This is a genomic window from Streptomyces sp. NPDC030798 (assembly GCF_055572275.1).
Window position 1 is genome coordinate 102,209 of sequence record NZ_JBVIDR010000005.1, and the last position, 47,974, is coordinate 150,182.

A 47,974-nucleotide genomic window follows, 5' to 3' on the forward strand; every position below is an offset into this window, starting at 1 on the left:
GGCACGGGGAGGGGGCCGGGGCGGGGCGGGTTGCGGTCGGCGCTCGCCCTGCCGGGGCCGCCGGGCGCGGCATCGGTCACCGTACCGGTCCTCATTTCCCTCGGCGACGCCGTGCGCGACGCCCTCGATCCGAAGCTGAGGTGAGGCGCCATGAGGCTTGCGTCGCGTGACCGGCGGACGGATGCGGCGCCCGGCAGGGGCACGGGGAGGGGGCCGGGGCGGGGCGGGTTGCGGTCGGCGCTCGCCCTGCCGGGGCCGCCGGGCGCGGCATCGGTCACCGTACCGGTCCTCATTCCCCTCGGCGACGCCGTGCGCGACGCCCTCGATCCGAAGCTGAGGTGACGGCCGCATGCTGCTCGAAGTGCGGGGGCTGTACGTGGAGTTCCGCACGCGGGACGGGGTCGCGCATGCCGTCAACGGGGTGTCGTACGGCGTGGACGCGGGGGAGACGCTGGCGGTGCTCGGTGAGTCCGGGTCCGGCAAGTCGGTGACCGCGCAGGCCGTGATGGGGATCCTCGACGTGCCGCCCGGCCGGATCACCGGCGGGGAGATCCTCTTCCGGGGCCGGGACCTGCTCGAGGTGAAGGAGGAGGAGCGGCGGAGGATCCGGGGCGCCGGGATGGCGATGATCTTCCAGGACGCCCTGTCGGCCCTCAACCCGGTGGTGTCGGTGGGCGACCAGCTCGGCGAGATGTTCGTCGTCCACCGGGGCATGTCGCGCAAGGACGCGCGGGCCAGGGCGGTCGAGCTGATGGACCGGGTGCGCATCCCGGGGGCCGCCCAGCGGGTGCGCGACTACCCCCACCAGTTCTCCGGCGGCATGCGCCAGCGCATCATGATCGCCATGGCGATGGCGCTGCAGCCGGCCCTGATCATCGCCGACGAACCGACGACCGCGCTCGACGTCACCGTCCAGGCCCAGGTCATGGACCTGCTCGCGGAGCTGCGCCGCGAGTACCGGATGGGCCTGATCCTCATCACCCACGACCTCGGCGTCGTCGCGGACGTCGCCGACCGCATCGCCGTCATGTACGCCGGGCGGATCGTCGAGCAGGCCCCCGTGCACGACATCTACAAGGCGCCCGCCCACCCCTACACCCGAGGCCTGCTGGACTCCATCCCGCGCCTGGACCACAAGGGCCGGGAGCTGTACGCCATCAAGGGCCTGCCGCCGAGCCTCACGCACATCCCGCCCGGCTGCCCCTTCCACCCCCGCTGCCCGATGGCGCGCGACGTGTGCCGCACGGACGTGCCCCCGCTGTACGACGTCGCCGAGGGCCGCGGCAGCGCCTGCCACTTCTGGAGGGAGTGCCTGGATGGCCCCGCCCACTGAACCGGTCCTGGAGGCCGTCGGCCTCGTCAAGCACTACCCGCTGACCCGGGGGATCCTCTTCCGCAAGCAGATCGGCGCGGTCCGGGCGGTCGACGGCGTCGACTTCACCCTCGGCCGGGGCGAGACCCTGGGCATCGTCGGCGAGTCGGGCTGCGGCAAGTCGACGCTCGCGAAGCTGCTGTGCCATCTGGAGCGGCCCACGGCGGGCTCGATCCGGTTCAAGGGCGAGGACATCACCCATCTGTCCGGGCGCTCCCTGAAGGCCGTGCGCCGCAACATCCAGATGGTCTTCCAGGACCCGTACACCTCCCTCAACCCCCGTATGACCGTGGGCGACATCGTCGGCGAGCCGTACGAGATCCATCCCGAGGCCGCCCCCAAGGGCGACCGGCGCCGCCGCGTGCGGGAGCTGCTGGACGTCGTCGGCCTGAACCCCGAGCACCTCAACCGCTATCCGCACCAGTTCTCCGGCGGCCAGCGCCAGCGCATCGGCATCGCCCGGGCCCTGGCGCTGCGCCCGGAGGTCATCGTCGCCGACGAGCCCGTCTCCGCCCTGGACGTGTCCGTGCAGGCCCAGGTGATCAACCTGCTGGAGCGGCTGCAGGCGGAGTTCGGTCTCTCGTACGTCTTCATCGCGCACGACCTGTCCGTCGTCCGGCACATCTCGGACCGGGTCGGGGTCATGTACCTAGGCCGGATCGTGGAGACCGGCCGGGACGACGAGATCTACGACCACGCCACGCACCCCTACACCCAGGCCCTGCTCTCGGCGGTCCCGGTGCCCGACCCCGAGGCCCGCGCCCACCGCGCCCGGATCATCCTTTCGGGCGATGTGCCCTCGCCGACGGACATCCCCTCGGGCTGCCGCTTCCGCACCCGCTGCTGGAAGGCGCGCGAGCGCTGCGCCCTGGAGGTGCCGCTGCTGGCGGTGCCGTCCGCGTTCCGCGGCACGACCGGGCCCGAGGCCCACGACTCGGCGTGCCACTTCGCCGAGACGCTGCCGCCGGGCAACCCCGCGCCGGGGCCGGTGGCGGGGCCACCGAAGGAGTGCAGGGAACTCGACGCACACGGCAACGGGCCGGGGTGACATGGTGCACCCCGGCCCGTCCACGGCACCCGCACGGCCGTACGCGGTTCAGCCTCGCCGGTCCGTATATCGGTACCGCTTCCGTGAAGTTGCCTGTGTGTTAACGCAGTTCACGCCGGTTTGCCGGGCCGGGCCAGCGAACGCCGCAGAAAGTCCAGCTGCAGCCGCAGCAGGTTCTCCGCGACGGTCTCCTGCGGGGTCATGTGCGTCACCCCGGACAGCGGCAGCACCTCGTGCGGGCGGCCCGCGGCCAGCAGGGCGGAGGAGAGCCGCAGGGAGTGGGCGACGACCACGTTGTCGTCCGCCAGGCCATGGATGATCATCATCGGGCGGTGCGGCTCGGCCGGGTCCACCAGACCCGCGTCGTCGACCAGCGAGTTGCGGCGGTAGACCTCCGGGCGCTGCCCCGGGTCGCCGAGGTAGCGCTCCTGGTAGTGGGTGTCGTAGAGCCGCAGGTCGGTGACGGGCGCGCCGACCACCGCCGCGTGGAAGACGTCCGGCCGGCGCAGCACCGCCAGGGCCGCCAGGTACCCGCCGAAGGACCAGCCGCGGACGGCCACCCGGTCCAGGTCGAGCGGGTAGCGCTCGGCGAGGGCGTGCAGCGCGTCGACCTGGTCCTCCAGGACGACGGCCGCGAGGTCGTCGCGGATCGCCTTCTCCCAGGCCGGCGAGCGCCCCGGGGTGCCCCGGCCGTCGGCGACGACCACCGCGAAGCCCTGGTCGGCGAACCACTGCGAGGTCAGATGCGCGTTGTGCGCGGCCACCACGCGCTGGCCGTGCGGACCGCCGTAGGGATCCAGGAGGACCGGCAGGGGCGTGTCGCCGGGGTAGTCCGTAGGCATAAGCACGGCGCACGGAATTCGCCGTGCGCCCCCCTCGGTGAGGGTCACGCGGGGGGACATACCGGGGTCTTCTGCGTACGACGGGACAGTCGCCGCCGGTTTTCCGTCACGCAGCACCTGGACGCGCGTCCCCGGCCTGTCCAGCGCCGCCGACACCAGGACCGTCACGCTCCCGGCGCGCACCGCCGAGTGCAGGCCCGGCTCCTGCGACACGCGCTCCACCCCGAGCTCGTTCACCCGGTAGACATGCACCTCGCCGGTCTCCGAAGACTCCGCCTCCACGCCCGCCGAGGCGGAAACGAGCACGTCGTCGGCGCCCACGTCCAGCACCGCGCGGATGTGCAACTGCGCGCCGGTCAGCGGCCGTTCCCCCACCGCCAGGACCCGCGCACCGCCCTCGTCCGCGATCCGGACCAATTGTCCGGACGGGCTCCAACAGGGCACCCCGGCGAAAAGTTCCAGCCATGTTGGATCTTCATCGGCATGGACCATCCGGGTCGCACCGGAGTCCGGGTCGACCGCCAGGAACAGCTGACTGCGCTGGTCCCGGGCCTGCACCAGAAGCAGCGGTGCCCCCGCCTCTGACCAGTGCACTCGGGCCAGATACGGATAGCGCGCCCGGTCCCAGGCGACCTCCGTGCGCCCCCCGTCCAGGCCGAGGACGAACAGCCGTACGTCCGCGTTTTCCGTGCCCGCCGCCGGGTACGCGACATGATTCGGCTCACGGTCCGGGTGGGCCGGGTCGGCGATCCACCACCGCCGCACCGGCGTGTCGTCCACGCGCGCCACCAGGAGCCGGTCCGAGCGCGGCGCCCACCAGAAACCGCGCGTACGGCTCATCTCCTCGGCCGCGACGAACTCCGCGAGCCCGTAGGTGACCTGCTCCGCCTCCGGCTCCGCCAGTGCCCGGTCGCCCTCGCCCTCGGCGCCCACCACCCGCAGCGCGCCCTGCGCGACGTACGCGATGTGCCGCCCGTCGGGGGACGGGCGCGGGTCGATCACCGGCCCCGGCACGGTGAGTTCACGTGCCGTGCCGGCCCGCAGCTCGGCCGTGAAAAGCCGCCCTGACAAGGCGAAAGACGCCAACTCCACGGCGCTGTCGGTGGCATAGCCGACGATGCCGGCCCCGCCCTCCCGGCTGCGCTCACGGCGCGCCCGCTCCTCGGGCGACAGCTCCTCGGAGGCGCCCTGCAGCAGGGCCACGGGATCGGCGGCCACCCGCTCGGAGCCGTCCCCGGGATCAAGGACCCACAGGGAGTTGGCCCGGTCCGTGCCGGAGGTCGAACGCAGGAACGCGACACGCGAACCGTCGGGTGCCACGGTGAACGCACGCGGCGCGCCGAGCGTGAACCGCTGCGTGCGGGCGTACCGACGGGGGAAGGAGTCAGCCTCGGTCGTCATACCCCGACCATATTGGCCATGCGCCCCCTTGTGCGGCCGTGCGCCGAGCGATGCGCGAGTACGGATAGTTATGATCACTACCGCTGAGTGGGTAGGAACCTGCTGCGTCTGCATGGATGTGCCCAACCCCCCGCATCCCAGGGATCTTTGGAGGTGAGCCGCCGTGGCACTCTCGATTTCGGCGGTGGTGCTGCTGGCGATCATCGTCTTCCTGCTGATCAGGAAGTCAGGGCTGAAGGGCGGCCACGCGGTCGTCTGCATCCTGCTCGGGTTCTACCTCGCCTCCTCGACCGTCGCACCCACGATCAGCGAGCTGACGACCAACGTCGCCAGCATGATCGGCAGCATCAAGTTCTGACGCCCTCGGCAACCGGCGCACCCGCCCCTTGCGGCCGTGCACCTGACGTGCTGTCATCGAGGCCGCCTTCGAGCCGTCGCGACGGACCGGGGGACGGACGAACGGGGGACGGATGGAAGAGCGGGTGGCACACCGGGCGGAACAACAGGCCGAACAGCGCTACCGCGCAGCCGCGGAAGGCGGCGACCCGGACGCGATGATCCGGCTCGGGTGGCTGCTCCAGCAGCGGGAGGACGGCGCCGAGGCCGAGCGGTGGTACCGGCGGGCCGCCGAGGCCGGGCACGCCGAGGGCATGTTCCGCTTCGGCGGGATGCTGCAGGAGCGCGGGGAGTCGGCCGAGGCCGAGCGCTGGAGCCGCCGGGCCGCCGACGCGGGCAACGTGCACGCGATGGGAACCCTCGGACACCTCCTGGAGGAGCGCGGCGACCTCGCCGGCGCCCAGGAGTGGTACCGCAGGGCGGCGGATCGGGGTGACGCCTTCTCGATGCGGCGCGGCGGGCTCCTGCTGGAGCAGAGCGGCCGCCTGGACGAAGCACAGGAGTGGCTGCGCAGAGCGGCGGACTGCGCGGGCACGGGCCAGGTCCTGGCGCAGGGCGACGCGATGCGGGATCTCGCGCGCCTCGCGGTCCAGCGCGGTGACCCGGCCGAGGCGGAGCGGCTGCTGCGGGAGGCCGCCGCGATGCTGGCGGAGGCGGACGACGTGCCCGAGAAGCAGGGGTACGCGCTCATGGCCGATCTGCTGACCCTGCTCGGCTCCCTGCTGCGGGAGCGTGGCGAGGCGGCCCAGGCCGAGGAGTTCTACCGCTGGGCCGCCGAGAGGGGCCACGCCCCCGCGGTACTCGACCTCGGGGGGCTGCTCGAGGAGCAGGGACGGACCGCCGAAGCCGAGGAATGGCACCGGCGGGGAGCCGAGGCCGGACATCTGCGCTCGGCACTGATGCTGGCGTTGCTGCTGCTGGAGCAGCGGCGTCCGGCCGAGGCCGAGCCCTGGCTGCGGCAGGCGGCCGAGGCGGGGGTGCCGCCGGCGATGGACTTCCTGGGCACCCTGCTGGAGGAGCGAGGGGACTTCGCCGAGGCGGAGGAGTGGTACAGGGAGGCCGCCGAGGCCAAGATCGACCACGCGATGCTCCGGCTGGCCCACCTCCTCGAGAAGCGCGACGCCCCGGCCGACGCGCTGCACTGGTACCGCAGGTCCGCCGCCACCGGAAACGACTGGGCCATGGTCAGAGCGGGAACGCTCGCGGGGCGGCAGGGAGACCTGGACGAGGCCGACCAGTGGTACGAGCGAGCCGCCCAGGCGGGGAACGACTCCGGCATGTACCTGGTGGGCCATCTGCGCATGAACCGAGGCGAGATGGAGGACGCCGAGATGTGGTTCCGCCGGGGAGCCGCCGTCGGCCACGGAAGCTGCATGGCGATGCTCGGGATCATCCTGGCCATGCGCGGGGACGTGGCCGCCGGGGAGCAGTGGTGCCGGCGGGCCGTCGACGCCGGAGTGCCCAACGCGGTGACGGACATGAAGGCCGTACTCGAAGCACAGCACGGGCCCGGGGCCTGAACCGCGCACGTCCTGAACGGGAGAATGATGCAGGCGTACATCCGGCTGACCGGCGAAACGGCCCAGGCGGAACTGACCGCGCTGGCCGACTGGCTGTCGCGCGAGGACGAACTCCGCGGGCGGTCCGCCGTCGAGCGGACCGAGGCGCGCCCGGGCCGGATGGGCGGCCTCACCGAAGTCGTGATCGTGGCCCTCGGGGCCCAGGGAGCCGGCACCGCCCTGGCGGCCTCGCTGTCCGTGTGGATCAGGCACCGCCGCCCGTCGGCGGACCTCGAGGTGACCGGCCCCGACGGGCAGAGCGTCAAGATCTCCCTGCGCAACGTCCCGGAGGCGGACCTGGACGCCATGCTGAGACGCGTCCTGGAGCGCTGAATGCGCCTGCCCGACCCGCAGCGGTCCCGGGCGGTGCTGCTGGGCTTCGACACGTTCACCGATCCGGGCCTGCCCGCCCTGCCGGCCGTGCGGCACAACATCGACGACCTGGCGGAGGTGCTCACCAGCCCGTGGGGGACGGCCCTCCCGGACAAGCACTGCACGAGGCGGCGCGCCCCGGCGCCGGCCGCCGGCCTCGCCGACCTGGCATCCATCGGAGCCCGCCTGGTCGCCGCCGCCGAGGAGGCCGAGGACCTCCTGCTCGTCTACTACGCCGGTCACGGCCTCCTGGGCCCGGACGGCGAGCTGTATCTGTCCCTGCCCACGACCTCCGGCGAACCGGATCTGGTGGCGTGGACGGCCATACCCTTCACCCTGGTGCGCCGCACGCTGGCGCACGCCCGGGCGGGCAGCCGCGTTCTCATCCTGGACTGCTGCTTCTCCGGACGCGCCATCGAGGCCATGACCACCACCACCTCGGTGGTGGCCGGACAACTGGAGGTGGCCGGCACCTGCACGCTGGCCTCCTCCCCGGCGAACCGCCCGTCCAACGCGCCCGTTGGCGCACGCCACACGGCCTACACCGGCGAACTGCTCGCTCTCCTGCGGCACGGGACGGCCGATGCCGGGGAGTTCCTCACCCTGCAGACCATCCACGAACACCTCGCCAGGGTTCTGCCCGGCAAGGGGCATCCGCGCCCCGAACTGCGGGGCACCCACACGGTCGGCCGCCTCGCCCTGGCCCGCAACCGGGCGCACGCGGGCATCTCCGATCCGCCCGCGATGGTCCGTGAGGCCACGCGGCTGGAGCGGCTCGGTGACCGGGCGGGCGCGGTGCGCTGGTACCGGGAGGCGGCGGGCGCCGGGCGGCCCGACGCCATGAGGGAGCTGGGCCGGCTGCTGGAACAGGACGGAAACCGCGTACAGGCAGGAATGTGGCGCCGCAGGGCCGCCGAGTCCGGGGACCCCGTCTCCATGCACGAGCTGGGCGTCAGCTCCTGGCACACCGGGGACCTCGCGCAGGCCGAGAGCTGGCTCGGAAAGGCCGCGGCCGCCGGGCTGCCCGAGGCGGCGGAGGACCTGGCGAGGCTGTTGCGCCGACGGAGGTGAGAGCCGGCCCGTGGCGCACCGCACCGGCGGTCGCCGGGTGGCGGGGGAGGACCTCGTAGGGTGGTCCCATGACGGAACTGCCCGCCCGGCGTCTGCTGCTGGTGCACGCGCACCCGGACGACGAGTCGATCAACAACGGCGCGACCATGGCCAGGTACGCCGCCGAGGGTGCCCACGTGACCCTGGTCACCTGCACGCTCGGCGAGCGGGGCGAGGTCATCCCGCCCGAGCTGCGGCATCTGAGCGGCGCCGCGCTGGGCGCGCACCGGCGCGGGGAGCTGGCCGACGCCGCCCGCGCGCTGGGAGTGACGGACGTCCGGCTGCTCGGCGGCGCCGGCCGCTACGGCGACTCCGGGATGATGGGCACGGCCGACAACGACGACCCCGGCTGCTTCTGGCAGGCCGACCTGGACCGGGCCGCCGGGCACCTGACCGAGGTGATCCTCGAGGTCCGCCCCCAGGTCCTCGTCACCTACGACGACAACGGCGGCTACGGCCACCCCGACCACATCCAGGCCCACCGCGTCGCCATGCGGGCCGCCGACCTGGCCGCCGAGCGCGGGCACCGCATCGCCAAGGTCTACTGGAACCGCGTCCCGCGCCCCGTCGCCGAGGCCGCCTTCGCCCGGCTCCAGGACGACCTGGCCGCCCTGCCCTTCGACAAGAGCGGCTCCGTGGCCGACGTACCGGGCGTGGTCGAGGACGAGCGGATCACCACCGCGCTCGACGGCACCGCGTACGCCTCCGCCAAGGCCGCCGCGATGCGCGCCCACGCCACCCAGATCGCCGTGGCCGAACCGTACTTCGCGCTCTCCAACGACCTGGCCCAGCCGCTGTTCACCACGGAGTACTACGAGTTGGTGCGCGGCGAGCGCGGGCCGGGGGAGCGCGAGACCGATCTGTTCGCCGGCGTCTTCGCCGGTGACGGGGCCCAGTCGCAGGAGGAGCCTTCATGAGTACGGCCGGACGCGGATCGATGCTCGCCCAGCCGCTGCGCCCGCCCTCCGCCGGGCGGGTCGTCGCGTGCGTGGTGCTGTTCCTGCTCGGTGCCGTCGTGGGACTCGCCGGATCCCTGGTCCAGGCGGCCTGGTTCCCGGGCGGGCTGCTGCTCGCCCTCGCGGGCGCGGCCGGACTGTTCGCCGGCGGGGCGTACGCGCTGCGCAGCCGGGCGGGGGCGGTCGCCCCGGTGGCCGGCTGGATCATCGCCGTCATGCTGCTCACCGCCAGCCGCCCGGAGGGCGACTTCCTGTTCGGCGCCGGGGTCGGCTCGTACCTCTTCCTGCTCGGCGGCATGGCCGTGGCTGTGATCTGCGCCACCCTTGGCCCGGGCCGGCAACCCGACGGCGGCCCCGCCCGACTTGGCAAGTGACGTACCACTTCGCCGTGCGACAGCCGTGCGAGTCCGGTGTGGGTTTCCTCGGCGGTCATGGGATACACGCCAGAAGCGGACAGTATGGTGGTGCGCGCCGCCGAGCTGCCCGCTGAGGTCGTAACGGGCGGCGGAGCCAACCGGGAGAACCTGCCTTGAGTCGTGAAACTGACACTCCGTCCTCCGGGCCCGACGGGCGCGGCGGAGCCGCCTACCCCTCGGGGACGCCGCCGTACGGGACCCCCGTGGCTTCCGACGCCGGTACGGACGCGGGCCGTTCGGCCACGCGGCCGGAGGAGCGCAAGACCGAGACCACGCTGACGACCCGGATCCGGATCAACATCCCCGGGTCGCGGCCCATCCCGCCCGTCGTCGTGCGCAAGCCCGTCGGGGACGGCGAAATGCCCCAGGACGACACGGACACCGGTACGCGGCCGGCCCCGGCCGCCCCGGCGCCCGCCGGAACCGTCGAGCCGCCCGCCGAGCCCGCGCCGCAGGCCGAGGACAAGGCGACCAGCGACTGGTTCGCGCCCCGCAAGTCGTCCGCCCCGAAGGGCGGTCCGGCCGGCGGCGGCACGAACGGGACGGGCACGCCCGGCGGTTCGGCCGCCGGCCCGGCGGCTGCCGGCGGTGCGGGCACCCGTCCGGGTGCTCCGGGTGCGTCCGGCGCGGCCGGTACCACCGGCGCACGCCCCGGTGCGGGCCGTCCCGGCGGTGTGGTCGGCTCCATGAGCGCACCGGGCGGCTCCCGGCCCGGCGGTACGAACGGCAAGGGCCTGCCCGGCGCCACCGGCGGCCCCGTCGCCCCGGGGCACGGCGGCGGCACCGGTTCCTTCGACGTGACCGAGGCGCTGGCCGCGGGCCCGCTGGGTGGCTCCCGCTCCGGCCCGGCCGGCGGCGAACCCAGCCGTGACGACCTGCCGTACTTCTCGGAGGGCGGCGGCCAGAGCGCGTTCGGCGGCGGCAACGGCGCGTCGCGCGCGAACGGCGCCAACGGTGCGAACGGGCACGGTGGTCCCGGCGGGCCCAACGGCTTCAACGGAGCCGGCGGCCAGGGCGGCCGTGGCCCGCAGGGCCCCGCGGGCCCGACCGGCGGCCCGGTCACCGGAGACGGCCCGCTCCTCCCGCCGGGCCCCCGCAGCGCGCTCAGCGACCTGGACCTGGAACCGGGCGAGCCCTTCGACGCCCCCGGCGGCTACGGCGACACGGGCAGCCACTCCCTGCCGGGGACGCCGAACGGCCAGACCTACGGCGACACGGGCAGCCACTCCCTGCCGGGGACGCCGAACGGCCAGGGCGGCTACGGCGACACGGGCAGCCATTCCCTGCCGGGGACGCCGAACGGCCAGGGCGGCTACGGCGACACGGGCAGCCATTCCCTGCCGGGGACGCCGAACGGCCAGGGCGGTCCGCTCGGCCCCGGCGCGCTCGCGGGACCGGGCGGCGGCCACCAGGCCCCCGGCGGCGGACTCAGCGACGACACGGCGGTGCTCACCCCGCAGAAGCCGGCCCCCGAGCCGGGCATGCCCGGCTACCGCGCGCCGGACAACGTCTCCGGACACACCGTCACCAGCGGCATCCCGGTCGTCCCGTCCGCTGGCAACTCCCCGTTCGGCCCCGGTGGAACCGGTGGGACGGGCGGCCCCGGCGAGGGCACCGCGCCGCGCACGGCGCCCAAGCCCGCACCGGCCGCCCAGCCCAAGGCCTCGGCCAAACCGGCGAAGAAGGGCCGCAGCAAGCTCGTGCTGCTCGGCGTCGGCGTGTTCGTGGTCGCGGGCGGTGCCTACGGCGCCGGGCTGCTGATGAACCACACCGACGTGCCCAAGGGCACCACCGTGCTCGGCGTCGACATCGGCGGCGGCACCCGCGACGACGCCGTCAAGAAGCTGGACGACGCCTTCGGCAGCCGGGTGAACAAACCGCTGAAGCTGTCCGTGGGCGGCCGGACGGTGTCCGTCACCCCGGACAACGCGGGCCTGCAGTTCGACTTCCAGGCCACGGTGAGCCAGGCCGCCAACAGCGACTACAACCCGGTCTCCGTGATCGGCTCCCTCTTCGGCCAGAAGCGCGTGATCGAGCCGGTCATGCCGGTCGACGAGGAGAAGCTCCAGGCGGCCCTCCAGCAGGCCGGCGGCGGATCCGGCTCGGTCACCGAGGGCGGCATCAAGTTCGAGTCCGGCAAGGCCGTCGCCGTCTACGGCAAGGCCGGCAAGGCCATCGACGCGGCCCGCTCCACCCAGGCGGTCGAACAGGCCTACCGCACCCTGGTGGAGACCGGCACGGCGACCCCGGTCACCGTGCCGTCGACCACCAAGCAGCCGACGGTGTCGAACGCCGAGGTCGACCGCGAGATGAAGGCGTTCGCCCAGCCCGCGATGTCGGCCCGGGTCACCGTCCAGACGGATGCGGCGCACTCGATTCCGCTGAGCCCGCAGAACTCCCTGTGGAAGTTCCTGCGGGTGACGCCCGTCAACGGCAAGCTGGTCGACAAGCCCGACCTGGCCGCCCTGAAGCAGCTCTACGGCAAGACCTTCGACGGCGTGCTGATCACCCGGGCCAACGGCAAGAAGACGCCCGTCACCCCCCAGGACGTCTATGTCGCCCTGCGCCAGGCCCTGCTGAGCAAGACCGACCGGGTCGCGGTCATCGACACGACCCCGAACTGAATCCGTTGGGCGGGGCGATGTCCGGGCTGCTAGCTTGCAGATGACCGCGACATCGCCCGAGGAGGTGAGACCCATGAACGCTGTACCGATGTGGGTGCTCCCCCTCTTCGTCACGGTCGGGAGGCTGACGTAGGTGTCGCCGGGAGTGCCCGTCAGCAAGGCACTCCCGAAAGGCAACACCTCATGCATTCCGTGCAGTTCACCACCCGGACGTCGGCGAACGGCGTCGTGGAGCGCGACTTCACCGTGGGCGACATCCCCGGCGTGCTCTGGTCGCCCGCCACCGCCGCCGCCCGCGCACCCCTGGTCCTGCTGGGCCACGGCGGCGGCACGCACAAGAAGTGGCCGGCGATGACGGGCCGCGCCCACCGCCTCGTCACCGGCGGCGGCTTCCATGTCGCCTGCATCGACGCGTCCGGCCACGGCGACCGGCCGCGCACGGCGTACGACGAGCAGGAGATCGCCGCGCTTCACCGGGCGCGGGAGGCGGGCGAGCCGGAGGGCCCGATCGTCGTCCGCTACAACGCGGAACTGGCCGAGCGCGCCGTACCCGAGTGGCAGGCGACCCTGGACGCCCTGCAGCGTCTCCCGGAGATCGGCACGGACGGGCCGGTCGGCTACTTCGGTCTGAACATGGCCACCGCGATCGGCGTGCCGCTGGTCGCGGCCGATGCCAGGATCACCGCCGCGGTCTTCGGACTCCACTGGCCCGACGCGCTGGCCGAGCAGGCGAGGCGGATCACCGTCCCGATCGAGTTCGACATGCAGTGGGACGACGAGCACATCCCGCGCGCATCCGGTCTCGCGCTGTTCGACGCCTTCGCCTCCGCGGAGAAGACGCTGCACGTCAACGCGGGCAGGCACAAGGAGCTTCCCAGGTTCGAGGCCGACAGCGCGGTCCGGTTCTTCACCCGGCACCTCACCCCGGCGGCGACCGGCTGACGGACAGCGGGTCCGGCGTCCGGCGCCGCTGTCACCCCCGCCGCATGACATCTGTCATCCGGCAGTCAGGACCCCCGACACTGCCGGGCTCGGAGGCATCCCGGAGAGCATGGGGACATGACAACGACAGCGGCGCCGGCCGCCACCGTGCCGGTGGTCGGGTTCGACCAGGTGACCAAGACGTACGGGAGCACGCGGGCCGTGGACGGGCTCTCGCTCCGGCTGCACCCGGGGGAGACCGTGGCCCTGCTGGGGCCGAACGGGGCCGGGAAGTCCACCACGCTCGATCTGCTGCTCGGGCTGAAGAACGCCGACAGCGGCACCGTGAGCGTGTTCGGCACCAGCCCGCGCGAGGCGATCGTCGCCGGGCGGGTGGGGGCCATGCTGCAGAGCGGCGGCCTGATGGACGAGGTGACCGTGGCCGAGCTGGTGAAGCTGGCCTGCTCGCTGCACCCGAAGCCGTACAAGCCGGCCGACGTGCTCGCCCGCGCGGGCATCACGCAGATCGCCGACCGCAAGGTCAACAAGCTCTCCGGCGGCCAGGCCCAGCGGGTCCGCTTCGCCCTGGCCACGGCCGGCGACAGCGACCTCATCGTGCTGGACGAGCCCACCACGGGCATGGACGTCTCCGCCCGCCAGGCCTTCTGGGCCACCATGCGCGAGCAGGCCGACCAGGGCCGCACGGTCCTGTTCGCCACCCACTACCTGGAAGAGGCCGATGCCATCGCCGACCGGGTACTGGTGCTGCACCGCGGCCGGCTCCTCGCCGACGGCACCGCCGCCGAGATCAAGGCCAAGGCGGGGGCACGGCGGGTGTCCTTCGACCTGGAGGGCGAGTTCGACGAGGCCGCGGTGCGCGGGCTGCCGTTCCTCAGCTCCATCGACGTGAGCGGCCAGACCGTCCGCATCCAGTCCACCGACGCCGACGCCACCGTCCACGCGCTGTACGGGCTCGGTGTCTACCCCCGCAATCTCGAAGTGGCCGGGCTCGGCCTGGAGCAGGCGTTCGTCGCCATCACGGAGGCCGAGGAGGCCAAGCAGTCATGATCGGCCTGATCAAGCTCGAACTCGTGCGCGCCCTGCGCAACCGCAAGTTCCTGTTCTTCTCGGTGATCTACCCCTCGGTGCTCTTCCTGCTCATCGCCGGCCAGGCCGACGCGCACACCAAGGTCGACGGCACCGGGCTGACCCTGGCGACGTACATGATGGTCTCCATGGCCTCCTTCGGCGCCCTGACGGCCGTCCTGATGGGCAACAGCGAGCGGATAGCCAAGGAGCGGGAGGGCGGCTGGGTACGGCAACTGCGGCTGACCCCGCTGCCCGGACGCGGCTACGTCCTCGCCAAGACGGCCAGCGCCGCCGTGGTCAGCCTGCCGTCCATCGTGGTGATCTTCCTGGTCGCCGCCGCCGTCAAGGGCGTACGCCTGGACGCCTCGCAGTGGCTCGCGCTCACCGGCGCCATCTGGGCCGGCAGTCTCGTCTTCGCCGCGCTCGGCGTCGCCCTCGGCTACCTCGCCTCCGGGGACGCGGTCCGCCCGATCACCATGATCACTTACTTCGGCCTGTCGATCCTCGGCGGCCTGTGGATGCCGACCACCACCTTCCCCACCTGGCTGCAGGACATCGCCAAGTGGGTGCCCACGCACGCGTACGCTGCGCTGGGGCGGTCCATCGAGCAGAGCCAGGCACCCCACGCCCAGGACATCGCCGTCCTCGTCGCCTCCTTCGTCCTGTTCACCGGCGGCGCGGCCTGGCTGTACCGGAAGGACACGCTGAAGGCGTGAGCACCATGACCGAGGAGCACGAGGGCGGGGCCGAGTGGGAACCCGCCATACGGCTCGGCTGGCCGCCGCGGAACCGGCGCGAGGCGTACGTCAAGACCCTGTGGATCGGCGTCTGGCTCGTGTTCATGGCCTCGCCGGTCGACGATCTCCTGAGTGGCCGGCACAGCGCCGGGGCGACCGCGGCCGGCTGGATGGGCCTCGCCGGCTTCGTCGTGGTGTACCTGAGCCTGGTCTTCCGCAACATGGGACGGCCGTACGCGGGGCGGACCGTCGTCGCGCTGCTCGTGGTCCTCGGCGTCCTCGCGCCCGTGCTGGCGTACGCCTTCGGCAGCGCCTGGCTCGGGCTGTTCGTGTACGTGTCGGTGGCCTGCGGGGCGACCCTGCCGGTGCGGGCGGCCTACTGGGCCGTCCCGGCCTCGGCCGCGGTGATGTACGCCGTCGGGCTGCACGCGAACGAGAAGGAGGCGCGCGGCCTGCTGTTCCTGGTGGTGCTGATCGGGTTCGCGATGGTCGGCGTCGGACAACTGGTCCGCACGACCGTGGAGCTGCGCAAGGCCCGGGCCACCGTCGCCCAGCTCGCCGCCAACGAGGAGCGGCTGCGGCTCGCCCGCGACCTGCACGACCTGCTCGGCCACTCGCTCTCCCTGATCACGCTGAAGAGCGAGCTGGCCGGGCGGATGCTGCCCGACCATCCCGACAAGGCGGCCCAGCAGGTCGCCGACATCGAGCAGGTCAGCCGGCAGGCCCTGGTCGACGTCCGCGAGGCCGTCACCGGGTACCGCCGGCCCCGCCTCGGAGTCGAACTCGCCGGCAGCCAGGTGGCGCTCACCGCCGCCGGGGTCGTCGCGACGATGCCCGCCGAGACCGACCTCGCCGGCATCCCCGAGGAGGCTGAGGCCGCCCTCGCCTGGGCGCTGCGCGAGGCGGTCACCAACGTGGTCCGGCACAGCGGCGCCGACCGGTGCGTCGTCCAGGTGCTGCGGCGGCAGACGCTGGACGGGCCGATGCTCGAACTGTGCGTCGAGGACAACGGGTCCGGCGGTTCCGGGGCCGGTCCGGGCAACGGGCTGACCGGGCTGACCGAGCGGCTGGAGAAGGCCGGCGGAGGCCTCGAGGCGGGCCGGGTCAGGCAGGGGTTCCGGCTGGTCGCCCGGGTGCCGGCGGCCGGCGGGACGGCCGTAGGATCCGGGGCATGACGAGCACGATCAAGGTCCTCCTCGCCGAAGACCAGTCCATGGTCCGCGAGGCGCTGGCCGCCCTGCTCGGGCTCGAGGACGACATCGAGGTGGTCGCCCAGGTCGCCCGCGGCGACGAGGTGCTGGCGGCCGTCGGCGCGCACGGGGTGGACGTGGCGCTGCTGGACATCGAGATGCCCGGTTGCACCGGCATCGAGGCGGCGGCCCGGGTGCACCGGGAGCATCCGCAGGTCAAGCTCGTCGTCCTGACCACCTTCGGCCGCCCCGGCTATCTGCGCAGCGCGATGGAGGCGGGCGCGGACGCCTTCCTGGTCAAGGACGCGCCGGCCGCGCAGCTCGCCGACGCGGTGCGCAAGGTGCTCGCCGGGGAGCGGGTCATCGACCCCACGCTCGCCGCGGCGGCTCTGGCGGAGGGCGCGAATCCGCTCACCGACCGGGAACGGGAGGTGCTGCGGGCGGCGGCCGACGGCTCCACCAACGCGGAACTGGCCGCGGTCCTGCACCTGTCCCAGGGCACGGTCCGCAACTATCTCTCCACGGCGATCCAGAAGCTGGCGGTGCGCAACCGTACGGAGGCGGTGCGGATCGCGCGGGAGAAGGGCTGGCTGTAGCTCCGGCTCAGTTGAGCATGGCCCGTGCGGTGTGCGCCTGCTCCCGGACCCGCCGGGCGGCTGACTCGTCGACGACCTCGATGAGGTGGGCGTACGCGTCCAGCTCCGCCGCTCCCTCGCTGAACTCGCCGCGCTGGACGAGCAGCTGACCGCGTTCATAGCGCAGGCGGGCCGGGTGCGAGGGGATGAGGAGGCTCAGCTCCACCGCCCAGAGGCCGACGTCCGAGCGCTCGGGGCGGGCGGAGGCCCAGGCCCGGATGTTGTTGAGGATGCGCTGGACGAGCTCCAGCGGGGCCGCGGGCGCCAGCATGGAGGGCTGCAGCGGCGTCCCGGTCGCGCCGACGACCAGCAGCTCGGCGTCCGTGCCGGTCAGCACCCGGCCGCCGTCGAACGGGTCGGCCAGCACCTGCTCCTCGGCCGCTCCGAACCCGACCACGAAGTGCCCCGGCAGCGCGACCCCGTACACCGGGGCGCCCGCCCGGCGGGCGACCTCCATCCACACCACCGACAGCAGGATCGGCAGCCCGCGGCGGCGCCGCAGCACCTCGTGCAGCAGTGAGGACTCCAGACGCTGGTAGTCGGCAGGGGTGCCGTGGAACGCGTACCGCTCACCGAGCAGCCGGCACAGCGCCTCCGCCCACGCCCGCGGGCCGCCCGGCCGGTACGGCAGCAGTCCGGCGAGCCGGTCCAGCTCCAGCTGGGCCGCGTCGACACCGGCCTCGTCCAGCGAGCCGTCCGCCTCCGCGCCGATCAGCAGGCACAGCGCCGACAGATCCGGCCGCTCCGACCGCGCCTCCTCCCCGAACAGCCGCCGCACCTCGGCGGACCGCTCCGGCGGGGGCGGATACGGAGGCGGAAGACGAGGATGCCGCATGTCTGCCTCATGCCCTTCCACGGGGGTTCCTACGACTGCCCGAGCCCGCCCGTCCCGCACCGGAGGCTCCCGGCCCGCCGGCCGGCGCGGTCCGGCTCACCCGGCCTCCCGCTGCCCGGACTCGCCGGGCCCGCCGGTGCGGCCGGCCCGGTCCTGAGGTGCGCGGTAGTGGTGGTACGCGTGGTGGGGGGACATGCCCAGCCGGGTGTAGAGGGCGCGGGCGCCGTCATTGGTGTCCTCCACCTGGAGCCAGGCTGCCGAGGCGCCCTCGGCGAGGGCCTGGTGGGCCAGGGCGGACATGACGGTGGTGGCCAGGCCCTGGCGGCGGCGGGCGGGGTCGACCTCGACGGCGGCGAAGCCGGCCCAGCGGCCGTCCACCACGCACCGCCCGATCGCCGCCGGAGGCCCGCCCGCCGCGCCCGGCACCGTCGCGAACCACACCGACGGGCCACTGCCCAGCACCCGCAGGGCCACCTCGCTCAGCCCCTTGCGCCGGTAGCGCGCGAGCCACGCCTCGTCGGCCGTGCGCGAGAGCACCGCCCCCGTGCCCGGGGCGACGTCCGCGACCGGCGCCAGCGCGCCGATCCACAGCTCGGCCGTCACCTCCCGTACCCAGCCGCGCCGCTCCAGCTCCGCGCAGAGCAGCTCCTGCGTGCCCTCGGCGCCGGTCGCGGTCTGCAGGTAGGCAGGCAGCCCCCGCTCGCCGTACCAGTCCCGTACGGCCGCCAGGGCCGCGTCCAGCGGCAGCCCCGGCTCGCCGAGCGGCAGCACGCTGTTGGCGCGCCGCGTGAACCCGGCGGCAGCCCGCAGCTCCCACTCGCCCAGCCGCTCGCTCTCCACCGGCCGCCACGCCCGCGCGGCGACCCGCGCCAGCTCCGTGAAGGTCGCGGCGGGTCCCCGGCGACGCGCCGGAGCGGCCGGCACGACTTTGCCCGCGACCAGCGTGGATTCCGGAATCCGAACACTTTGCCCGTCGCGCCGTGTGATCATGAGCACGCCGTCGTCCCATGATGTGAGAACACCGACCGTGTCGGTGAACTTCTCCTGCGTCGCCCCAGGTTCGCCCAAGCGCCGTACGGAGACCCGTTTGCCCACGTCAGCAGTGGTGATACGGACCTCGAGGCGTCCATACGCCGAGATTTCCACTGGTCAGTTCACCCCTCCTGTTCGGATCATGCCCCGGAACGGAGATACTAGGGGCGGGCATCGACGACGCCGCGCTCCCGCGCGCCAGGCGGCGGAGCCTGAGGAGGCCCGCCAGCGCCCAATCGAGGAGGAACGACAGCGTGACCTACGTCATCGCGCAGCCTTGTGTCGACGTCAAGGACAAGGCGTGCATCGAGGAGTGCCCGGTCGACTGCATCTACGAGGGCCAGCGGTCCTTGTACATCCACCCGGACGAATGCGTCGACTGTGGTGCCTGTGAGCCGGTCTGCCCGGTCGAGGCGATCTTCTACGAGGACGACGTCCCGGAGGAGTGGAAGGACTACTACAAGGCGAACGTCGAGTTCTTCGACGAGCTGGGCTCCCCCGGCGGCGCCAGCAAGCTGGGGCTGATCGAGCGCGACCACCCGGTCGTCGCCGCGCTCCCGCCGCAGGGCGAGTGACCGTAGCCAGGCCCTAGCGGCCCGCATCAGCGCCGCCTCGGTCCCGTACGGCACGATCGCCTTGATCGCCGCCGTACGGGACCGAGGCGTTTGCCGTACCGACGAAAGCGAGCAAGATCCCGTGTCCGCAGTCTCCGACCGGCTCCCCACCTTTCCCTGGGACAAGCTGGAGCCCTACAAGAAGACGGCCGCCGCGCACCCGGACGGCATCGTCGACCTCTCCGTCGGCACCCCCGTCGACCCGGTACCGGAACTGATCCAGAAGGCTCTGATCGACGCGGCGGACTCACCGGGCTACCCGACGGTCTGGGGCACCCCGGCGCTGCGCGACGCGATCACCGGCTGGCTGGAGCGCCGCCTGGGCGCCCGCGGGCTCACCCACCGCCACGTCCTGCCGGTGGTCGGCTCCAAGGAACTGGTCGCCTGGCTGCCGACCCAGCTGGGCCTCGGCCCGGGCGACACCGTGGCGTACCCGCGCCTGGCCTACCCGACGTACGAGGTCGGCGCCCGCCTGGCCCGCGCCGACCACGTGGCCTACGACGACCCGCGCGAGCTGGACCCGGCGAACCTCCGGCTCCTCTGGCTGAACTCGCCGTCGAACCCCACCGGCAAGGTGCTGGCCAAGGACGAGCTGACGGAGATCGTCGCCTGGGCCCGCGCCCACGGCGTGCTGCTCGTGTCCGACGAGTGCTACCTGGAACTCGGCTGGGAGGCCGACCCGGTCTCGGTGCTGCACCCGGACGTCAACGGCGGCTCCCACGACGGCATCCTGGCCGTCCACTCGCTCTCCAAGCGGTCCAACCTGGCCGGCTACCGCGCGGCCTTCGTGGCGGGCGACCCTGCCGTCCTGGGCCCCCTGCTGGAGATCCGCAAGCACGGCGGCATGATGACCGCCGCGCCGACCCAGGCGGCCGTGGTGGCGGCCCTCGGCGACGACGAGCACGTCCGCGTCCAGCGCGAGCGCTACGCCGCCCGCCGCGCCCTGCTGCGCGAGGCCCTCCTCGGCCACGGCTTCCGCATCGAGCACAGCGAGGCCAGCCTCTACCTGTGGGCCACCCGCGACGAGTCCTGCTGGGACACGGTCGCCCACCTGGCGGACCTGGGCATCCTGGTGGCCCCGGGCGACTTCTACGGCGAGGCCGGCGCGACGTTCGTGCGCGTGGCGCTGACGGCGACGGACGAGCGGGTCCGGGCGGCCGTGTCCCGGCTGTAGGGCGCGGCGCGGACCGGCGGGCACAGGGCGACGGGGTCCGGGGAGCGAACTCCCCGGACCCCGTCGCCGTAGGTTCAGCGGTGGTGGACCTCAGCCGCCCAGCGGCAGCTGCGCCGGCACGGACGGGGCGGACAGCCCGCCCTTGCCCAGCGAGCCCGTGGGCAGCCCGCCCTTGGTCGCGGAGGACGCGGTGTCACCGAGGACGGTGCCCGCCGCCCCGGCAGCGGCGCCCGCGGCACCCTGCGCGGCCGGCGTCGCCTTCTTCACGGCGCTGCCGCCGGCCTTGCCCGCGGCCGGCACCGCCTGCTTGACCACCTTGCCGCCGGCCTCGCCCGCGAGACCGGTGGCGCTCTGCGCCGCACCGTCGACGGTGGTGCCGACCTGGGCGCCGTCCAGAGCGGTCAGGCCGCCCACGTTCGGGGTGGCCGCCGGCAGGTTCGTGGCCGCGCCGGCAGAGCCGGCCGCACCGACCCCGGCGGCCGCTCCTGCTGCGACGATCAGCGCGGCACGGGCGATCCGGCGGGTCAGGGGGAGGGACATGATGCTCCATTCGACGGGAGAGAACGGTGATGGTGTCCGTGCGTCGGACGCCGTGACTACCGCTCGAGACCGGCGAAGGTTGCGGACGCCCCAGGTAAAGAATGGATAACGCGTCGCATTATCGGTTGTGGATAAAAACGGGCAAACGGCGCCTCTTTCTGGCGCCCGCAGAATCCTTACCGCCCTTGTTTTCCAAGGGATTCGCAGACGGCGTGGTCAGTCGTCGGAAAATGCGCCCGGCGGGAAGCCGCGCAACCCGGGCGAGTGAGGCGCCGTACGGCTGTCCGGTCCACCGCCGGCTCCCCTGCCCCGCCTGCCGCGCGCTCTACTGCCCGGTCACGATCCGGACCGCTCCGGCGGACCGCTGCGCGCCCCCGGCGCCCTCCGGGCGGACCGTGCGCCAGGCGTCGCCGTCGCTGCCCGCGGTCCACTCCCGGCCCGCGTACGACACCTGCTGGATGTGCAGCACCGAGGAGTTGGCCACCGCCCAGTGCGCCAGCTGCCAGCCCCGCTCACGCTCCCGCGCGCCGCTCCCGGCCGTGTTCCGCCGGGTGCCCTCGGCCACCGGCACGGTCACGGTCCGCCCGTGCGCGGTCGCGGTCACGCTCGGGGACGGCGACGGCGAAGGCACCTGCGTACCGCCCACCTCCGCGCCCGTCTCCTGCAGCGCGTCCCTGCCGAAGTCCCGCACCAGCGCGGCCCGCACGGCGTCGGGGCCGGTCGCCTCCGCGGTCCGCTCCGGGCGCCCGTCGCAGGTCAGCGAGGCCGCCCTGTGCCCGGTCAGGGCGGCGGCGAGCAGCGTGGCGTCCGGCTCGTGCTTGGCGTACGCCTCCGGGTAGCCGCTGCGCTGCACCCGCTGCGCCGCCACGGTCAGCGGCAGCTTCATGTAGTCCGGCACCTTCGCCAGGTGGGCGTAGAAGATGCCCGCCGCGTACGCCGGGTCCATGATCTGCTGCTCGGTGCCCCAGCCCTGCGAGGGCCGCTGCTGGAACAGGCCCAGCGAATCCCGGTCGCCGTGCTGGATGTTGCGCAGCTCCGACTCCTGCAGGGCGGTCGCCAGCGCGATGGTCACCGCCCGCTCGGGCATGCCGCGCCCGGTGCCGACGGCGGCGATGGTCGCCGCGTTCGCCGCCTGCTCGGGCGTGAACTCGTACGACGCGGCGTTCTCGCCCTCGCCCGCGACCACCTTGCACCCCCGCACGCCCCCGCCTCCGGTGACGTACTGCACCACGAGGTAGGCGGCGACACCGCACAGGACCAACAGGGCCGCGCTGATACGCAGGAGGCGGCCGCGGCGCTTGGGACGGGTGGGGGACGGCTCTGGCACGCGTACAAGGTACTGGAGGCCCCCCGCACACATGCGCGGGGTCCGGAAAGCCGCGGGGTGCGCCGCCGACGCGATCAGGAGGTTCGGGCCGGTCCGCGGGGGTTAGGGTCGGTCCCATGGCCGACACCTCGCTTGACCTCACGCTGGACGCCGCCGCGCTCACCGCGCAGCTCGTGGACTTCCCCTCCGAGAGCGGCACCGAGAAGCCGCTCGCGGACGCGATCGAGACCGCCCTGCGCGCCCTGCCGCACCTCACGGTGGACCGCCACGGCAACAACGTGGTCGCGCGGACGCACCTCGGCCACGCGGAGCGGGTCATTCTGGCCGGCCACATCGACACGGTGCCGATCGCCGACAACGTGCCCTCCCGGCTGGACGAGAACGGCGTGCTGTGGGGCTGCGGCACCTGCGACATGAAGTCGGGCGTGGCGGTGCAGCTGCGCCTCGCGGCCACGGTCCCCGCCCCCAACCGCGACCTGACCTTCGTGTTCTACGACAACGAGGAGGTCGCCGCCGACCTCAACGGCCTGAAGCACATCGCCGAGGACCGTCCGGAGTGGCTGGAGGGCGACTTCGCGGTCCTGCTGGAGCCCTCCGACGGCCAGGTCGAGGGCGGCTGCCAGGGCACGCTGCGGGTGCTGCTGCACACCACGGGCGAGAGGGCGCACTCCGCGCGCGGCTGGATGGGCTCCAACGCCATCCACGCGGCCGCCCCCGTCCTGGCCCGCCTGGCCTCCTACGAGCCCCGGTGGCCGGTGATCGACGGGCTGGAGTACCGGGAGGGCCTGAACGCGGTGGGCATCAGCGGGGGAGTGGCGGGCAACGTCATCCCCGACGCGTGCGTGGTGACGGTCAACTTCCGCTACGCCCCCGACCGCTCCGAGGAGGAGGCGCTCGCGCACGTCCGCGAGGTCTTCGCGGACTGCGGAGTGGCCCGGTTCGTGGTCGACGACCACAGCCCCGGCGCGCTGCCGGGCCTGTCCCACCCGGCCGCGGCGGCCTTCATCGAGGCGGTGGGCGGCACCCCGCAGCCCAAGTACGGCTGGACGGACGTCTCCCGCTTCTCCGCGCTCGGCGTGCCCGCGGTCAACTACGGCCCCGGCAACCCGCACCTGGCCCACAAGCGGGACGAGCGCGTCGAGGTCGCCAAGATCCTCGCCGGCGAGGAGCGGCTGCGCCGCTGGCTGACCGCCTAGGCCTGTCGTCCGGCCCGCGCGGGGAGCGGCGCCGCACGCCGGACATGCTCACGTCCCCCCTCCGTAACGGTCGTGGATCTAGGCTGGCACCGAACTACCGGCAAGCGGAGGGAGCGCACATGCCTACCGGCAATCCCGAGGGGAAGAAGCAGCCGCCGGACGAGCAGCGGCTCGGACCGGTCCTCCGACGGCGGGGCCAGGTGACGGCCAGCACGACGGACCAGCGGCTGCTGGACGAGCGCGCTCCCACGGACTGGGTCCACACCGACCCCTGGCGGGTGCTGCGGATCCAGTCGGAGTTCATCGAGGGCTTCGGCACGCTGGCCGAACTCCCGCCCGCCATCAGCGTCTTCGGTTCGGCGCGCACGCCGGTGGACTCGCCGGAGTACGACGCGGGCGTGCGGCTCGGGCGCGGGCTGGTGCAGGCCGGCTGGGCGGTGATCACCGGGGGCGGCCCGGGTGCCATGGAGGCGGCCAACCGCGGTGCGTGCGAGGCGGGCGGCACCTCGGTCGGCCTCGGCATCGAGCTGCCCTTCGAGCAGGGGCTGAACCCGTACGTCGACATCGGCCTCAACTTCCGGTACTTCTTCGTCCGCAAGATGATGTTCGTGAAGTACGCACAGGGGTTCGTGGTGCTCCCCGGCGGCCTCGGCACCCTCGACGAACTCTTCGAGGCGCTCACCCTCGTCCAGACCCAGAAGGTCACCCGCTTCCCGATCGTCCTGTTCGGCACCGAGTACTGGGGCGGCCTGGTGTCCTGGCTGCAGAACACGCTGGTGGCCCAGGGCAAGGCATCCGAGAAGGACCTCCTCCTCTTCCACGTCACCGACGAGGTGGAGGAGGCGGTGGCCCTGGTGTCGAAGGAGGCGGGCCGCTAGCGCGAGGTCTGTGACCTCGCCTCCCACCCGACCGGGACGGTCGGGTGGGAGGGGCCGGGGGCCGGCGGAGCCCCCCGGTGCCTAGGCCAGGCCCCGCCGAGCCACGGCAGGGGCCCGGTGCCCGGCGATCGCCGCCACCATCTCCAGCACCTGCCGCGTCTCGGCCACCTCGTGCACCCGGTACACCTGAGCCCCCAGCCACGCCGACACCGCCGTCGTCGCCAGCGTCCCGATCAACCGCTCCTTCACCGGCCGGTCCAGCGACTCCCCCACGAAGTCCTTGTTGGACAGCGACACCAGTACCGGCCACCCGGTCGCGACCATCTCGTCCAGCCGCCGCGTCGCCTCCAGACTGTGCCGCGTGTTCTTCCCGAAGTCGTGCCCCGGATCGATCAGCACCGACTCCCGCGGCACTCCCAGCGCCACCGCCCGCTCGGCCAGCCCCACGGTCACCTTCAGGATGTCGGCCATGACGTCGTCGTACGTCACCCGGTGCGGCCGGGTACGCGGCTGAGCGCCCCCCGCGTGCGTGCACACCAGCCCCGCCCCGTACCGCGCGGCGACCTCCGCGAGGCCGGGGTCCACCCCGCCCCACGCGTCGTTCAGCAGATCCGCCCCCGCCTCGCACACCGCCGCGCCGACCTCGGCCCGCCAGGTGTCCACGCTGATGACGACGTCCGGGAACCGCCGCCGTACCTCCGCGACGAACCCCACGGTCCGCCGCGCCTCCTCCTCGGCCGTGACCTCCTCGCCGGGACCGGCCTTCACCCCGCCGATGTCGACGATCGCGGCGCCCTCGGCCACCGCCTGCTCCACACGCGCGAGGGCGGGTTCGTCACGGAACGTGGCGCCCTGGTCGTAGAAGGAGTCCGGGGTCCGGTTCACGATCGCCATGATCACCGGCTCGTGCGGCCCGAATTCCCGCCTGCCCAGCCTGAGCATCCGCTGTGACCTCTCCTCGTACGTTCCGCAGTGCGCCGCCTGCGACCCTAACGGTCGGACTCGCATGGCACGATCGGACCCTGACAGATTCAGCTTCCGGCACAGCGTCCGGTACCGAGCGTGGGGACCTCTGGCGATGGTGATGTTCTTGTTCCTGGTCGTCGCTCTGGCCGTCGTGGTGGCCGCCGTGACACTCGCCGTGGTGAGCGGCGGAGAGGGCGGCCCGCTGCCGGAGGTGGCCCCGGAGCGGCTGCAGGACCCGCTGCCCCCGGACCGCCCGGTCGGCAGGGCGGACGTGGAGTCCCTGCGCTTCCCGGTCGCCCCGCGCGGCTACCGCATGGCGGACGTGGACGACGCGCTCGGCCGCCTCGGCGCCGAACTGGCCGAGCGGGACGCCCGTATCGCCGACCTGGAGTCCGCCCTGGCCGGCGCCCGCGCCGCCGCCCACGCGCGCCAGGACCGGCACCCCGAGGGGGAGCAGCAGTGACCGCCGGGACCGCCCTGGCCGGGGCCGACGGCGTGCTGCGCTGCCCGTGGGCGCTGTCCACCGAGGACTACGTGACGTACCACGACGAGGAGTGGGGCCGCCCGGTCCACGGCGACGACGCCCTCTTCGAGCGGATCAGCCTGGAGGCCTTCCAGTCCGGCCTGTCCTGGATCACGATCCTGCGCCGCCGCCCCGGTTTCCGCGCCGCCTTCGCGGGCTTCCGGATCGAGAAGATCGCCGCCTTCACCGACGAGGACCGCGAGCGGCTGCTCGCCGACCCCGGAATCATCCGCAACCGCGCGAAGATCGACGCGACGCTCACCAACGCACGCGTGCTCGCCGACTGGTCCGAGGGCGAGCTGGACGAGCTGATCTGGTCCCACGCCCCGGACCCGGCCGGGCGCCCCGTCCCGAAGAGCCTCGCCGACGTCCCCGCGGTCACCCCGGAGTCCACGGCCCTGTCCAAGGCGCTGAAGAAGCGGGGCCTCACATTCGTCGGCCCCACGACGGCGTACGCCCTGATGCAGGCGTGCGGCCTGGTCAACGACCACCTGGAGAACTGCGCGGCGAGAGGCGCCCTCTGACCCCGCGCCGCCACCCTGCGCCCCCTGACCGCACGGTGCGCAGGGCGGCCGGGGCGGGCTAGCGGCCCAGGTACTTCGGCTTCTCCTTGTTCACGAAGGCCTGAACGGCGATCGTGTGGTCCTCGGACTGCCCGGCCCGGGTCTGCAGCTCGTCCTCCTTCTCCAGGGACTCCTCCAGGGAGTGCGTGAGGCCGTACGCCACCGACTCCTTCAGCGCCGCGTACGCCACCGTCGGCCCCTCGGCCAGGGCCCGCGCCACTTTCTGAGCCTCGGCGCGCAGCTCGGTCGCCGGCACCACCCGGTTGGCGATTCCGAGTTCCAGCGCGTCCTGGGCGCTGATGCTGCGCGGGAAGAGCAGCAGGTCGGCGGCGCGGCCCGGGCCGACCACCCGGGGCAGGGTCCAGGAGATGCCGGAGTCGGCGGTCAGCGCGACGCCCGCGAACGAGGTGTTGAAGGCCGCCGTGTCGGCGACCACCCGGTAGTCCGCGGCGAGCGCGAAACCGAAGCCGGCGCCGGCCGCGACCCCGTTCACCCCGGCGACCACCGGCTTCGCCGCTCCGGCCAGCGCCCGCACGATCGGGTTGTAGTGCTCCCGTACGGTGCTCATCGTCTGCCCGGAGCCGGTCTCGCGGTCCGACGCCAGCAGGCCGATGTGCTCCTTGAGGTCCTGGCCCACGCAGAACGCCCGGTCCCCGGCGGCGGTCAGCAGGATCGCCCGGACGGCGGTGTCCCCGGCCGCGGCTTCCGCCGCCTCCCGGAGAGCGACCTTCGTCGCGATGTTCAGCGCGTTCATCGCCTCGGGGCGGTTCAGCGTGATCGTCGCGAGTCCGTCGCTCACCTCGTAGAGCACGGTGTCGGCCATGGGTCATCCCCTCCGGTGTCACGGCTGGTGACGTACCGCTCGGTACGTCGCTGTCTGCAGGACAGCATGGCGGAGATCCCCGTCGGTGGACCGCACCGCACGTGTGACCTGCGTCAAAGAAAACCGGAGCGGAGGTACGGCGCGCGCGTCCGCGCGGGGGCGCAGTATCGCAGCCACATCCCCGAATTGAGTGGTTTTGCTCGCGCGCGTTGCCCAAGCGATGCCTTCTGATGTTGGTCATCGGGTCCTGAGATGCGGGATAATGGCTTGGAAGCAATGTGTTCGATGCCGGTGTCGCGTGTCCGTTACCCGGACCGCGGGTGCCCTCGGGGCGGTCGGCAGACGGTGAGCCTGGTTTCAGGAAGGGGAACGAGCATGGCGGCCATGAAGCCGCGGACGGGTGATGGCCCGCTCGAGGTGACCAAGGAGGGGCGGGGCATCGTCATGCGCGTTCCGCTCGAAGGCGGCGGTCGACTCGTCGTCGAGCTGACCCCTGACGAGGCCGAGGCGCTCGGCGACGCCCTCAAGAAGGTCGTCGTCTGACGCGTACGCGATCCTTTCCTTCCGGCTGCCCCGGCATCGCAAGCGGTGCCGGGGCAGCCGCGTCTCCCGCCGTCGTCCCCCCCGTTCGCCCCGCTCGGTCCGCTCCGTCCGCCCGGCCCGGTCAGCGCTTGACGGCGCACAGCAGGCCGTCGCCGACCGGCAGCAGTGACGTCACCAGCTCCGCGCTCTCGCGCACCGTGCGCAGCAGCTCCCGCAGCCGCAGCACCTCCGTCGGCTGCGGTCCCGAGTCGACCGTGCGGCCGTTGGCGAAGACGCCCTCGAAGACCACCAGGCCGCCCGGGCGGAGCAGGCGCAACGATTCGGCGAGGTAGTCCGGGTACTCCAGCCGGTCACCGTCGCAGAAGACGAGGTCGTAGCCGGCGTCCGCGAGCCGGGGCAGCACGTCCAGGGCCTGGCCCGGGATGAAGCGGGCCCGGTTGCTGGCGAAGCCGCAGGCCCGGAAGGCCTGCCGGGCGAACTGCTGGTGCTCCGGCTCCGGGTCGACCGTGGTGAGCACCCCGTCGGGGCGCATCCCGTGCAGCAGATGGATGCCGGACACCCCGCAGCCCGTGCCGATCTCCGCGACCGCCTTCGCGTCCACGGAGGCGGCGAGCACCCGCAGCGCGGCGCCCGTGCCGGGCGACACCGAGCGCAGCCCTGCCTCGCGGGCCCGCTCACGGGCCCAGCGCAGCGCTTCGTCCTCGGCGACAAAGGCGTCGGCGAACGCCCAGCTCGTCTGCCGGTTGCCGGTAATGACCCTCTCCTGTCCCCGTGGTTGCCTGGGCGTGACTGTATCCGTTGGCGTCGGGAACCCGCAGATGGGACCGGGCGTTAAGAAGGGTGGAACGGTGGCCCGGGTCTCGATCGGGGGTAAGAGGTGGATCAGGACGCCGAGCACATGCTGACGCAGCCGGATGACCCGTATCAGCGCGTATCAAATTCTCGTAAAACCGCTTATCCGGAGCTAACGGGCGAGGTGGCTATGGTAGGGGCTCCACTGGACACCACCAGAGCCGACAGGGGAGGTGCGGCTGCGCCCGGGGACCGGGGTGGAGTGCTGCGGCGCTTCCTCGGGTCGGCGGGCAGGCCGAAATCCGTGACCGACACCGCTGCTGACAGCCACGCCGCCGGTTTCGCCGCAGGCGACGCCCAGACCGCGACCTTCTCCACCGACGCGGACGGGCAGGCGTGGACTCCGCCCACGTGGGAGGAGATCGTCAACACGCACAGCGGTCGCGTCTACCGCCTGGCCTACCGCCTCACGGGCAACCAGCACGACGCCGAGGACCTCACCCAGGAGGTCTTCGTCCGCGTCTTCCGCTCCCTGTCCACGTACTCGCCGGGCACCTTCGAGGGCTGGCTGCACCGCATCACCACCAACCTGTTCCTGGACATGGTCCGGCGCAAGCAGCGCATCCGCTTCGACGCCCTCGGCGAGGACGCGGCCGAGCGGCTCGCCAGCAAGGAACCCACCCCGCAGCAGCTCTTCAACGACGCGCACTTCGACGCCGACGTCCAGCAGGCCCTCGACACCCTCGCGCCGGAGTTCCGCGCCGCCGTCGTCCTGTGCGACATCGAGGGATTGTCGTACGAGGAGATCGCCGCGACCCTCGGCGTCAAGCTCGGCACGGTCCGCTCCCGTATCCACCGCGGCCGCTCCCAGCTCCGCAAGGCCCTCGCCCACCGCTCGCCCGAGGCGCGCCGGGCCGAGGCGCGCAAGGCCGAGCGGCGCTCCTTCGTGCCCCGTGTCCCCGCTCTGGGGGGAGGGGGCGCGACCGCGTGAGTGGATCCCGGCCGAAACCGGCTCAGGCGCATTTCGCCGAGCAGCATCTGGGAGACCGGCTCTCCGCCCTGGTGGACGGAGAGCTCGGTCATGAGTCGCGTGAGCGCGTCCTCGCCCACCTGGCCACCTGTGCCCGGTGCAAGGCGGAGGCGGACGCCCAGCGCCGGCTGAAGAGCGTGTTCGCCGAGGCGGCCCCGCCGCCGCCCTCGGAGAGCTTCCTGGCCCGTCTCCAGGGCCTGCCCGGGGGAGGTGACCTCGACGGCGGCGGCACGCCGGCGCCCGGGGGAGGACCCTTCGTCCGAGGCCCCGAGGCCGGGGTCTTCGGAGTGAGGCGCGAGCGCTTCGAGTTCGGATATGTCCCGGCCGACCCCGCCCACTCCGCCGTGCCCGAGGAGCGTGGCTTCCGCATCCATCCCGTCGGTCGCTCGGACGCCGACCGCTCCGCCTCGCGCGGCCTGCGGTTCGCGTTCGCCGCCGCCGGTGCGGTGTCGCTGGCCGCGGTCGCCCTCGGCGGCGTCACCACCGCCATCCCCGGGGACATGTCAGCCGAGGCCCGCGGCGGCGCCGGCACGGGCAACGTCGTCCCGACGCGGGCGGCGGGCGCGGCGGCGACGGCCGACTCCCAGCGCCGACGCCCGGCGGGACCGCTGCTCGGCCAGGGCACCGGCCGGCTCGGCCAGACCACGGCGGCACCGACCGCCCTGTCCGCGCCGCTGCTGCCCGGCATGCCCGCCCCCTTCTCCGGCGGCCCCCGGAACGTCGTGCACGACCTGGCGGCACCGGTGATGGCGGGCGCGGCCGCGGTCTCTCCCCTGATACGCCCGCTGAGCGACATCACCCCGTTCTCCCTGACGCCGCCCTCCCCGGTGCCCCCGATCACCGCCCCCGGCCTGCTGTCGGCCCCCGCCCCCGACACCACCCCCTCTCCCTCCCACCAGGCGCCCTGAGGTTGAATCTGTGAGGCCGTGCCCGAGGCGATGACCCGGGCACGGATTCGAGTCTCCGCGGCCACCGCCGACACGCGCGGCCGCGGCCAGCCGTGGGGAGAGCATGAACGAGGGGAACCCGACGTCCGTCCCGCCCGGGGAGCGGACGCCGGCGGGGGACACACCGACGCCGGCGAGCCGGCCCGACGGCGACTTCGAACTGGCGAAGCCCGCGCCGATGACGCCGACGGCGGCCGGGGGAGCCGGGGGTGATGGGCCTGGATCGGCCGGCGCGGAGTCCGGTGCCGTGCCCGTCGCCGAGCGGCCCCGGCCCCTGCATGATCCCGATCCCTACAGCACCCCGCCGTACGGTGAGCCCGGTCCTTGGGCGCCCGCGCCACCGGTCCAGCATCCGACGGCGGCCCCGGGGACGGCCGTACCGGCGTCGGAGGCTCCGGCCGCGGCGCCCCCGCCGGGCCAGGTGGGGCCGGGTGCGCCCGCGCCCGCTCCGGTGGTGCCGCCCGTGGCGCCCGCGCCGGCCCCAGCGGCTCCGGGTGTGCCCGCGCCCGTGGCTCCCGTCGCGTCGCCCATGCCCGCCGGGGCGCCGCAGATCCCCCTGCAGGCGGCGCCGCCCGGGGTGGAATCCATGACCGGCGGTGGGCCCGCGTCGGAGGCCGCAGCGGTGGCCGACCCCTGGCGGGGGTACGACCCCTGGGCCGCCGGTGCTGCAGGGCAGCAGCCGGTGACCCGGGGGCCGTTGCAGCAGACCGGGGTCAAGGTGCTGACGGAGCGGCAGCGCCGGAAGAGGGCGTTGCGGATCGCCGTGCTGTGGACCTTGCTCGTCGCCGTCGTCTCCAGCGGCATCGGCGGGCTCGTCGGCGCCCAGGTCCAGCGCGAGAGCGGGCCGCGGGGCGGCAGCGCGCCCGCCGGGCGCGCGCCGGACGGCGTGGCCGGCATAGCCGCCCGCGCACTGCCCAGCGTCGTCACCCTGCACGTCCACGGCACCGACGAGTCCGGCACCGGCACCGGCTTCGTGCTCGACACCCGGGGCCACATCCTCACCAACAACCACGTCGTCCAGCCCGCCGCGTCCGGCGGCGACATATCCGTGACCTTCAGCAGCGGTGACACCGCGAAGGCGAAGGTCGTCGGCCACGACAGCGGTTACGACCTCGCCGTCGTCCAGGTGACCGGAACCCACGACCTCACCCCCCTGCCCCTCGGCGACTCCGACGCCGTCCGGGTCGGTGACCCCGTCGTCGCCATCGGGGCCCCCTTCGACCTGGCCAACACCGTCACCTCCGGCATCATCAGCGCCAAGGAGCGGCCCATCACGGCCGGCGGGGAGAAGGGCGACGGAAGCGACGTGTCGTACGTCGACGCGCTGCAGACCGACGCCCCCATCAACCCCGGCAACTCCGGCGGCCCCCTGCTGAACTCCCGGGCGCAGGTCATCGGCATCAACTCCGCCATCCGCTCGGCCGACAGCGGCTCGGACTCCGAGGGCGGCCAGGCCGGCTCCATCGGTCTCGGCTTCGCCATCCCCGTCAACCAGGCCAAGCGCGTCGCCGACGAACTGATCCACCAGGGTCGTGCCACTCATCCCGTCATCGGCGTCACCCTCGACATGGGCTACACCGGCGACGGCGCCCGTATCGACAGCAAGGCACGGGACGGCGGCCCGGCCGTCATCGAGGGCGGCCCCGGCGACCGGGCCGGGCTGAAGGCCGGCGACGTGATCACCGAGGTCGACGGGCAGCGCGTCCACTCGGGCGAGGAACTGATCGTCAGGATCCGCGCCCACCGGCCGGGCGACCGGCTTCGGCTGACCGTCGAACGCGGCGGCGAGCGGGAGGTCTCACTCGTCCTGGGCGCTTCCGAGCGGAACTGACGGAAGTCTCACCTCGGGACGGTACCGGTCTGCCAGGTGTGCCGGGTACCGTTGGGCGCGACCGAGGACATCGCAAGGAGCTTCAGGTGTTCAATGACATAGGGCCACTCGAGCTGGTGACGATCATTGTTCTCGCCGTGCTCGTCTTCGGTCCGGACAAGCTCCCGAAGGTCATCCAGGACGTGACGCGCACGATCCGGAAGATCCGAGAGTTCTCGGAGAGCGCCAAGCAGGACATCCGCAGCGAGCTGGGCCCCGAGTTCAAGGACTTCGAGTTCGAGGACCTCAACCCCAAGACGTTCCTCCGCAAGCAGCTGGACAACGACGATCTGGGGCTGAAGGAGATCCGCAACGGCTTCGACCTGAAGAAGGAGATGGCCGAGGTCACCGAGGCGGTCAGCGTCCACGAGAGCGAAGCCGCGGCCTCGTCCACGGCGGCGTCCCCGGTGTCCTCCTCCTCGTCCGGCGGGCGCGTGGACATGACCAAGAAGCCCGAGGACGCGGGCACGGACGACCGTCCGCTCTTCGACGCGGACGCCACCTAGGAGACACCTCCCGGCCCCCGGTTTCCCTGCTGCTCTCGGCGGTGTGGATATGCTGCCGAGTTGTTGTGCGGACCGTATGCGCATCAGCGACGCCGCCCGAAGGGGGGCGGGCGACGCGGTCCGACGAGAGCGAGGAGGCGTCCGGTAGATGGAGACGACGAGTCGGGTGGGCGCGCAGACGCCGGCCGCGGAGGGCGGGCAACCGCTTCACTCCGCCCGGCGTACGGTCGACGGCTATCTGCGGGCGCCCTTTCCCTGGTACGGCCTCGACGAGGCGTTCACGGGCCCGCGGTGGCTGATGCAGGTCGGTACGGCGGCCGACGGTGCCGTCGAGCACGGGTCGATCGGGCACGGGGACGAGCCCTCCGTACGCACCGAGGCCGGGTCCGCCGGTGAGCCGCGGGAGAAGTTCGCGGTCGTGGTGACCGTGGCGGCGAACCCGTCCCGGCGGAGCGCCGACGGTACGGGGCTGCTGGAGGCCACCTCGGTCTCCTCGGCCGCGTGGCTGGCGGGGGTCGGGCTGCTGTCCTTCACCTGGCCCGGGCAGATGGACCACAGTCTGCGGGACGACTGGCTGGATCAGCAGACGGAGACGGCGTGGGCCCTGGCCGACGACCTCGAGGGGCCCGAGTGGTCCGTGCTGTCCCTTCCCGTGGACGGGGTGCCGGTGCCGTTCCACTACCGGGAGTCCGAGTTCGGGTGGGTGCTGGCCGGCTCCACCGCGCAGGGCGTCCATGTGGGGGCCTACGGACGCGGGATGAGCGCGTACGGACTGGGATTCGCCGTGGTCAAGGACATCGGCGCCTACGCCTGAGAAACGCCCGCGCATCAGAAAAGGGGCGCCGGTGCGTCCGGCGCCCCTTCACGCAGGGCTTGCTGCTGAATCGTCAGAACTTGGGGGGCCTCGGTGACAGCAGGGCACGTCCCTCACCTTGCCCCCCTTCGGGGTGGTTGTGCGGGACGGTCCGGTTACGGCAATCGCCTGAGCCACAAGAGGGCAAGGGGGTAGGCGCCGGCAGCCACGACGAGTTGCACCAGCCCGGTAGCCGTGTGCGCCCAGTCGGGCAGCACCTGCCTGAAGATCTCGAATGCGATGCCGCGAGTGAACTCGAATGCTGCGGCAGCGGCGAACATCGCGCCCGCCGACTGCTTGGTCCACTGACGCGCTTTCGCGACCGGACGGGGGGCAAGAGGTTCTGTCACTCGTCCGTTGTACGGCACCTGATCCAACTCATCAATGGCCACTGCCTCGGCAGCCGCCCCTCTCCTGCCGGTTGTTGGAGGCCCCCGACGAGTCGCCCAACGGTGGCGTGCTCTACCAGCTGACGCAACCCGTCCTTTCGGGACTGGGCCAAACGGCTGGGGGGACGACCCCAGCGAGGTGGCATGCAGGCTGGGCACCCGGCGCCATGGCTCATGACCGGCCCGGGCCGTCTCGGGGCCGTCGGAGGGTGCTCAACGACAACCAACGCTGACAAACGTCGACGGCTCCGCCGCTGGTCAGAAGCTTGACCAGTGACGGAGCCGCAGATCGCAGACGTACGCGATCAGAACTTGTTCTTCGGCGTGATCCCCAGCGACAGGCCCGACAGGCCGCGCTGACGGCCGCCCAGCTTGCCGGCGATCGCGCGCAGGGCGGAGCCCGCCGGGGAGTCCGGGTCGGTCAGGACCACGGGCTTGCCCTCGTCGCCGCCCTCGCGCAGGCGGACGTCGATCGGGATGGAGCCGAGGACCGGCACGGTCGTACCCGTCGTACGCGTCAGGCCGTCCGCGACCAGCTGGCCGCCGCCCGTGCCGAAGACGTCGACCATCTCGCCGCAGTGCGGGCAGGGTAGGCCGGACATGTTCTCGACCACGCCGACGATCTTCTGGTGGGTCTGTACGGCGATGGAGCCGGCGCGCTCGGCCACCTCGGCCGCCGCCTGCTGAGGCGTGGTGACGACCAGGATCTCGGCGTTCGGGATCAGCTGGGCCACGGAGATCGCGATGTCGCCGGTGCCGGGCGGCAGGTCCAGGAGCAGCACGTCCAGGTCGCCCCAGTAGACGTCCGCGAGGAACTGCTGGAGCGCGCGGTGCAGCATCGGGCCGCGCCAGACCACCGGCGCGTTGCCCGGGGTGAACATGCCGATGGAGATGACCTTCACGCCGTTCGCCGACGGCGGCATGATCATGTTCTCGACCTGGGTCGGACGGCCGTCCGCGCCCAGCATGCGCGGCACGCTGTGACCGTAGATGTCGGCGTCCACGACACCGACCTTCAGACCGTCGGCCGCCATCGCCGCCGCCAGGTTCACCGTCACCGAGGACTTGCCGACGCCGCCCTTGCCGGAGGCGACCGCGTAGACCCGGGTCAGGTTGCCGGGCTTGGCGAAGGGGACCTCGCGCTCGGCCTGGCCGCCGCGCAGGGCCGCCGCCAGCTCGCGGCGCTGCTCGTCGCTCATCACGTCCAGCGTCACGTCGACCCGGGTGACACCCTCCACCCGGGAGACCGCCTCGGTGACGCGCTGCGTGATCGTCTCGCGCATCGGGCAGCCGGAGACGGTCAGGTACACGGTCACCGCGACCGCGCCGTCCTCCCCGATCTCCACCGATTTGACCATCCCCAGCTCGGTGATGGGCCGGTTGATCTCGGGGTCGTTCACCGTCGCCAGTGCCTCGCGCACCGCGTCTTCCGTAGCCATGAGAACGATGGTACGGCGCCCCGAGGGGCCTGCGGGTAGCCCCTCAGCGGTCGTCTGCGTCACGTCCCGGCGACCGTTCCGCCCGTTCCGCCGGGAATACGACGTGCCCGTCGTGGCGCCGCCGTTCCTCCAGCTCCTTGACCATGTCCTGCAGCTCCGAGCGGATCCAGTCGCGGGTGGCCACCTCGCCCAGGCCCATGCGCAGCGCGGCGATCTCCCTCGTCAGATACTCGGTGTCGGCGATGGACCGCTCGTTCTGCTTGCGGTCCTGCTCCAGGTTGACCCGGTCGCGGTCGTCCTGCCGGTTCTGCGCGAGCAGGATCAGCGGGGCCGCGTAGGAGGCCTGCAGGGACAGCGCCAGGGTCAGGAAGATGAACGGGTACTCGTCGAAGCGCAGGTCCCGGGGCGCGGCGACGTTCCACAGCACCCAGGCGATGATCACGATGGTCATCCAGACGATGAACCGGCCCGTGCCCAGGAACCGGGCGATCTTCTCCGACAGCCGGCCGAAGGCCTCCGGGTCCCACTCGGGCAGGATCCGGCGCCGGGGAGCGCGCGGCTGGTCCAGGCGCTGCGTGCGGTGCCGGGCGGCGGCCGTGGCGCCCGCCGGATGACGTTCGCGGGTCGCGGTGTCGCGCTCAGGAGCCATGGGTGGCCGCCCCCTCTCCCTCGTCGAGGTGGAACTCCGTCTCCCGCCAGTCCTCGGGCAGCATGTGGTCCAGTACGTCGTCCACGGTGACCGCGCCGAGCAGCGACCCGGACTCGTCCACCACGGGCGCGGCGACCATGTCGTAGGTCGCGAAGAACCCGGCGATGACGGGCAGCGTGGCGTCGGGGTCCAGGGGCTGGAGGTCGTCGTCCACCAGGGAGCTGACCAGGGTGTACGGGGGGTCGCGCAGCAGCCGCTGGAAGTGGACGGTGCCCAGGTACTTGCCGGTCGGGGTCTCGTCCGGCGGGCGGCAGACGTAGACCTGGGCGGCGAGCGCGGGGGAGAGGTCCTGGTTACGGACTCGGGCGAGCGCGTCGGCGACGGTGGCGTCCGGACGCAGCACGATCGGCTCGGTGGTCATCAGACCGCCCGCGGTGTGCTCCTCGTACGACATCAGGCGCCGCATGTCGGCCGCGTCGGCGGGCTGCATCAGGCTCAGCAGCCGCTCCTTGTCCGCCTCCGGCAGCTCGGCGAGCAGGTCGGCGGCGTCGTCCGGGTCCATCGCCTCCAGCACGTCCGCCGCGCGCTCCTCGGCCAGTTTGCCGAGGATCTCGATCTGGTCGTCCTCCGGCAGCTCCTCGAGCACGTCGGCCAGGCGGTCGTCGTCCAGGGCGGCGGCGACCTCCGCGCGGCGCTTGGCGGACAGGTGGTGCAGGACGTTGGCGAGGTCGGCGGGACGCAGCTGCTCGAACGTGGCGAGCAGGTTCTCGGCGCCCTGCCCGTGCTCCTCCAGCGAGAAGCCGGTGACGGCCGACCACTCCACGGTCAGGGTCTCTCCCCTGGCCCGCCGGAAGGCGCCGCCCTTCCTGCCCTTGCGGACGAACACGCGGTCGATCTCCCAGTCCCGGCGGGCGGGAAGCTGCTGCACGGACAGGTCGAGGACGGTGACCTCCTCGTCGCTGTCCACCAGCTTCACGCGCCGGTCCAGCAGCTCCCCGAAGACCAGCCGCTCGGTGGGCCGCTGCTCGAAGCGGCGCACGTTGAGCACGCCGGTGGTGATGACCTGTCCGGACTCGATGCCGGTCACCCGGGTCATCGGCAGGAAGATGCGGCGCCGGGTCGACAGCTCCACCACCAGCCCGAGCAGGCGCGGGGGCCGTCGGCCGACGCGCAGCATGACGACCAGATCGCGTACGCGGCCCACCTGGTCGCCGGCCGGATCGAAGACGGGGACCCCGGCGATGTGCGAGACGAAGATCCGGGGGGCGCCGGCTGCCATGACTGTGCTTCCTTTGCTCGCATTGCGTGGGAATTGCTGTTCTGTGCCCGCTCGGTTGCGCTTCAGGCTAGCCCGTACCGATCGGATACGCCCTGGTGGGCGGTCCGGACGGACTGGCCCCGCCGGGCGGCCGGGGCACCGGTACGCTGCCGTACGCCGTTCAGGACCCGTCAGAGAGGCAGCCCCACCTGTGACTGCGATTCCCCAAGGCCGTATCCGCCGGGCCGCGTTGGTGAGCGCGGCATGCGTAAGCCTGGCGGTGACGGGAGCGACGGTACTGACGGGGTGCAGCGAGGATCCGGACGCGGGAACCAACGGGGTGGGCAAGCTGCCCGCCGAGCAGATCCAGGCGAAGACGCGGGCGGCGGCGCAGGCGGCGCCGGCGGTGCGGCTGTCCGGGACGGTGGTCACCAGTGGCCGCACGTACACCCTGGACATGCAGCTGAAGGCCGACGGCGGCACCGGCTCGGTCACCTCCAAGGGCGGGACGTTTCGGCTGCTGCGGGTCGGCAGGCAGCTGTATCTGAAGGCCGACGGGGACTTCTGGAGCCACGCGGGGGACGCGGCTGCGGGCAAGCTCAAGGGCAAGTACGTGAAGGTGCCGCAGGGGGACCCCGCGTACAAGAAGTTCAGCGGCTTCACGGACAAGGACGTCCTCCTCTCGGGTCTGCTGACGCTGCACGGCAAGCTCTCCACCGACGGGCACCATGACCAGGCGGGTACCCGCACGATCCGCATCGCCGGCGACGACGGCTCCGGCGGCACCCTCGACGTCTCCCTCGAGGGCCGCCCCTACCCCCTCCGCCTCGTCCGCGCCGGCTCAGCCGGCACCCTCCGCTTCTCCGACTGGTCCAAGAACTTCAGCGTCACCCAGCCCTCGAAGTCGGAAACAGTCGACTACGGCAAACAACTCCCGACCTCCTAGGGCCGCCGCTGGAGCGGCAGTGCTTCGTACGGGGCCCGGCGACAGGCGGGTGGACCCGGCGGACCGGTCGGTCGTGGGCCGGTGGGCGGTCAGGCGTGCCGGCCGGTGAGTCGACGTACTCGGTGGGCGGTGGAGCCGGCGCACCGGATGTCGATGCGGCAATGGGCCGGTGGAGCAGGTGGACCGGCGGGTGCTCCTGGGCGTCGGTGTGCCGGCGATCCCGATTGTCACCCACGTCCGCCGCGCGACCACGACGGTGCCGACCGGCGGTGCCGAGCGCAGCTCAGCCGGTGCGGGCCCGGGCCCCGGCAGCCTCGTCGATGCCCGGCGGCGTCGGCCCGCTCCGTTACTTTCTCTTCCGTTTCGCCAGCAGCCGCGGCAACCCCGCCGGGACCGGCCGCCGTGTCGTCGCCGGGGACGGCAGCGGGGGCTGGGACAGGCTGTCCGAGGGCAGCGGTGCGACCGGACCCGCCGGCACCAGGCGGAGCACCCTGCACTCGCGGGCCCACCGCCCCGGCATCTCCTCCCCGTCGGCGGCGTTCAGCCGCTTCCCCTTCAGCTCCGCCACCACCGCTTCCCACTCGGGCGAGCCGGAGGCCAGTTCGCAGACGGTGGCCGGCCAGGTCACCAGCCGGCCGCCCTTGTCCTTGCTGCGCACGGTCACCTCGGCGGAGCCACCGTCGCTCAGCCCGGTCAGCGGCTGTTCCCCGGGCCCGTCACCGACCAGGCACACCGCACCCTCGTGCCACACGTGCCACAGCGCACGCGCCGCCGGGGCCCCGGCACCCCGGACCCAGACGAGGCCGGACTTCTTGGCGGCCTCCTCGATCAGGGCCTGGTCGAGCAGCTCACTTGTCATGCGCCCAGCCTATCCAGCGCCGCTCACAGCCAGCCGTTGCGCTTCAGCGTGCGGTGGATCCCCAGACACAGGACGACCGTGATGCCCATGATCACCGGGTAGCCGTACCTCCAGTGCAGCTCGGGCATGTACGTGAAGTTCATGCCGTACACCCCGCACACCATCGTCGGTACGGCGATGATCGCCGCCCACGCGGTGATCTTGCGCATGTCCTCGTTCTGCGCGACGGACGCCTGCGCGAGGTTGGCCTGGAGGATGGAGTTGAGCAGTTCGTCGAAACCCAGCACCTGCTCCTGGACCCGGGCGAGGTGGTCGGCGACGTCCCGGAAGTACTTCTGGATGTCCGGGTCGATCAGCCGCATCGGCCGCTCGCTCAGCAGCTGCATGGGCCGCAGCAGCGGCGCCACCGCCCGCTTGAACTCCAGCACCTCACGCTTGAGTTGGTAGATCCGCGCCGAGTCCACACCGCGCGAGACCCCGCCCCGGCCGGGCGAGAAGACCTCGGTCTCCACCTCGTCGATGTCGTCCTGCACCGCGTCCGCGACCGCGATGTAGCCGTCCACGACATGGTCGGCGATGGAGTGCAGCACCGCCGAGGGGCCCTTGGCGAGCAGCTCCGGGTCGTCCTGCAGCCGGTGGCGCAGCGCCCGAAGCGAGCCCTGACCGCCGTGCCGCACGGTGATGAAGAAGTCCCGCCCGGTGAAGCACATGACCTCGCCGGTCTCGACGACCTCGCTGTTGGCGGTGAGCCGGTCGTGCTCGACGTAGTGGATGGTCTTGAAGACGGTGAACAGCGAGTCGTCGTAGCGCTCCAGCTTGGGCCGCTGGTGGGCCTGGACGGCGTCCTCCACGGCCAGCGGGTGCAGCCCGAACTCACTGGCGATACCGGCGAATTCGGCCTCGGTCGGCTCGTGCAGGCCGATCCACACGAATCCGCCGTCGCGGCGCACCAGCCGCATCGCCTCCTGCGGGCTCAGCGGCGTGCCGCTCTCCAGCCGGGCGCCGTCGCGGTACACGGCGCAGTCCACGACGGCCGAGGGCGTGGCCGGGTCGCGTGTGGTGTCGTACGTCGTGCTCGTGTCCTTGCGCAGTGAGACACGGGACGACGGCCGGACCACAGCACGCAGGTCGCGGATCATCGACATGGGCAGGCTCCTTCGCAGGCGGGCGGCGACAGCGCCGGCGACGGGTGGAACTACCCGGAATGGGGACGTCCTGCAGAGGTCTTCCCGCCCTGGGGCAGGGAAAGATGTTTGGCACGTCCGCAAAGCGGGGAGCACCGCACCGTCGCGGTGGCGACTTCGCCACTGATGCAGAACTGATGAAGATCAGACAGATCAGGCAAAGCGAGACGAAGTGCTCTTCCGAGACGACGAAGCGAACGTGAAGGCGGCGGCCAGCCAGTAACTACATCAGCAGCCGGAAGAGCGAGTGGTACTACCAGGTCGACTTCGATCCATGACAGCCCCACCTCCTCCGGCCGGTCCCTCGTAAGGGAGTCTCGTCGGCGTCGGGACTCGACTGCGACGCTTCTGCGTGCTGCCCCGAACCACCGGCTCAGCGTAGCAGCCGCCCCACGTGTCAAGGCGCCGCTTTGCCCGCTACTGACGAGTTCTATGCTCACCGCATGGTTGATGTTCTCCCTCTCGTCGAGGCACGGTTGAACTCCGCGCTGGGCGAACCGGACGCGCGCGCCGCCGTCACCTTCCTCGGCACGGACCGCATCGAGGTGCTCCGATTCAGCGAGGGGGACGTCGTCCGTTACGCCACCCTCGGCATGTCCGCGCACCCCATGACCGATCCCACCGCGATGCTCGCCGACCCCGTCAAGGGCCCGCGCGCCGAACTGGTCCTGTCCGTCCGCGCCGGCCTCGCCGACACCGACAAGGTGCTCCGCCCGCTCGCCGTGCTCGCCGCGTCCCCGCAGGTCGAGGGCGTCGTCGTGGCCCCCGGCGCCTCCCTGGACGTGGGCGAGCCGCTGTGGCCCGGCGCCGCCTTCACCTCGGTCCTGGTCGGCGAGCCCGGCGGACTCGTCGAGGATCTGGAACTGGACGAGCCGATGGACCCCGTACGGTTCCTGCCGCTGCTGCCGATGACGCCGAACGAGGCCGCCTGGAAGCGGGTGCACGGGGCCCAGGCCCTCCAGGAGCGCTGGCTGACGCGCGGGACGGACCTGCGCGATCCTGCCCGCAAGTCCGTCCCGCTGGAGTGAGCAACCTCACCAAAGCCCGTCGGTGGTAAGTCAGTTGGCGAAGACGGTGACGCCGTCCTCGGCAGCGTGCCGCTGCTCCAGATCTTCCGCCTCGTGGGTGAGCGCGGCGCGCCGTACGACGACCACCACCGCGCCGAGCACCGCGGTGACCGCCGCGACCACGAACGGGACGTGGATGTCCGTCCACTCCTCGATCTTCGGCGCGAAGTACGGGGCGGCGGCGGCCGCGAACCAGCGGACGAAGTTGTAGCCCGCGCTCGCCACCGGGCGCGGCGCGTCCGACACGCCGAGGGCCAGCTCGGTGTAGACGGTGTTGTTCACACCGATGAAGGCGCCGGACAGGATCGTGCAGACGACGGCCGTGGTGTGGTCGCCGTAGCCGAGCACGAGGACGTCCGCCGCGAGCAGCACCAGCGAGCCACCGAGCACCTTCAGCGAGCCGAACCGCTCCTGCAGGCGCGGGGCCACGATCACCGAGAACACGGCGAGCAGCACACCCCAGGCGAAGAACACCGCGCCCGACCTGTACGGCGTCATGTTCAGCACGAACGGGGTGAAGGCCAGCACGGTGAAGAACGTGTAGTTGTAGAAGAACGCCGAGACCGCCGCCGAGGCCAGGCCGCCGTGGCCGAGCGCGCGGATCGGGTCCAGCAGCGAGGTCTTGCGGGCCGGCTTCGGCTGCTCCTTCAGGAACGCCGTGATGCACAGGAACCCGATCGCCATCAGCGTGGCGGTGCCGAAGAAGGGGTAGCGCCAGCTCACGTTGCCGAGGACCGCGCCGAGCAGCGGGCCGCAGGCCATGCCGAGGCCGAGCGCCGACTCGTAGAGCAGGATCGCCGCCGCGCTGCCCCCGGCCGCCGCGCCGACGATGACCGCGAGGGCGGTCGAGACGAACAGCGCGTTGCCGAGGCCCCACCCGGCCCGGAAGCCGACGAGCTGGCCCACGCTGTCCGACGTGCCGGCGAGGCCCGCGAAGACGACCACGAAGGCGAGGCCGAGCAGCAGGGTCCTGCGGCCGCCGATGCGGCTGGAGACGAAGCCGGTCAGCAGCATCGCCACCGCGGTGATCAGGAAGTACGAGGTGAAGAGCAGGGACACCTGGCTCGCGGTGGCGTGCAGGCCCTGCGCGATCGACGGCAGGATCGGGTCGACGAGGCCGATCCCCATGAAGGCCACGACGGAGGCGCCGGCCGTGGCCCACACCGCCTTGGGCTGTCGCAGGATGCTGCCGGCTCCCGCGTCGAAGGGGTCCATGTGCTGCTCCCGTCCCGGTGCTGAAGGGTTTCAGATGGTTGGTGTATGCACATAGTAAGTTAGTGTAGCTAATTAATGCAAGGTGCATTCAGTTCTGCCTGGTCAGGTGTTCCCCCCGGACGGGTGATCGTCCTTGACGTGACGCGGCAGAGCTAGGACCGTGGAGCCCTATGAGGGGCGAACCCAGTTGCCCGAAGTGTGGTGGCCGGGTCAGGGCTCCCGGACTCTTCGCCGATTCCTGGCAGTGCGATGTGCACGGGACGGTGTATCCGCTGCAGCCCGTGATCCCGCCCAGCGTCGAGGCCCTCGGTGTGGTGGTGCACCGTACGCAGGTCCCGGTGTGGATGCCGTGGCCGCTGCCGGTCGGTTGGCTGTTCACCGGCGTGGGCTATGCGGGGGACGACCGCAGCGGCGGCCGTGCCACGGCGGTGGCGTGCTCCGGCCCCGGCCCGCTCGGCGGCGTCGGTGAGCTGATCCTCGTCGCCGAGGAACTCGGCGTCGGCCTCGGCGCGTGGTACGCGGGCATCGACGCCCCGGACCCGGGGCCGTACATGAACGTCGAGAAGCCGCCCCAGGCCAAGGTGCTGGCCGCCGGCCGCCCCACCCCGCTCTGGCACGTCTCGGGCAGCCCCGACGACCGCGCCGTCTTCGCCGGCGAGGCGCTCGGGCTGTGGCTGTGGGCGGTGGTCTGGCCCGAGCAGTCCGGCCTGCTCATGTACGACGAGCTGGTGCTGACCGACCTGCGGGACGCGGGGGCGGAACTGGACCTCGTGCCGTGCGGGGCGCTGTCGCCGCGCCTGCTGCAGCCCTGACGGGTGCCGTAGGGGGCGCTGAGCGGGTTCGGGTGTGACAGGAGGGCGGGAAAACCCCGCTATCCTTAGGTGTCCCCCTTCCGTCATGTCCCTGTCTGGAGCCTGCCGTGCGCATCGACCTGCACTGTCACTCCACGGCATCGGACGGTACGGACACCCCGGCCGAGCTGGTGAAGAACGCGGCAGCGGCCGGTCTGGACGTCGTCGCGCTGACCGACCACGACACCACCCGCGGGTACGCCGAGGCGATCGCCGCGCTGCCCGAGGGGCTCACCCTGGTCACCGGCGCCGAGCTGTCCTGCCGCATCGACGGCATCTCCCTGCACATGCTGGCCTACCTCTTCGACCCCGAGGAGCCCGCCCTGCTCGCCGAACGCGAGCTGGTCCGGGACGACCGGGTGCCGCGGGCCCAGGGCATGGTGGCGAAGCTGAACGCGCTGGGCGTGCCGGTCACCTGGGAGCAGGTCGAGCGGATCGCCGCCGGCGGCTCCGTGGGGCGTCCGCACGTCGCCACCGCGCTCGTCGAGCTGGGCGTGGTGCCCACCGTGAGCGACGCGTTCACCGAACAGTGGCTGGCCGATGGCGGGCGGGCCTTCGTGGAGAAGCACGAGACCGACCCCTTCGAGGCGATCCGGCTGGTCAAGGGCGCGGGCGGGGTCTGCGTCTTCGCGCACCCGGCCGCCGCCAAGCGCGGCCGTACGGTGCCCGAGTCGGCGATCGCCGAGATGGCCGCGGCCGGGCTGGACGGCATCGAGGTCGACCACATGGACCACGACGCCGACGCCCGGGCCCGCCTGCGCGGCCTGGCCCAGGAGCTGGGTCTGCTGGTGACAGGGTCCTCGGACTACCACGGCAGCCGCAAGACCGTGACCCTCGGCGCGTACACGACCGACCCCGAGGTGTACGGGGAGATCACCCGGCGGGCCACCGGGGCGTTCCCGGTGCCGGGGACCGGCGGAGCCTGAGGCCGTCCGGCCCGACCGCGCCCGCCCGTAGTCCACGTCTTGGCCGACGTCCTCGTCACGTCCCGGTCGACGCCCTCACCCTCCCCCTTCCTTCCCTTCCTCCTGCAAGGCCTGCTGCTCCGTCATGTTCGACATCGCCGTCTTCGGCTCTCTGTTCCTGACCCTTTTTGTCATCATGGATCCCCCCGGGATCACCCCGATCTTCCTCGCGCTGACCGCCGGACGCCCTGCCAAGGTGCAGCGGCGGATGGCCTTTCAGGCCGTGTGCGTGGCGGGCGGGGTCATCGCCGTCTTCGGCGTCCTCGGCCATCAGATCCTGAACTACCTGCATGTCTCCGTCCCCGCGCTGATGATTGCGGGCGGACTGCTGCTTCTGCTGATCGCGCTCGACCTGCTCACCGGCAAGACCGACGAGCCCAAGCAGACCAAGGACGTCAACGTCGCCCTGGTGCCGCTCGGCATGCCGCTGCTGGCGGGCCCCGGTGCGATCGTGTCCGTGATCCTGGCCGTGCAGAAGGCCGACAGTGTGGCCACACAGGTCTCGGTGTGGACCGCGATCCTCGCGATCCACGCCGTGCTGTGGGTGGTGATGCGCTACTCGCTGCTGATCATCCGCGTCATCAAGGACGGCGGTGTGGTCCTCGTGACGCGGCTCGCGGGCATGATGCTCTCCGCGATCGCGGTGCAGCAGATCATCAACGGGATCACTCAGGTGATCCGGGGGAGCTGAGCAGCTGGTCTCGGCTCCCCCGGAAAGCTTGAGTGGCGTCGACGCGTTACGAGGCCGTGCTGTCGGCCGGGCGGATCCAGAGGCGCTGTCCTATGGCGGCGGCCTGCTGAACGATCCGGTTGACGGAGGCGGCGTCCACGACGGTGCTGTCCACGGTGGTGCCGTCGACCTCGTCGAGTCGCATGATTTCGAAGCGCATGGCTTCTCCCTTCGTCTGGTCATCCTCCTGCGGAGAACTACTGGGTGCTGAGGTGACGTGCTGTCGTACGTATGGAACGCCCTGCGTGTTACAAACATTCCCTACGCTAAAGAAATTTTTCGAACGACTAATTACTGACCAGTAAGCGGCGATCACGGGACTGACCGGGACCGGTTGTGTTCGCAGCGTGACCGCCGGGACAATGGAGGGGATGAACGACGACCTGGCGGCCCTCGCCGCCCGCATCGACCACACGAACGAGCTGCTGCAGCGCATGCTCGCCGAGGTGGCGAAGACGCCCTCGACCCACGCGATCTTCGTCGACGCGGGCTATCTGTACGCGGCCGCCGGCCGGCTCGTGGCGGGCACGGAGGACCGCCGGGCCTTCGACCTCGACGCCGAGGGCCTGATCGACGCGCTCATCGACAAGGCCCGCACGATCTTCGCGGACAGCCGGCTGTTGCGCGTGTACTGGTACGACGGCGCCCGTCGCCGCATCCACACCGCCGAGCAGCAGATCATCGCCGAACTGCCCGACGTCAAGGTCCGCCTGGGCAACCTCAACGCCAACAACCAGCAGAAGGGCGTCGATTCCCTCATCCGCACCGACCTCGAGTCCCTCGCCCGGCACCGCGCCATCAGCGACGCGGCCCTGCTCGGCGGCGACGAGGACCTGGTCTCGGCGGTCGAGGCGGCCCAGGGCTACGGCGCCCGCGTCCACCTGTGGGGCATCGAGGCGCCCGAGGGCCGCAACCAGGCCGAGCCGCTGCTCTGGGAGGTCGACAGCCAGCGCACGCTCGACCTGGAGTTCTTCAAGCCGTACGTCTCCCGTCGCACGTCCGCCGCCTACGAGGCCACCGCCGGAACCCGGCCCACCCGTGAGGACGTCCGCTTCGTGGGCGCCCAGATCGCGGCGAAGTGGCTCTCCGCGCGCGGCCGCGAGGCCCTGGTCGAACTCCTCCCCGGCCACCCCTATCTGCCCGGCTCCGTCGACCAGGACCTGCTGGTCGAGGCCGAGGCCGTGCTCCAGTACTCCCTGCGCGGCCAGGCGGACCTGCGCCGCGCCCTCAGGGACGGCTTCTGGGAGCACCTGCAGACGCAGTACTAGCGGGGCCGGGACGGCCCGCCCCGGTCCGGGCCGCCGTGGCGGTCGCGGTGGTCGCGGTGGTCGCGGTGGTCGCGGTGGTCGTGGCGGTCGCGGTGGTCGTCCCAGAAGTCGGCGATGGCGCGGGCCGTGGAGAGCGGCTGATCGGTGTTGGGCGAGTGCTCGGCGCCCTCGATGACCGTCCGCCGGGCCTTCAGCCGTACGGCCATCTCGTCGAGCAGCGCGAGCGGCCAGGTGTCGTCCAGCGCACCCGAGAGCACATGGAACGGCAGTGGTACGGCTGCCAGTTCGGCCACGCGGTCCGGCTCCCCGCACAACTGGCGCCCGGTGGCGAGGAGCTGCGCGGGCTTGTTGGCGAGCCAGCGGCGCCGCAGGTCGTTCCGGTTGTCCAGCCCGCCGTCGAGCCTGCCGGTGGCGGTCTCCTCGGGCGCCGCCTCCATCGCCTGGATCGCGTCCCACACCTCCGCCATCGACATCACGGCGAGCGCGTCCCGCAGCAGCTTCACGCGCTGCCGCTGGGAGGCGGAGATCTGGGCGGGGCCCGAGGCCATCAGGGTGAGTGAGCGGAAGGGGGAGTGGTCGATCAGCACGGCCGCGCGGGAGATCTGCCCGCCGAGCGAGTGCCCCAGCAGATGCAGGGGCCCCGCGTCGAGCGCCTCCGCCTGCGCGAGCACGTCCCTGGCCAACTCCTCCTGCGCGTAGGCGGATTCGTCGTCCTGTGGGCCGTCCGTCTCGTACTGGCCGCGTCCGTCGACGGCCACGGTCCGGTACCCGCGCGCGGCGAGCGGCACATGCAGCGGGTTGAAGTCCTCCTTGCTCCCGGTGAACCCCGGCAGCAGCAGCGCCACGCCCCTGGGCTCGACGCCCTCGGCCACGGGCGCGTCGACGACGGCGAACTCCCCACGCGCGGTCCGCAGGAAGTACGCGCGGGCACCGGGTGGCGGGACGAAGGTGGCAGGCCTGCTCATGGGGAGAGGCTATCGGGCGGGGACGTCGTGGGCCGGTGGGGGATCTGGCGAGGGCACCTGACGGGTCCGTCAGGTGGGGTCACCTGATGGGGCGCCGGAAACGGCGACGGCCCGCCCCACGGGAGTGGAACGGGCCGTCGCCGGACAGGGTGGAGCAGGCGGTGTGCCGGCTCAGCCTTCGGTGGCCGGGGCGGCCGCCGTGGCCTTGCGGGTACGGCGACGCGGCTTGACCTCCGGCTCCTCGGTCGCCTGTGCCGGAATCTCCGCAGCGGCCCCTTCGGCGACGGCCTTCCGCGTCCGCCGCACCTTCGGCGCGGCCACCTCGGCGGCGGCCTCGTCCGGTGCGGTGGCGGCCACGGCCTTCTTCCGGGTACGACGCGGCTTGGCCTCGGCTTCGGGAGCCTCGGGCGCCTCCGGGGCGGCTGCGGCCTTCTTGCGGGTACGACGCGGCTTGGCCTCGGCTTCGGGGGCCTCGGGTGCCTCCGGCGCGGTGACCGCGGTCTTGCGGG

Annotated in this window: 49 protein-coding genes and 1 pseudogene; 32 read left to right on the forward strand and 18 right to left on the reverse strand. The window is 72.6% G+C overall.

All coding sequences use genetic code 11. The features are described from left to right. Positions 1 to 349 precede the first annotated feature (349 nt). Entirely contained in the window at positions 350 to 1,333 is a 984-nt protein-coding gene (locus ACZ404_RS13420; RefSeq protein ID WP_468439186.1) for an ABC transporter ATP-binding protein, read from the forward strand. Beyond that, on the forward strand, positions 1,317 to 2,420 hold the full coding sequence (locus ACZ404_RS13425) for an ABC transporter ATP-binding protein (RefSeq protein WP_468439188.1): 1,104 nt from the start codon (positions 1,317 to 1,319) through the stop codon (positions 2,418 to 2,420). The genes ACZ404_RS13420 and ACZ404_RS13425 overlap by 17 nt, the downstream gene beginning before the upstream one ends. A gap of 110 nt (positions 2,421 to 2,530) precedes the next feature. Here ACZ404_RS13425 and ACZ404_RS13430 read toward each other — a convergent pair whose 3' ends face one another. Continuing rightward, a complete protein-coding gene (locus ACZ404_RS13430) occupies positions 2,531 to 4,663 on the reverse strand; it encodes a S9 family peptidase (protein WP_468439190.1) in 2,133 nt (710 codons plus the stop codon). A 163-nt stretch (positions 4,664 to 4,826) separates the two neighbouring features. Between ACZ404_RS13430 and ACZ404_RS13435 the strand changes: the two genes are divergently transcribed. The 12 genes from ACZ404_RS13435 to ACZ404_RS13490 all read left to right on the forward strand — a co-directional run bounded on the left by ACZ404_RS13435 (position 4,827) and on the right by ACZ404_RS13490 (position 16,629). After that, positions 4,827 to 5,021 carry a hypothetical protein gene (locus ACZ404_RS13435; protein WP_100828076.1) on the forward strand — a complete coding sequence of 65 codons (195 nt, stop codon included), beginning with the start codon at positions 4,827 to 4,829 and terminating at the stop codon, positions 5,019 to 5,021. A gap of 124 nt (positions 5,022 to 5,145) precedes the next feature. Beyond that, entirely contained in the window at positions 5,146 to 6,579 is a 1,434-nt protein-coding gene (locus ACZ404_RS13440) for a tetratricopeptide repeat protein (RefSeq protein WP_468439192.1), read from the forward strand. A gap of 27 nt (positions 6,580 to 6,606) precedes the next feature. Continuing rightward, the gene (locus tag ACZ404_RS13445) at positions 6,607 to 6,951 is read left to right on the forward strand and encodes an effector-associated constant component EACC1 (RefSeq protein ID WP_468439194.1); all 345 of its coding nucleotides are present in this window, start codon (positions 6,607 to 6,609) and stop codon (positions 6,949 to 6,951) included. Next, positions 6,952 to 8,061: a caspase, EACC1-associated type gene (locus tag ACZ404_RS13450; RefSeq protein WP_468439196.1), complete on the forward strand. Its 1,110-nt coding sequence runs from the start codon at positions 6,952 to 6,954 to the stop codon at positions 8,059 to 8,061. 68 nt (positions 8,062 to 8,129) lie between these two features. Continuing rightward, positions 8,130 to 9,017: an N-acetyl-1-D-myo-inositol-2-amino-2-deoxy-alpha-D-glucopyranoside deacetylase gene (gene mshB / locus ACZ404_RS13455; protein WP_468439198.1), complete on the forward strand. Its 888-nt coding sequence runs from the start codon at positions 8,130 to 8,132 to the stop codon at positions 9,015 to 9,017. Beyond that, positions 9,014 to 9,430, forward strand: a complete 417-nt coding sequence (locus ACZ404_RS13460; RefSeq protein ID WP_468439200.1) for a DUF6113 family protein — start codon at positions 9,014 to 9,016, stop codon at positions 9,428 to 9,430. Before mshB ends, ACZ404_RS13460 begins: the two co-directional genes overlap by 4 nt. 317 nt (positions 9,431 to 9,747) lie before the next feature. Then, positions 9,748 to 12,096 (forward strand): hypothetical protein, encoded by a 2,349-nt coding sequence (locus ACZ404_RS13465; RefSeq protein WP_468439825.1) that lies wholly within the window; start codon positions 9,748 to 9,750, stop codon positions 12,094 to 12,096. A gap of 183 nt (positions 12,097 to 12,279) precedes the next feature. Next, positions 12,280 to 13,038, forward strand: coding sequence for an alpha/beta hydrolase family protein (locus ACZ404_RS13470; RefSeq protein ID WP_468439202.1), 759 nt, complete (start codon positions 12,280 to 12,282; stop codon positions 13,036 to 13,038). Positions 13,039 to 13,155: 117 nt separating this feature from the next. Beyond that, positions 13,156 to 14,085, forward strand: a complete 930-nt coding sequence (locus ACZ404_RS13475; RefSeq protein ID WP_468439204.1) for an ABC transporter ATP-binding protein — start codon at positions 13,156 to 13,158, stop codon at positions 14,083 to 14,085. Beyond that, positions 14,082 to 14,822 (forward strand): ABC transporter permease, encoded by a 741-nt coding sequence (locus ACZ404_RS13480; RefSeq protein ID WP_468439206.1) that lies wholly within the window; start codon positions 14,082 to 14,084, stop codon positions 14,820 to 14,822. Before ACZ404_RS13475 ends, ACZ404_RS13480 begins: the two co-directional genes overlap by 4 nt. Continuing rightward, complete coding sequence (locus ACZ404_RS13485; RefSeq protein ID WP_468439208.1) at positions 14,819 to 16,018, forward strand: sensor histidine kinase; 1,200 nt, start codon at positions 14,819 to 14,821, stop codon at positions 16,016 to 16,018. Before ACZ404_RS13480 ends, ACZ404_RS13485 begins: the two co-directional genes overlap by 4 nt. Continuing rightward, positions 16,015 to 16,629: a response regulator gene (locus ACZ404_RS13490; RefSeq protein WP_468439210.1), complete on the forward strand. Its 615-nt coding sequence runs from the start codon at positions 16,015 to 16,017 to the stop codon at positions 16,627 to 16,629. The genes ACZ404_RS13485 and ACZ404_RS13490 overlap by 4 nt, the downstream gene beginning before the upstream one ends. Before the next feature lie 7 nt (positions 16,630 to 16,636). Here ACZ404_RS13490 and ACZ404_RS13495 read toward each other — a convergent pair whose 3' ends face one another. Then, complete coding sequence (locus ACZ404_RS13495) at positions 16,637 to 17,503, reverse strand: transglutaminase family protein (RefSeq protein WP_468439212.1); 867 nt, start codon at positions 17,501 to 17,503, stop codon at positions 16,637 to 16,639. 96 nt (positions 17,504 to 17,599) lie between these two features. After that, a complete protein-coding gene (locus ACZ404_RS13500) occupies positions 17,600 to 18,649 on the reverse strand; it encodes a GNAT family N-acetyltransferase (RefSeq protein ID WP_468439214.1) in 1,050 nt (349 codons plus the stop codon). Between the two features lie 140 nt (positions 18,650 to 18,789). Between ACZ404_RS13500 and fdxA the strand changes: the two genes are divergently transcribed. After that, the gene (gene fdxA / locus ACZ404_RS13505; protein ID WP_030176303.1) at positions 18,790 to 19,110 is read left to right on the forward strand and encodes a ferredoxin; all 321 of its coding nucleotides are present in this window, start codon (positions 18,790 to 18,792) and stop codon (positions 19,108 to 19,110) included. 121 nt (positions 19,111 to 19,231) lie between these two features. Beyond that, on the forward strand, positions 19,232 to 20,323 hold the full coding sequence (locus tag ACZ404_RS13510; protein WP_468439216.1) for a bifunctional succinyldiaminopimelate transaminase/glutamate-prephenate aminotransferase: 1,092 nt from the start codon (positions 19,232 to 19,234) through the stop codon (positions 20,321 to 20,323). Positions 20,324 to 20,413: 90 nt separating this feature from the next. On the opposite strand, the gene ACZ404_RS13515 is transcribed toward ACZ404_RS13510, so the two are convergent. Both ACZ404_RS13515 and ACZ404_RS13520 read right to left on the reverse strand, forming a co-directional pair. Then, complete coding sequence (locus ACZ404_RS13515) at positions 20,414 to 20,863, reverse strand: ATP-binding protein (RefSeq protein WP_468439218.1); 450 nt, start codon at positions 20,861 to 20,863, stop codon at positions 20,414 to 20,416. Between the two features lie 325 nt (positions 20,864 to 21,188). After that, complete coding sequence (locus ACZ404_RS13520; protein ID WP_468439220.1) at positions 21,189 to 22,190, reverse strand: heavy metal transporter; 1,002 nt, start codon at positions 22,188 to 22,190, stop codon at positions 21,189 to 21,191. Between the two features lie 116 nt (positions 22,191 to 22,306). Here ACZ404_RS13520 and dapE point away from each other — a divergent pair, with 116 nt between their 5' ends. Both dapE and ACZ404_RS13530 read left to right on the forward strand, forming a co-directional pair. Further along, entirely contained in the window at positions 22,307 to 23,386 is a 1,080-nt protein-coding gene (gene dapE / locus ACZ404_RS13525) for a succinyl-diaminopimelate desuccinylase (protein WP_468439222.1), read from the forward strand. Between the two features lie 119 nt (positions 23,387 to 23,505). After that, positions 23,506 to 24,264 (forward strand): LOG family protein, encoded by a 759-nt coding sequence (locus ACZ404_RS13530; protein ID WP_468439224.1) that lies wholly within the window; start codon positions 23,506 to 23,508, stop codon positions 24,262 to 24,264. A gap of 81 nt (positions 24,265 to 24,345) precedes the next feature. Here ACZ404_RS13530 and folP read toward each other — a convergent pair whose 3' ends face one another. Next, positions 24,346 to 25,206 (reverse strand): dihydropteroate synthase, encoded by an 861-nt coding sequence (gene folP, locus ACZ404_RS13535; protein WP_468439226.1) that lies wholly within the window; start codon positions 25,204 to 25,206, stop codon positions 24,346 to 24,348. 136 nt (positions 25,207 to 25,342) lie between these two features. On the opposite strand from folP, the gene ACZ404_RS13540 reads away from it, so the two are divergent. Next, positions 25,343 to 25,693 carry a DivIVA domain-containing protein gene (locus ACZ404_RS13540; RefSeq protein WP_468439228.1) on the forward strand — a complete coding sequence of 117 codons (351 nt, stop codon included), beginning with the start codon at positions 25,343 to 25,345 and terminating at the stop codon, positions 25,691 to 25,693. After that, a complete protein-coding gene (locus ACZ404_RS13545) occupies positions 25,690 to 26,277 on the forward strand; it encodes a DNA-3-methyladenine glycosylase I (protein ID WP_468439230.1) in 588 nt (195 codons plus the stop codon). Before ACZ404_RS13540 ends, ACZ404_RS13545 begins: the two co-directional genes overlap by 4 nt. 58 nt (positions 26,278 to 26,335) lie before the next feature. Here ACZ404_RS13545 and chcB read toward each other — a convergent pair whose 3' ends face one another. Then, complete coding sequence (gene chcB / locus ACZ404_RS13550) at positions 26,336 to 27,139, reverse strand: 2-cyclohexenylcarbonyl CoA isomerase (protein WP_468439232.1); 804 nt, start codon at positions 27,137 to 27,139, stop codon at positions 26,336 to 26,338. 375 nt (positions 27,140 to 27,514) lie between these two features. Here chcB and ACZ404_RS13555 point away from each other — a divergent pair, with 375 nt between their 5' ends. Further along, positions 27,515 to 27,682, forward strand: coding sequence for a DUF3117 domain-containing protein (locus ACZ404_RS13555; RefSeq protein WP_018544333.1), 168 nt, complete (start codon positions 27,515 to 27,517; stop codon positions 27,680 to 27,682). A 121-nt stretch (positions 27,683 to 27,803) separates the two neighbouring features. On the opposite strand, the gene ACZ404_RS13560 is transcribed toward ACZ404_RS13555, so the two are convergent. Further along, the gene (locus ACZ404_RS13560; protein WP_468439827.1) at positions 27,804 to 28,502 is read right to left on the reverse strand and encodes an O-methyltransferase; all 699 of its coding nucleotides are present in this window, start codon (positions 28,500 to 28,502) and stop codon (positions 27,804 to 27,806) included. Between the two features lie 234 nt (positions 28,503 to 28,736). Here ACZ404_RS13560 and sigE point away from each other — a divergent pair, with 234 nt between their 5' ends. The 5 genes from sigE to ACZ404_RS13585 all read left to right on the forward strand — a co-directional run bounded on the left by sigE (position 28,737) and on the right by ACZ404_RS13585 (position 33,641). Continuing rightward, a complete protein-coding gene (gene sigE, locus ACZ404_RS13565) occupies positions 28,737 to 29,465 on the forward strand; it encodes an RNA polymerase sigma factor SigE (RefSeq protein WP_468439234.1) in 729 nt (242 codons plus the stop codon). Further along, a complete protein-coding gene (locus ACZ404_RS13570; RefSeq protein WP_468439236.1) occupies positions 29,462 to 30,412 on the forward strand; it encodes an anti-sigma factor family protein in 951 nt (316 codons plus the stop codon). The genes sigE and ACZ404_RS13570 overlap by 4 nt, the downstream gene beginning before the upstream one ends. A 217-nt stretch (positions 30,413 to 30,629) precedes the next feature. Then, positions 30,630 to 32,282 carry a S1C family serine protease gene (locus tag ACZ404_RS13575; RefSeq protein ID WP_468439829.1) on the forward strand — a complete coding sequence of 551 codons (1,653 nt, stop codon included), beginning with the start codon at positions 30,630 to 30,632 and terminating at the stop codon, positions 32,280 to 32,282. Positions 32,283 to 32,368: 86 nt separating this feature from the next. Next, positions 32,369 to 32,827, forward strand: a complete 459-nt coding sequence (locus ACZ404_RS13580) for a sec-independent translocase (RefSeq protein ID WP_468439238.1) — start codon at positions 32,369 to 32,371, stop codon at positions 32,825 to 32,827. 148 nt (positions 32,828 to 32,975) lie between these two features. Then, positions 32,976 to 33,641, forward strand: a complete 666-nt coding sequence (locus ACZ404_RS13585) for a hypothetical protein (protein WP_468439240.1) — start codon at positions 32,976 to 32,978, stop codon at positions 33,639 to 33,641. Positions 33,642 to 33,796: 155 nt separating this feature from the next. Here the strand turns inward: ACZ404_RS13585 and ACZ404_RS13590 are convergent, their stop codons facing one another. The 4 genes from ACZ404_RS13590 to ACZ404_RS13605 form a co-directional block, all read right to left on the reverse strand. Beyond that, entirely contained in the window at positions 33,797 to 34,072 is a 276-nt protein-coding gene (locus ACZ404_RS13590) for a hypothetical protein (protein ID WP_468439242.1), read from the reverse strand. 302 nt (positions 34,073 to 34,374) lie between these two features. Continuing rightward, positions 34,375 to 35,508 (reverse strand): Mrp/NBP35 family ATP-binding protein, encoded by a 1,134-nt coding sequence (locus ACZ404_RS13595; protein ID WP_468439244.1) that lies wholly within the window; start codon positions 35,506 to 35,508, stop codon positions 34,375 to 34,377. A gap of 43 nt (positions 35,509 to 35,551) precedes the next feature. Then, positions 35,552 to 36,157 (reverse strand): DUF1003 domain-containing protein, encoded by a 606-nt coding sequence (locus ACZ404_RS13600; RefSeq protein WP_468439246.1) that lies wholly within the window; start codon positions 36,155 to 36,157, stop codon positions 35,552 to 35,554. Continuing rightward, a complete protein-coding gene (locus ACZ404_RS13605; RefSeq protein ID WP_468439248.1) occupies positions 36,147 to 37,436 on the reverse strand; it encodes a magnesium transporter MgtE N-terminal domain-containing protein in 1,290 nt (429 codons plus the stop codon). The genes ACZ404_RS13600 and ACZ404_RS13605 overlap by 11 nt, the downstream gene beginning before the upstream one ends. Before the next feature lie 190 nt (positions 37,437 to 37,626). Here ACZ404_RS13605 and ACZ404_RS13610 point away from each other — a divergent pair, with 190 nt between their 5' ends. Beyond that, a complete protein-coding gene (locus tag ACZ404_RS13610; RefSeq protein ID WP_468439250.1) occupies positions 37,627 to 38,361 on the forward strand; it encodes a hypothetical protein in 735 nt (244 codons plus the stop codon). Between the two features lie 346 nt (positions 38,362 to 38,707). Here ACZ404_RS13610 and ACZ404_RS13615 read toward each other — a convergent pair whose 3' ends face one another. Then, the gene (locus ACZ404_RS13615; protein WP_468439252.1) at positions 38,708 to 39,220 is read right to left on the reverse strand and encodes a hypothetical protein; all 513 of its coding nucleotides are present in this window, start codon (positions 39,218 to 39,220) and stop codon (positions 38,708 to 38,710) included. 23 nt (positions 39,221 to 39,243) lie between these two features. Further along, positions 39,244 to 40,365, reverse strand: coding sequence for a magnesium and cobalt transport protein CorA (locus ACZ404_RS13620; protein WP_468439254.1), 1,122 nt, complete (start codon positions 40,363 to 40,365; stop codon positions 39,244 to 39,246). A 482-nt stretch (positions 40,366 to 40,847) separates the two neighbouring features. Here ACZ404_RS13620 and ACZ404_RS13625 point away from each other — a divergent pair, with 482 nt between their 5' ends. Continuing rightward, positions 40,848 to 41,432: a suppressor of fused domain protein gene (locus ACZ404_RS13625; RefSeq protein WP_468439256.1), complete on the forward strand. Its 585-nt coding sequence runs from the start codon at positions 40,848 to 40,850 to the stop codon at positions 41,430 to 41,432. Between the two features lie 30 nt (positions 41,433 to 41,462). Here the strand turns inward: ACZ404_RS13625 and ACZ404_RS13630 are convergent, their stop codons facing one another. Beyond that, entirely contained in the window at positions 41,463 to 42,686 is a 1,224-nt protein-coding gene (locus ACZ404_RS13630) for an MFS transporter (protein WP_468439258.1), read from the reverse strand. 170 nt (positions 42,687 to 42,856) lie between these two features. On the opposite strand from ACZ404_RS13630, the gene ACZ404_RS13635 reads away from it, so the two are divergent. From ACZ404_RS13635 to ACZ404_RS13645, 3 genes are all read left to right on the forward strand, one after another. Beyond that, complete coding sequence (locus tag ACZ404_RS13635) at positions 42,857 to 43,498, forward strand: DUF6758 family protein (protein WP_468439260.1); 642 nt, start codon at positions 42,857 to 42,859, stop codon at positions 43,496 to 43,498. A 107-nt stretch (positions 43,499 to 43,605) separates the two neighbouring features. Further along, positions 43,606 to 44,463 (forward strand): PHP domain-containing protein, encoded by an 858-nt coding sequence (locus tag ACZ404_RS13640; protein ID WP_468439262.1) that lies wholly within the window; start codon positions 43,606 to 43,608, stop codon positions 44,461 to 44,463. A gap of 124 nt (positions 44,464 to 44,587) precedes the next feature. Beyond that, positions 44,588 to 45,193 (forward strand): MarC family protein, encoded by a 606-nt coding sequence (locus tag ACZ404_RS13645; RefSeq protein ID WP_468439264.1) that lies wholly within the window; start codon positions 44,588 to 44,590, stop codon positions 45,191 to 45,193. 46 nt (positions 45,194 to 45,239) lie between these two features. Here ACZ404_RS13645 and ACZ404_RS13650 read toward each other — a convergent pair whose 3' ends face one another. Beyond that, complete coding sequence (locus tag ACZ404_RS13650) at positions 45,240 to 45,392, reverse strand: hypothetical protein (RefSeq protein ID WP_392065734.1); 153 nt, start codon at positions 45,390 to 45,392, stop codon at positions 45,240 to 45,242. A 211-nt stretch (positions 45,393 to 45,603) separates the two neighbouring features. Here ACZ404_RS13650 and ACZ404_RS13655 point away from each other — a divergent pair, with 211 nt between their 5' ends. Next, positions 45,604 to 46,500: an NYN domain-containing protein gene (locus ACZ404_RS13655; RefSeq protein WP_468439266.1), complete on the forward strand. Its 897-nt coding sequence runs from the start codon at positions 45,604 to 45,606 to the stop codon at positions 46,498 to 46,500. Here the strand turns inward: ACZ404_RS13655 and ACZ404_RS13660 are convergent. Further along, complete coding sequence (locus tag ACZ404_RS13660; protein ID WP_468439267.1) at positions 46,497 to 47,465, reverse strand: alpha/beta fold hydrolase; 969 nt, start codon at positions 47,463 to 47,465, stop codon at positions 46,497 to 46,499. The two genes, ACZ404_RS13655 and ACZ404_RS13660, sit on opposite strands and share 4 nt — an antisense overlap. Before the next feature lie 171 nt (positions 47,466 to 47,636). Next, positions 47,637 to 47,974: pseudogene (locus tag ACZ404_RS13665) on the reverse strand (DEAD/DEAH box helicase); the annotation flags it as partial.

What these genes read in the sequence shown, in the direction of transcription:
- folP (WP_468439226.1), bottom strand. Translation starts at nt 25,206, where the DNA reads ATGCTCAGGCTGGGCAGGCGGGAATTCGGGCCGCACGAGCCGGTGATC.
- ACZ404_RS13490 (WP_468439210.1), top strand. Translation starts at nt 16,015, where the DNA reads ATGACGAGCACGATCAAGGTCCTCCTCGCCGAAGACCAGTCCATGGTC.
- ACZ404_RS13625 (WP_468439256.1), top strand. Translation starts at nt 40,848, where the DNA reads ATGGTTGATGTTCTCCCTCTCGTCGAGGCACGGTTGAACTCCGCGCTG.
- ACZ404_RS13515 (WP_468439218.1), bottom strand. Translation starts at nt 20,863, where the DNA reads ATGTCCCTCCCCCTGACCCGCCGGATCGCCCGTGCCGCGCTGATCGTC.
- ACZ404_RS13555 (WP_018544333.1), top strand. Translation starts at nt 27,515, where the DNA reads ATGGCGGCCATGAAGCCGCGGACGGGTGATGGCCCGCTCGAGGTGACC.
- ACZ404_RS13605 (WP_468439248.1), bottom strand. Translation starts at nt 37,436, where the DNA reads ATGGCAGCCGGCGCCCCCCGGATCTTCGTCTCGCACATCGCCGGGGTC.
- ACZ404_RS13475 (WP_468439204.1), top strand. Translation starts at nt 13,156, where the DNA reads ATGACAACGACAGCGGCGCCGGCCGCCACCGTGCCGGTGGTCGGGTTC.
- ACZ404_RS13575 (WP_468439829.1), top strand. Translation starts at nt 30,630, where the DNA reads ATGACGCCGACGGCGGCCGGGGGAGCCGGGGGTGATGGGCCTGGATCG.
- ACZ404_RS13480 (WP_468439206.1), top strand. Translation starts at nt 14,082, where the DNA reads ATGATCGGCCTGATCAAGCTCGAACTCGTGCGCGCCCTGCGCAACCGC.
- ACZ404_RS13635 (WP_468439260.1), top strand. Translation starts at nt 42,857, where the DNA reads ATGAGGGGCGAACCCAGTTGCCCGAAGTGTGGTGGCCGGGTCAGGGCT.
- ACZ404_RS13495 (WP_468439212.1), bottom strand. Translation starts at nt 17,503, where the DNA reads ATGCGGCATCCTCGTCTTCCGCCTCCGTATCCGCCCCCGCCGGAGCGG.
- ACZ404_RS13445 (WP_468439194.1), top strand. Translation starts at nt 6,607, where the DNA reads ATGCAGGCGTACATCCGGCTGACCGGCGAAACGGCCCAGGCGGAACTG.
- ACZ404_RS13430 (WP_468439190.1), bottom strand. Translation starts at nt 4,663, where the DNA reads ATGACGACCGAGGCTGACTCCTTCCCCCGTCGGTACGCCCGCACGCAG.
- ACZ404_RS13420 (WP_468439186.1), top strand. Translation starts at nt 350, where the DNA reads ATGCTGCTCGAAGTGCGGGGGCTGTACGTGGAGTTCCGCACGCGGGAC.
- mshB (WP_468439198.1), top strand. Translation starts at nt 8,130, where the DNA reads ATGACGGAACTGCCCGCCCGGCGTCTGCTGCTGGTGCACGCGCACCCG.
- ACZ404_RS13470 (WP_468439202.1), top strand. Translation starts at nt 12,280, where the DNA reads ATGCATTCCGTGCAGTTCACCACCCGGACGTCGGCGAACGGCGTCGTG.
- ACZ404_RS13630 (WP_468439258.1), bottom strand. Translation starts at nt 42,686, where the DNA reads ATGGACCCCTTCGACGCGGGAGCCGGCAGCATCCTGCGACAGCCCAAG.
- ACZ404_RS13655 (WP_468439266.1), top strand. Translation starts at nt 45,604, where the DNA reads ATGAACGACGACCTGGCGGCCCTCGCCGCCCGCATCGACCACACGAAC.
- ACZ404_RS13645 (WP_468439264.1), top strand. Translation starts at nt 44,588, where the DNA reads ATGTTCGACATCGCCGTCTTCGGCTCTCTGTTCCTGACCCTTTTTGTC.
- ACZ404_RS13650 (WP_392065734.1), bottom strand. Translation starts at nt 45,392, where the DNA reads ATGCGCTTCGAAATCATGCGACTCGACGAGGTCGACGGCACCACCGTG.
- dapE (WP_468439222.1), top strand. Translation starts at nt 22,307, where the DNA reads ATGGCCGACACCTCGCTTGACCTCACGCTGGACGCCGCCGCGCTCACC.
- ACZ404_RS13450 (WP_468439196.1), top strand. Translation starts at nt 6,952, where the DNA reads ATGCGCCTGCCCGACCCGCAGCGGTCCCGGGCGGTGCTGCTGGGCTTC.
- ACZ404_RS13585 (WP_468439240.1), top strand. Translation starts at nt 32,976, where the DNA reads ATGGAGACGACGAGTCGGGTGGGCGCGCAGACGCCGGCCGCGGAGGGC.
- ACZ404_RS13530 (WP_468439224.1), top strand. Translation starts at nt 23,506, where the DNA reads ATGCCTACCGGCAATCCCGAGGGGAAGAAGCAGCCGCCGGACGAGCAG.
- ACZ404_RS13660 (WP_468439267.1), bottom strand. Translation starts at nt 47,465, where the DNA reads ATGAGCAGGCCTGCCACCTTCGTCCCGCCACCCGGTGCCCGCGCGTAC.
- ACZ404_RS13460 (WP_468439200.1), top strand. Translation starts at nt 9,014, where the DNA reads ATGAGTACGGCCGGACGCGGATCGATGCTCGCCCAGCCGCTGCGCCCG.
- ACZ404_RS13600 (WP_468439246.1), bottom strand. Translation starts at nt 36,157, where the DNA reads ATGGCTCCTGAGCGCGACACCGCGACCCGCGAACGTCATCCGGCGGGC.
- chcB (WP_468439232.1), bottom strand. Translation starts at nt 27,139, where the DNA reads ATGGCCGACACCGTGCTCTACGAGGTGAGCGACGGACTCGCGACGATC.
- ACZ404_RS13620 (WP_468439254.1), bottom strand. Translation starts at nt 40,365, where the DNA reads ATGTCGATGATCCGCGACCTGCGTGCTGTGGTCCGGCCGTCGTCCCGT.
- ACZ404_RS13540 (WP_468439228.1), top strand. Translation starts at nt 25,343, where the DNA reads ATGGTGATGTTCTTGTTCCTGGTCGTCGCTCTGGCCGTCGTGGTGGCC.
- ACZ404_RS13425 (WP_468439188.1), top strand. Translation starts at nt 1,317, where the DNA reads ATGGCCCCGCCCACTGAACCGGTCCTGGAGGCCGTCGGCCTCGTCAAG.
- ACZ404_RS13615 (WP_468439252.1), bottom strand. Translation starts at nt 39,220, where the DNA reads ATGACAAGTGAGCTGCTCGACCAGGCCCTGATCGAGGAGGCCGCCAAG.
- ACZ404_RS13595 (WP_468439244.1), bottom strand. Translation starts at nt 35,508, where the DNA reads ATGGCTACGGAAGACGCGGTGCGCGAGGCACTGGCGACGGTGAACGAC.